This window comes from Mucilaginibacter gossypii (genome assembly GCF_017569325.2).
GTDB classification, from domain to species: domain Bacteria; phylum Bacteroidota; class Bacteroidia; order Sphingobacteriales; family Sphingobacteriaceae; genus Mucilaginibacter; species Mucilaginibacter gossypii.
Map to the genome: position 1 here is coordinate 2591873 of NZ_CP071878.2, position 57671 is coordinate 2649543.

The 57671-nt window shown below is 41.7% G+C and carries 40 protein-coding genes (2 of these 40 running past the window's edge); 17 read left to right on the forward strand and 23 right to left on the reverse strand.

All coding sequences use genetic code 11. From position 1 onward, the window contains the following. The 13 genes from J3L18_RS10870 to J3L18_RS10930 all read right to left on the reverse strand — a co-directional run. A protein-coding gene (locus J3L18_RS10870) for an ABC transporter permease (RefSeq protein WP_129571561.1) crosses the window boundary here: on the reverse strand, positions 1-761 show its start. It extends 1636 nt beyond the left edge of the window; the window shows 761 of its 2397 coding nt (coding positions 1-761); its start codon is at positions 759-761; its stop codon lies beyond the left edge, outside the window. A 107-nt stretch (positions 762-868) separates the two neighbouring features. Continuing rightward, positions 869-3337 carry an ABC transporter permease gene (locus J3L18_RS10875; RefSeq protein ID WP_129571562.1) on the reverse strand — a complete coding sequence of 823 codons (2469 nt, stop codon included), beginning with the start codon at positions 3335-3337 and terminating at the stop codon, positions 869-871. Between the two features lie 100 nt (positions 3338-3437). Further along, complete coding sequence (locus J3L18_RS10880; protein WP_129571563.1) at positions 3438-5858, reverse strand: ABC transporter permease; 2421 nt, start codon at positions 5856-5858, stop codon at positions 3438-3440. A 105-nt stretch (positions 5859-5963) separates the two neighbouring features. Next, positions 5964-8423 (reverse strand): ABC transporter permease, encoded by a 2460-nt coding sequence (locus J3L18_RS10885; protein ID WP_208102463.1) that lies wholly within the window; start codon positions 8421-8423, stop codon positions 5964-5966. A 164-nt stretch (positions 8424-8587) separates the two neighbouring features. After that, on the reverse strand, positions 8588-9625 hold the full coding sequence (locus tag J3L18_RS10890; protein WP_129571565.1) for a DUF4097 family beta strand repeat-containing protein: 1038 nt from the start codon (positions 9623-9625) through the stop codon (positions 8588-8590). Between the two features lie 190 nt (positions 9626-9815). Beyond that, complete coding sequence (locus J3L18_RS10895) at positions 9816-12191, reverse strand: ABC transporter permease (RefSeq protein WP_129571566.1); 2376 nt, start codon at positions 12189-12191, stop codon at positions 9816-9818. 88 nt (positions 12192-12279) lie between these two features. Continuing rightward, on the reverse strand, positions 12280-14703 hold the full coding sequence (locus J3L18_RS10900; RefSeq protein ID WP_129571567.1) for an ABC transporter permease: 2424 nt from the start codon (positions 14701-14703) through the stop codon (positions 12280-12282). 83 nt (positions 14704-14786) lie between these two features. Next, positions 14787-17207: an ABC transporter permease gene (locus J3L18_RS10905; protein WP_129571568.1), complete on the reverse strand. Its 2421-nt coding sequence runs from the start codon at positions 17205-17207 to the stop codon at positions 14787-14789. A 100-nt stretch (positions 17208-17307) separates the two neighbouring features. After that, positions 17308-19698 carry an ABC transporter permease gene (locus J3L18_RS10910; protein ID WP_129571569.1) on the reverse strand — a complete coding sequence of 797 codons (2391 nt, stop codon included), beginning with the start codon at positions 19696-19698 and terminating at the stop codon, positions 17308-17310. 258 nt (positions 19699-19956) lie between these two features. Then, positions 19957-22323 carry an ABC transporter permease gene (locus J3L18_RS10915; protein ID WP_129571570.1) on the reverse strand — a complete coding sequence of 789 codons (2367 nt, stop codon included), beginning with the start codon at positions 22321-22323 and terminating at the stop codon, positions 19957-19959. Positions 22324-22429: 106 nt separating this feature from the next. Next, positions 22430-24814: an ABC transporter permease gene (locus J3L18_RS10920; RefSeq protein WP_129571571.1), complete on the reverse strand. Its 2385-nt coding sequence runs from the start codon at positions 24812-24814 to the stop codon at positions 22430-22432. A 452-nt stretch (positions 24815-25266) separates the two neighbouring features. Next, a complete protein-coding gene (locus J3L18_RS10925) occupies positions 25267-25944 on the reverse strand; it encodes an ABC transporter ATP-binding protein (RefSeq protein ID WP_090525339.1) in 678 nt (225 codons plus the stop codon). 131 nt (positions 25945-26075) lie between these two features. Next, on the reverse strand, positions 26076-27332 hold the full coding sequence (locus tag J3L18_RS10930; RefSeq protein WP_091163814.1) for an efflux RND transporter periplasmic adaptor subunit: 1257 nt from the start codon (positions 27330-27332) through the stop codon (positions 26076-26078). Positions 27333-27844: 512 nt separating this feature from the next. On the opposite strand from J3L18_RS10930, the gene J3L18_RS10935 reads away from it, so the two are divergent. The 4 genes from J3L18_RS10935 to J3L18_RS10950 all read left to right on the forward strand — a co-directional run bounded on the left by J3L18_RS10935 (position 27845) and on the right by J3L18_RS10950 (position 32139). Further along, on the forward strand, positions 27845-29203 hold the full coding sequence (locus J3L18_RS10935; protein WP_129571572.1) for a sigma-54-dependent transcriptional regulator: 1359 nt from the start codon (positions 27845-27847) through the stop codon (positions 29201-29203). Continuing rightward, on the forward strand, positions 29193-30539 hold the full coding sequence (locus J3L18_RS10940) for a sensor histidine kinase (protein WP_129571573.1): 1347 nt from the start codon (positions 29193-29195) through the stop codon (positions 30537-30539). The genes J3L18_RS10935 and J3L18_RS10940 overlap by 11 nt, the downstream gene beginning before the upstream one ends. A gap of 68 nt (positions 30540-30607) precedes the next feature. Then, complete coding sequence (locus tag J3L18_RS10945) at positions 30608-31498, forward strand: IS1595 family transposase (protein WP_311086010.1); 891 nt, start codon at positions 30608-30610, stop codon at positions 31496-31498. A gap of 110 nt (positions 31499-31608) precedes the next feature. Then, on the forward strand, positions 31609-32139 hold the full coding sequence (locus J3L18_RS10950) for an NADPH-dependent FMN reductase (protein WP_129567646.1): 531 nt from the start codon (positions 31609-31611) through the stop codon (positions 32137-32139). 122 nt (positions 32140-32261) lie between these two features. Here the strand turns inward: J3L18_RS10950 and J3L18_RS10955 are convergent, their stop codons facing one another. After that, a complete protein-coding gene (locus J3L18_RS10955) occupies positions 32262-32921 on the reverse strand; it encodes a YceH family protein (protein WP_129567647.1) in 660 nt (219 codons plus the stop codon). Between the two features lie 110 nt (positions 32922-33031). Between J3L18_RS10955 and J3L18_RS10960 the strand changes: the two genes are divergently transcribed. After that, positions 33032-33841, forward strand: a complete 810-nt coding sequence (locus tag J3L18_RS10960) for an MBL fold metallo-hydrolase (protein WP_091163804.1) — start codon at positions 33032-33034, stop codon at positions 33839-33841. On the opposite strand, the gene J3L18_RS10965 is transcribed toward J3L18_RS10960, so the two are convergent. Together J3L18_RS10965 and J3L18_RS10970 are read right to left on the reverse strand one after the other, a co-directional pair. Beyond that, complete coding sequence (locus tag J3L18_RS10965) at positions 33842-34624, reverse strand: M90 family metallopeptidase (RefSeq protein WP_129567648.1); 783 nt, start codon at positions 34622-34624, stop codon at positions 33842-33844. It lies immediately after the preceding gene. Positions 34625-34642: 18 nt separating this feature from the next. After that, complete coding sequence (locus J3L18_RS10970) at positions 34643-35350, reverse strand: DUF92 domain-containing protein (RefSeq protein WP_129567649.1); 708 nt, start codon at positions 35348-35350, stop codon at positions 34643-34645. 60 nt (positions 35351-35410) lie between these two features. On the opposite strand from J3L18_RS10970, the gene J3L18_RS10975 reads away from it, so the two are divergent. From J3L18_RS10975 to J3L18_RS11005, 7 genes are all read left to right on the forward strand, one after another. Continuing rightward, on the forward strand, positions 35411-36100 hold the full coding sequence (locus J3L18_RS10975) for a class I SAM-dependent methyltransferase (protein WP_129567650.1): 690 nt from the start codon (positions 35411-35413) through the stop codon (positions 36098-36100). A gap of 76 nt (positions 36101-36176) precedes the next feature. Continuing rightward, positions 36177-37031, forward strand: a complete 855-nt coding sequence (locus J3L18_RS10980; protein ID WP_129567651.1) for a pirin family protein — start codon at positions 36177-36179, stop codon at positions 37029-37031. Between the two features lie 96 nt (positions 37032-37127). Next, the gene (locus J3L18_RS10985; RefSeq protein WP_091163791.1) at positions 37128-38102 is read left to right on the forward strand and encodes a YeiH family protein; all 975 of its coding nucleotides are present in this window, start codon (positions 37128-37130) and stop codon (positions 38100-38102) included. Between the two features lie 102 nt (positions 38103-38204). Next, the gene (locus J3L18_RS10990) at positions 38205-39134 is read left to right on the forward strand and encodes an AraC family transcriptional regulator (protein ID WP_129567652.1); all 930 of its coding nucleotides are present in this window, start codon (positions 38205-38207) and stop codon (positions 39132-39134) included. Between the two features lie 112 nt (positions 39135-39246). Then, positions 39247-40104: an oxidoreductase gene (locus tag J3L18_RS10995; RefSeq protein ID WP_129567653.1), complete on the forward strand. Its 858-nt coding sequence runs from the start codon at positions 39247-39249 to the stop codon at positions 40102-40104. Positions 40105-40373: 269 nt separating this feature from the next. Beyond that, on the forward strand, positions 40374-40646 hold the full coding sequence (locus J3L18_RS11000; RefSeq protein ID WP_129567654.1) for a hypothetical protein: 273 nt from the start codon (positions 40374-40376) through the stop codon (positions 40644-40646). Between the two features lie 154 nt (positions 40647-40800). Beyond that, complete coding sequence (locus tag J3L18_RS11005) at positions 40801-43722, forward strand: ligand-binding sensor domain-containing protein (protein ID WP_189549011.1); 2922 nt, start codon at positions 40801-40803, stop codon at positions 43720-43722. A 112-nt stretch (positions 43723-43834) separates the two neighbouring features. On the opposite strand, the gene J3L18_RS11010 is transcribed toward J3L18_RS11005, so the two are convergent. The 6 genes from J3L18_RS11010 to pdxR all read right to left on the reverse strand — a co-directional run bounded on the left by J3L18_RS11010 (position 43835) and on the right by pdxR (position 52221). Beyond that, positions 43835-44593 (reverse strand): ThuA domain-containing protein, encoded by a 759-nt coding sequence (locus J3L18_RS11010; RefSeq protein ID WP_091163780.1) that lies wholly within the window; start codon positions 44591-44593, stop codon positions 43835-43837. A 24-nt stretch (positions 44594-44617) separates the two neighbouring features. After that, on the reverse strand, positions 44618-45751 hold the full coding sequence (locus tag J3L18_RS11015) for a redoxin family protein (RefSeq protein ID WP_129567656.1): 1134 nt from the start codon (positions 45749-45751) through the stop codon (positions 44618-44620). Between the two features lie 18 nt (positions 45752-45769). Further along, entirely contained in the window at positions 45770-47614 is a 1845-nt protein-coding gene (locus tag J3L18_RS11020; RefSeq protein ID WP_129567657.1) for a glycoside hydrolase family 9 protein, read from the reverse strand. A gap of 752 nt (positions 47615-48366) precedes the next feature. Beyond that, positions 48367-49158 carry a hypothetical protein gene (locus J3L18_RS11025; RefSeq protein ID WP_208102461.1) on the reverse strand — a complete coding sequence of 264 codons (792 nt, stop codon included), beginning with the start codon at positions 49156-49158 and terminating at the stop codon, positions 48367-48369. After that, on the reverse strand, positions 49142-49630 hold the full coding sequence (locus J3L18_RS11030) for a DUF5009 domain-containing protein (protein WP_208102460.1): 489 nt from the start codon (positions 49628-49630) through the stop codon (positions 49142-49144). Before J3L18_RS11030 ends, J3L18_RS11025 begins: the two co-directional genes overlap by 17 nt. 1097 nt (positions 49631-50727) lie before the next feature. After that, positions 50728-52221, reverse strand: a complete 1494-nt coding sequence (gene pdxR / locus J3L18_RS11035) for a MocR-like pyridoxine biosynthesis transcription factor PdxR (protein WP_129567658.1) — start codon at positions 52219-52221, stop codon at positions 50728-50730. Positions 52222-52304: 83 nt separating this feature from the next. Here pdxR and J3L18_RS11040 point away from each other — a divergent pair, with 83 nt between their 5' ends. The 3 genes from J3L18_RS11040 to J3L18_RS11050 are packed head-to-tail and all read left to right on the forward strand — an operon-like array spanning position 52305 to position 54685. Further along, positions 52305-52790: a TQO small subunit DoxD gene (locus tag J3L18_RS11040; protein ID WP_189549013.1), complete on the forward strand. Its 486-nt coding sequence runs from the start codon at positions 52305-52307 to the stop codon at positions 52788-52790. Between the two features lie 33 nt (positions 52791-52823). Then, positions 52824-53849, forward strand: a complete 1026-nt coding sequence (locus tag J3L18_RS11045; RefSeq protein WP_129567660.1) for an EamA family transporter — start codon at positions 52824-52826, stop codon at positions 53847-53849. 32 nt (positions 53850-53881) lie between these two features. Continuing rightward, a complete protein-coding gene (locus J3L18_RS11050; protein WP_129567661.1) occupies positions 53882-54685 on the forward strand; it encodes an MBL fold metallo-hydrolase in 804 nt (267 codons plus the stop codon). Between the two features lies 1 nt (position 54686). Here the strand turns inward: J3L18_RS11050 and J3L18_RS11055 are convergent, their stop codons facing one another. Continuing rightward, positions 54687-55466: a hypothetical protein gene (locus J3L18_RS11055; RefSeq protein WP_129567662.1), complete on the reverse strand. Its 780-nt coding sequence runs from the start codon at positions 55464-55466 to the stop codon at positions 54687-54689. 271 nt (positions 55467-55737) lie between these two features. On the opposite strand from J3L18_RS11055, the gene J3L18_RS11060 reads away from it, so the two are divergent. Both J3L18_RS11060 and J3L18_RS11065 read left to right on the forward strand, forming a co-directional pair. After that, complete coding sequence (locus tag J3L18_RS11060) at positions 55738-57354, forward strand: carboxylesterase/lipase family protein (protein ID WP_129567663.1); 1617 nt, start codon at positions 55738-55740, stop codon at positions 57352-57354. A gap of 4 nt (positions 57355-57358) precedes the next feature. Further along, on the forward strand, positions 57359-57671 hold the 5' portion of the coding sequence (locus J3L18_RS11065) for an alpha/beta hydrolase (protein WP_112654922.1). The gene runs 551 nt beyond the window's last position; 313 of the gene's 864 nt are visible here — the first part of the coding sequence; it begins with the start codon at positions 57359-57361; its stop codon lies beyond the right edge, outside the window.

Here is a 57671-nt window from a genome sequence, read left to right on the forward strand (position 1 = left end):
GTTGTGTTTTCGCTGCCCTTGTTATTTTTCCTGATAATTTGGGTTAGCTTTTGGCCTACCTTTTTAATATTTACGCCCGGCTGCAGCTTTAAAAATGTGAGGCCGCTATAGTTACCCCAATTGCTCGCCTGTTCTTTTTCATGCGCATTGCTTAGTTTAGCTTCAACCGGGATCAGGATATCGTACTGAAAGCTTGAGTTTGCCGGATTATCCTTAACTACTGCCTGTACTTGATAGTTCATGGAGTCAACCTTTAGCATTTTGCCAACGGCTTCGCCGTTACCGAAATATTTTTTTGCTGTTGATTGTGTGAGGATTAAACTAAATGGATTTTTTGAAAAGCTATCGGCGCTGCCATCAACAAAGTCATAATGGAATACTTTAAACCAATTGGCATCTATATACGCATACTTTTTTTCGGATATCAGCTGATTATTGTGATGCACCGTTATCATATAGCCGGGCCACAAAAATGTATAATTCTTTAAACCGGGTATTTCCTGCTTTGCAACAGGCCCTAACATATAAGGAGACGACTCCCAGTCCCAGACTTCGTCTTTAGTTAGGCTCAATTTCGTTTTTACCCGGTAGATATTATCAACGTCCGGGTGGTAATTATCAAAACTGAACTCGTTTTGTACCCATAGCATAATAAACACCGCCGCGGTGATGCCGATGGTGAGCCCCGCAATATTAATCAAACTAATAGTGCGGTGCTTTCCCAAATTACGGAACGCTACTTTAAAATAATTTCTGAGCATATTAATTAGTCATTGAGTCATTATTGCATAGTCATTAAGTCATTTTGCTTTTCTAAGTCATCAATCAAAATGACCTAATGACGCGAAGCAACTGACTCAATGACCAATTATTCCGAACGTAAACTCTTTGTTGGATTAGCCAACGCCGCCTTGATGGTTTGAAAACTTGAAGTGACCAATGCTGTCAATAACATTCCGCCGCCACTTACCACAAAAATCCACCAACTGATGGTTGTGCGGTCTGCAAAGCTTTCCATCCATTTGTTCATGGCATACCAGGCCAGTGGAGTTACCAATACAAAGGCCAGTACAATGAGCATCACCAACTCGGTTGAAAGCAGGGTGACTATCTGCGCTACTGTAGCGCCAAGTACTTTCCGTACACCGATCTCTTTGGTGCGTTGATTGGTATTATAAATGGCCAAACCTAATAAACCAAGGCAGCTGATAAAGATCGATAAACCGGTTGCCCAGGTTAGCAAAGTTGATGTATGTTGCTCAGCATTGTAAAATTTGGCGATGCTTTCATCAAAAAAGCTATATTCAAAATCATCCTCAGGATAAATTTCTTTCCATGCTTTTTCCATCGATGCAATAACTTTTTTCCATTCGTTGCCTCCAGCGGTTTGCGGCTTAAGCGCTATATGAAAGGTACCATTGTTATAGTAACCATCACTGATCTGAATGCAGGTAGGTTTAATTGGTGAGTGCAATGATTCGGAATAAAAGTCGGCCACTACACCTATGATCTGCATTCTTTTATCGCCATTAAATTTATCAATGTATTTACCTACAGCATCAGCCGGATTTTTAAACCCTATTAGTTTTGCGTAAGTATTATTAATTAAAAATGCCCTGGTACTATCGCCATATTGTATATTACGTCCGGCCAAAAGCTTCAGCTTGTATACATTAATATAATTAGGGTCGCCGTACTTTTCGTACAACTCAATCTTTATTTCCTTTTTGCCATCTATATAGGTAGCTTCCGTAGAATTGGTGCTGGTTGATGATGGAGCGGCCTTACCTGCACTTACCAACTCAACCTGTGGCATTGCCTTTAATTTATTCATAAATACCTGGTTCTTACTAAGCGTTCGATTTTTCCAGGGTGAATTGATAATCAGGATGGCATCCTTTTTAAAACCGAGATTTTTTGTAAGTGCATAGTGAATTTGTTTGCCTACCAGCACTGTAGCCATTATAAAAAACTGGGCAATAACAAATTGAGTTACTGTTAATGATTTACGTAGCCACGCATTACGTGTTTTACCGGTGTTTGATGAAGCCTGATTTTTAAGCACTAAAACAGGTTTGTAGCCTGATAGCAAAGCCGCGGGGTAAAAGCCTGACAATAAGCTTACCACTATTATCAATAAAAACAGAAACACAAAAAGATGGGGCTGGTGTAGCAGGTCAAGTTTAACACCTTCGGCTATGAAATCTTTAAACAGTTTTAATATAGCGGGTGCCAATGCAACGGAAATGATAACTGCCAAAAGGGTTATGATGAATGTTTCGCTCAGAAACTGGGTAATGAGCTGGGCGCGGCTGCTCCCCATTGTTTTACGTACGCCAATTTCCTTGGCCCTTTGAGTGGCCTGTGCGGTAGTTAAATTAACAAAATTAATGCAACCTAATAACAACAGGAAAGCAGCTATAACCAGTAAACCGTAAAGCGTTGTTTTGTTAGCTGGATTACCGGAATCAAATGTTCCATATATACTGTTAAAATGCAGATCGCTCAAAGGCTGTAAGACAAAATTACGTGTGTTGCCCCTGTTTTCGGGTTTTGGAGGATCATTCTTTTTAAGAATAATATTTAGTTGCTTTTCAAAATTAGCTGCAGTGGCGTTGGGCGCCAGCTTAACAAAAAGTATGGATGATGAAGTAGTACCTCCCCAACTGGTAAGGCTTAGTTCGTCAGACAGCGCTTTATTAGCTTTTGCTGTTGAATAAGAGATAAAATCGTGAAAAGTAAAATCGTTATTGCCCTTTAATGGTTCAACAATGCCACTCACGGCCACACTAATAGTATCATAAGTGATTACCCGGCCCATCATCTGGCTATATGACAGCTGAGGGAAATATTTTTTTGCCTGATCTGAAGTGAGTACGGTTTGGTTTGGCGCATTCAAGGCAGTACTGGCCGAACCTGCAAGCCAGTTGTATTTAAACATGCTGAAATACCTGCCATCCGCAAGGATCACGTTATCCTGTAATTTAAACTTAACAGGAACGCCTGCTTTTCCGGGGATAAATATATTAGGCTGATTCAACAGGAAAAATGGCACGGTAAGTTCCACCCCACTCACACCGTTTCTTACGGCCTCGGGCACCGGGCCTGATACGCCGCGGTTATGCGCTTCTTCGCCAGAAAAGGTATAGTTTGATACTACCCGGTAAATGCGGTCGCCGTTATCAAAGTTTTGATTAAAAGTAAAATCAAAATGAACTATCAGGTAAATCACCAGAGCCGAACTGATGCCGATAGATAAACCGATAACATTGATGAAGGTGAAAAATTTATGCCTCCAAAAGCTACGTAATGCGATTTTAAAATAGTTTTTAAACATATTGTCAGGTCATTATATCATTAGGTCATTAAGCCATTTTTGCCTCGCGCTAATCAAAGAATGACTTAATGACGCGGAGCAAAATGACCTGATGATGAATTTATTCAGAACGCAAACTTTTCACCGGGTTTGCCATTGCTGCTTTTATTGATTGATAGCTGATAGTTGCAAAAGCAATGATCAATGCTATTACCCCGGCCATTACAAATACCCACCACTGTATGCTTATCCTGAAGGCAAAATCAAGGAGCCATTTACTCATAGCATACCATGCTATTGGTAAAGCAATTACCGACGCTATGATCACCAGCTTCAAAAAGTCTTTTGAAAGTTCGGTAACAATTTGCGGGATACTTGCACCGAGTACCTTGCGCACACCAATTTCTTTTACCCGTTGTGATATGGTGAAGGCCGAAAGTCCGAATAAGCCTAAGCAAGCAATGAAGATAGCCAGGCCTGCAAATATGCTGAACAGATGGCTTTGTTGCTGCTCACTTTCGTACAATCTCTGGATACGCTCGTCAATAAACCCGTACCGGAAAGGTTTTTCGGGCTGGTATTTTTTCCAGGTTTCCTGGAGGGTTGCCAATGCTGCGTTGACATTTGATCCTGAAATTTTAACCGAGGTTCTGCCGTAGTTGTTATTGGCAAATGCGGGCATCTCCATTAATAACGGAATGATGTTTTGATGTAAAGATTCAAAATGAAAATCATCGACCACTCCTATCACTTTGCCCCTTGTGCTGCCATAGCTCATATCCTTGCCAATGGCATTTTCAGGAGTTTTCCAACCCAGCACCTTTACCGTGGCCACATTAATCACAAAATTATTGCTGTCGGTAGCAAAATCCCTGCTAAAATTTCTGCCGGCGGCCATCTTGATACCATAGGTTGAGATAAAGCCATAATCGGTATTGATACATTTAATATCAGCTTTAACAGGCAAAGCCTTATCTCCGTCAAAAACAGAAGCGCCCTGGTCATCCAGCAATCGTCCTGATGGAATACGAGATGAGCGGCCAATATCTTTTATAAGCGGATCGCGCAATATATCGGCCCGGAATGCTTCAAACTGGTTAGCAGGGATACCGCCGTTTAGCAACACCACATGATCTTTATTAAAGCCAAGTGATTTGGTTTGAATATATCTTAACTGCTGAAAAACGATTGTAGTGGCAACGATGAGGATTATTGAAATTGAGAACTGAACAACTACCAACACTTTGCGGAAAGAAAGGTTGCCCGAACCTACTTTGAGAATGCCTTTCAGAACTTTTATAGGTTTAAATGACGACATAAAGATAGCCGGATAAATACCGCTGATCAACCCGATAACAAGCGGCAACAATAATACCGAAACTAAAATTACCGGTTGAAATAAACTATTGATTGAAAGGCCAAGTTCCGAAAGCTGATTGATAAGCGGCAGCAGCAACCATGTTAAACTCAAGGCCAGTACAAGCGAAAAATAAGTGATCAACACAGATTCGCTTAAAAATTGAGTAATAATCTCTTTTTGCTGTGCGCCTATCACCTTACGAATCCCAATCTCTTTAGCTCTAAGCGTTGAGCGGGCGGTAGACAGGTTCATGTAGTTGATACAGGCTATCAGCAAAATAAACAGGGCGATGGCCGAAAAAATGTAAACCCTATTGATATCGCCATTTTGTTCTACCTCATCGTCGAGATGGGAATGCAAGTGAATATCCAGGAACCGTTGAATATGCAACTGGGTGAATTTTGATTGCCGCGGCTGCCCGGGAGAATTCATATACTTATCTATGAATGCCGGAAATTGCGAGCTGATACGATCTATGTTATAATTATCGGGCAGCAAGAGATAGGTAAAAAATGAGTTATTGCCCCAGTTGGTTTGTAAGGCATTTCTGCCGTAAATTTTATCATCGTTCAGAGTATTGAAAGAGAGCAGCATTTGCGGGTGCATTTGCGAGTTAGCCGGGAAGGGCTTAAAAATACCGGTAACCTTAAAATTGGCGGTATTATCAAGCCTGATCTCCTTATTTATCGGGTCTTCGTTTCCGAAGTATTTGTGTGCCATCTCTTCGGTCATCATTACCGTATAAGGCTCGTTAAGGGCACTTTTAGGATCGCCGGCAACAGTTTTCAGATCAAAGAATTTAAAAAAGTTCTCGTCGGCAAAATATGATCCGGTCTCGGTGAACAACTTTTCCTTATAACGCAAAACCACATCGCCATTAGGAAACAATCGGGTAACCATTTTAATATCCGGAAACTCGTTTTTAAGCAATGGGCCAAATGGCGGCGCTACCGCACCCAAATGCAGGTTAACAATGCCATCGCCGGTATTAAAACTCCGGCTTACCCGGTAAATATTGGGGGCGTTGTGATTAAACTTATCATAACTAAGCTCTTTAACTATATAAGTTAAAATAAGCAAACAACAGGTTAACCCTATGGTTAAACCAAATATGTTGATGAACGAAATAAATTTATGCCTGGCAATATTGCGAAAGGCACTCCGTAAATAATTCTTTATCATGGTTATTTCATTAAGTCATTTTGTTTGGTCATTGAGTCATTAAATCATTTTTTTTCTTGCCCGCGTTTCAATGACCTAATGACGCAAAGCAAATAACCCAATGACCTATTCCGATCGTAGGCTTTTAACCGGATTAGCCAAAGCCGCCTTAACCGATTGAAAGCTTATAGTAACAGCTGCAACTATCAACGCTATAGCGCCTGCCAGTAAAAATACCCACCATTGGATGCTGATGCGATATGCAAAATCCTGCAGCCACTTGTTCATGGCAAACCATGTTACCGGGAACGATATGACAGAAGCAATAACGATGAGCCTCAAAAACTCCTTCGATAACATGACTGTTATATTCCCGGTTGATGCGCCCAGCACTTTGCGAATGCCGATCTCTTTAACCCTAAGCCTGATCATGAAAGCTGCGAGGCCGAATAAACCTAAACTGGCAATGATTAGAGCCACGCAGGAGAATACTGTAAATATTTTGCCGGTTTGCTGCTCAGAGGCATAAAGTGACGCGTATTGCTCGTCAAGAAATGAATAACTGAAAGGTGCCTCCGGTCTGAAATTATCCCATTCGGTTTTAAGGCTCGAAATCAGAGATTTTACATCAGCAGTTTTAACCTTCAAAATTAATGTACCTGTACTATGCCCCGATAAAAGCATTAATGGTGCTATTTTTTGCCTGGCCGAAGCGTAATGAAAATCTTTAACCACACCTACAACCTTGTATTGCGCACGCGCCGAGCGCACAATAGTTTTACCTATTGGATTGGTATTACCCCATCCCAGGCCTTTTACTAAAGCCTCGTTAACCACAACCGACATCGAATCGCCGGGGAAAGATTGATAAAAATTACGTCCGTTGATAACTTGTAAACCTAAAGTTGGCACATAACTTTCATCTACGTGGTAGATATTGGTATGAATTTCGGCATGGCCACCTTTATCGTCAAATTCTTTAGCGTCTATCTGGGTACCGTCAACACCATCCAATTTACCCGGTACACTGCTTGAGATGGTAGCATTTAACACCTGCGGATTACGCAAAAGCTGATTTTTAAAGGCATCGATATTGTGGCCCAAAGTGTAGGCATCATTAACTACCAATACCTGATCCTTATCATAACCCAGCTTTTTGTTTTGCATATAGCGCAATTGCTGATATACCACAAAAGTTGCTATGATAAGCGCGGTGGATACCGCAAACTGAAAAATGATCAACCCGCTGCGCAGAATGCCCTTTCCTTCGGCTTTTGTAGCACCATTGCCTTTTAAAACAGCGATGATCTGGAATGATGACAGAAAGAACGCCGGATAGATGCCTGCCAGAATGCCAACTAAAAAAGCTGTAACCAATTCAACAAGCAAGGCCACAGGGCTCAGGAAAAACCCGAGTTCGATATGTTTCCCCGCTAAACCATTGAACAGCGGCAACAGCAGGTATACAATACCCAATGCCAACAATAAAGCCCCCAAGGTTAGCATAACCGACTCCGTAAGGAACTGTGAAACAAGCCCGCTTTTTTCAGAACCAAGCACTTTACGGATACCCACTTCTTTTGATCGTTTGGCCGAACTTGCCGTTGAAAGGTTGGTAAAATTGATGCAGGCCAATATCAATATAAAAACTGCCAGCGCACCAAATATATACACATAATGAATATCCCCATTGGGCTCCAGTTCATATTTGGTTGCAGAGTGCAGGTGAATATCACTTAACGGTTGCAGGAAAAACAGGAACGTATTGACAGATTTACTTGCCTGTGCTATGCTTGCGCCCATATCATGAGCAATTTCGGGCACAACAAATTTCCGTACCATTTCCGGAAAAGCGGCTTCCAGTTTTTTAGGGTCCGCATTTTTATTCAATACTACATAAGTAAAATAGCCAATGTTGCTCCAGGTTTGTTTTTTATTTTCAACAAAGGGGACCATATTCAAAAATGCATCGCCATGAAAGTGTGAATCATCGGGTATTTTGTCAATTACCCCCGTTACCTTATACGGCTGACCATCAATAGTAAGGGCTTTCCCTACAGCTTCCTGGTTGCCAAAATATTTGGTAGCCATAGCCCTGGTGATCACCATGCTGTTAGGATCAGTGAAGCAGGTTTTATCATCACCGGCTACCAATGGTATCGAAAACAGGCGAAAGAAATTGGCATCTATCATCTGCACATGCTCTTCCTTAAACTGCCTTTCGTTATATTTTATAAAAACCGGCCCACGACCGGCAAGCCTTGTAGTCTCAAGCACTTCAGGAAACATATTTTTAATCCCCTGTCCTACTGCAATGTCAACCAACGGGTATTCGCTTACGCCATTGTTTTCAATAGAGCGCAAACCTATGCGGTACATTTGTTTGGCTTGCACCGGATATTGATCATAATTTAATTCACTATATACATAGGCACAAATAAGCATACAGCAAGCTAAGCCCACAGACAGGCCAAACACATTAATAAATGAAAATATTTTGTTCCGCCTTAAGCTTCGCCAGGCGGTTTTGATGTAGTTTTTGAACATGAGTGTACGGTTAACCTGTTTAATAGTTTTAAAATGCATACCAATAAATCAAGACATTAATTATCAATCAGTTATAATTTATTTCTTAATAAAACTGTACGAAGACGTAACACCATGTGTTCGGTTATGATACACTACAAACAACGCAAAAGGCCTGTCGCTATTTGAGCAACAGGCCTTTGCAATGTTCTTTATTATCGGTATTAGTTTACGTTAAGATTAACACGACCATTACCCCTTACCTCAACAAGGGCTCCCCCACCGTTAAGTTTGCCTTCCACCCTTTCTTTATCCTTGCTGCCCGAAAAATTGTCGGCAAGATTTGTTTCTATCTTATCGGCACGCAAATCAAGATTAAGACCTTGTTTTGATGGTAACTGTAAATCAACATGGCCTGAGCTCACATCAATTTTAACAGATTTACCTACACTTAAAAACTGCGCATGAAAACTGCCGGCGCTTGTTGAAGCATCAAGGCTGCATGATAAATCTGTAAGGTTAATGCTGCCGCCAGATGTACCGGTAATGAAATCTCCGTCGATTTTATTGCCGCTGATACTACCGCCACTGGTTGTAGCTTTGATATCGCCTTTTAAACCATCCAAATGTAATGAACCGCCCGAAGTTTCAAGCCTGATATGGCCTATGCAGTTACGGGCTTCGATACTGCCGCCTGAGGTTTGCAGATCGATACTTTCTTTTGAATCGCTTACATGAATGCTGCCGCCTGAAGTACGGCCTTTAATAGTGCCTGTAATTTTATCCAGGTGTAAACTGCCGCCGCTGGTTTCAAATTGCTGTGCACCGGTTAAATTATCAAGGTGAATACTGCCTCCGCTGGTATTTAGATTAGTTGCCACACTACCGGGTACATACACACGGAACGAAATACTTAATGATTTCTTCCAATCCCAGTTGCCATCGTGCTTGCTTTTAGCTTTGGCATGCAGCTCCCCGCCGTTAACATCAATGCTCAGGTCATAATTTTCGTCAAGACGCTTTTTGATCTCTTCTTTAGGAAGGTCATTATTACCATTATTACCTTGTATAAAAACCTCAACTCTCGGTTCTTCGCCCGATGCGCCACTAACGGTAATACTGCCGCCCGAAGTATTAACAATTACATTTTTCACGGCCTGTCCTGATAATGATTTGGTGAGGTATGGTGTTTTCTGATTATTTTGTGCAAAAGCGCTGCTGCCAGCACAGGCAACAAATAACACAAGTAAATACTTTTTCATAATAATGATCTTTGGTTTATATATAATAAGACCAGGAGTTTAGCAAATACGTTGCATGGTGCTGAAAATAAATTCAGGCTACCTAATAATGACAGAACATCATAAAAAAGCCCGTGGGGACACGGGCTCAGGGTATTTTCTATTTCTTCACCTGCTACTGCAAATTGCCGCTGCTATCTGCAAACTGATCTCATTCGCTTCTCAAACTGCGGATAGGATTTGCAAGTGCTGCCTTTAACGATTGAAAGCTAATGGTAAGCACTGCTATAACAAATGTAAGCAAAGCCGCCAAACCAAAGATCCACCAATGAAGAGGTGTTTTGTAAGCGAAACTTTGCAGCCATTTATCCATGCTGTAATAACCCAGGGGGATAGCTATCACAGTAGCTAATAACACCGGTTTCAGTAGGTCTTTTGATATCAGGATAAGGATATTTTGTACCGATGAGCCCAATACCTTACGGACCCCAATCTCCTTGGTACGTTTCGCCGCGGTAAACGAGGCTAAACCAAACAAGCCTAAACAAGCTATAAAGATTGCCAACCCTGAAAATATACTTAACATGGTCTGCTGCCTGATATCGTTGCGGTAAGTAGTATCAAACTGCTGATCAAGAAAGCTGTATTCAAACGGATAAACGGGCGCAACTTCGGCATAAATGTTTTTGATAGCAGCCAAACCGGCCTGGATATCCCCGGATTTTAGTTTGATTACGGCTACGCGCCTGTCTTCGCTTGGCGATATCACCAGGGCATCCATGTTTTCTTTAAGTGAAAGGAAGTTAAAATCTTCAACTACACCAATGATGGTGCGGCGGCTACTATCACGCACCGTATTTTTAATCCATTTACCGATAGCCTGCTGCGGCGTAAAACCCAGTTCTTTAGCCGCTGTACGGTTGATCAATACCGAGTTCGTAGTATCAGTAGCAAACTGTGATGAAAAATCCCTGCCGGCAATGATTTTCAGGCCAAATGTTTTTACATATTCAAAGTCGGCAAATTCCGACCTGGATTTGAACGTTTCATGCTGACCTTCAACCTCAAAACCCTGCATATCGAAAAAGCCGCCCGGCTCGCCCGACATCAGGGATACCGACTTCACATAGTCCGAATTTTGCAGCTGGTGTTTAAATGTTTGCCTGTGATCATAGATGTCATTATTATCAATCTTCACAATAACCGTTTGCTCTTTGTCATAACCTAATGATTTGTTTTTCACATACCGCATCTGGTTAACGATCACGATAGTGCCAATAATAAGCAACACCGAAATACTAAACTGGAACACGACTAACGTTTGCCTGAAGAACGCTCCGCCTTTCCCCAGCTTCAGCTTGCCCTTCAAAGCTTCGATAGGCGAAAAGGCCGACATAAATATCGCTGGATAACTCCCAGCAAGGAAACCCACAAATAAGATAACACCCAGAAGGAACAGGTAAATCGGTGCACTGTCCCAGGAAACGGTAAGCTGATAACCCAGCAGACTGTTGTATGCAGGCATTAATAGTAACAATAACCCAATGGAAAGCATACAAGAAATAAGCGCCAGCAACAACGACTCGCCAATAAACTGCCATACCAAATGGTTCCGTAATGCGCCTAAAACCTTGCGCATGCCAACCTCTCTTGAGCGTTCAACCGCACGGATGGTGGCCAAGTTCATAAAATTGATACAGGCAATGATCATGATGAGCACAGCTATCGAAATAAAGATAAATACCACGGTTTTATCGCCATGCTTTACGTTATCAAACGATGATGCATTTTCAAAATAAATATCTTTGAAGGGTCTCAAGCTTAGGTTAAATTTAGTACCGAAGCGCTTCATATCTTCGCCCATGTACTTTTCCATAAACTGCGGAAAATGGCTTTCCAATGCAGCTGGGCTACTATGTTCATTCAACAGCAGGTAAACAAACAAGCCATTGTTAATCCAAACATTAAAGCCGGGATCGCGGGTATAGTTGGCAATCGGTACTACTAAATCAAAATCAAGGTGAGAGTTTGAAGGTACGTCTTTTGCAACACCCGTTACTTTTAACTGCAAACGTTTATCCATCTTCACCACTTTACCCATCGCATTTTCAACGCTGCCAAAATATTTTTTTGCTGTGGTTTCAGTGAGTACTACGCTACCCGGATTATTTAGTGCCGAAGCTGCATCCCCCCTAAGCAACGGGAAGGTAAACAGGCTGAAAAAATTGGAATCAACTGCATAAACTTTCTTCTCGTTGAATGATTTTTCACCAAAAGAGATCAAATTATTTTGCGGCGAAACGCGTACAGCCATTTTTACATCCTGCGGAAAATCATTCAGCATAGCAGGCGCATAAGGTCCTGACAGGTATGAGGTAGGTGCTTTCGCTTTATCAAAACCACGCATCACCCTGTAAATGTTTTTGCCCTGCTTATGAAAATTATCCACACTAAACTCATTCATGATATACAAGAATATCATCAGGCAAACGGTTATCCCCATGGTTAACCCCAAGATATGGATCAGCGAAAATGCTTTATTACGATAAAGGTTCCGCCACGCTGTTTTTAAATAGTTTCGTATCATTAGTTCATTGGTACTTATCGCTTACTTTTATCTGCCTGCTGGACTGTATCTGCTACTGTAACCTGCTGCTGCTATCTGCCAACTAATTTTATTCATTTTTCAAACTCCTAACCGGGTTGGCCAGTGCCGCCTTGATGGATTGAAAGCTGATGGTTACAAAAGCGATCAACACGGCCAAAACAGCAGCCAATACTATTACCCACCATTGTATGTTTTGCCGGTAGGCAAAGCCCTGCAACCATTGCTGCATGGCGACCCAGGCAACTGGAATGGCTATCACTATTGCTATCATTACCAGTTTGATAAAATCTTTTGACAGCATACCTACTATAGCGCCTACATTAGCGCCAAGTACTTTACGGATGCCTATCTCCTTAGTGCGCTGTTCGGCCGCATATGCCGCAAGGCCAAACAAACCTAAACAGGCTATCACAATTGTTAAACTTGTAAATATGATGAATATGGTGCCCATCCGCTGTTCCGCACGGTACGATGAATCAAAATCGTCATCCATAAACGAATATTCAAACTCCTTACCCGGTTTTATAGATTTCCATTTGTCGCTGATCATGACCATCAGTGCGGTGATATTAGCGGTATTTACTTTTACACTTAAGGCGCCTTTATCCTGCCCGTACATTAATATTACCGGGCTTACGTTGTTGCGCAGCGAAGCGAAATTAAAATCCTTAATAACACCTACTATATGATATTCTTTAAAAGTTTTGGCCATATTATCCATAGGCAAATACATAGGCTTATTAAGCGGATCGCGTACGCCCATGAGTTTGGCAGCAGTTTCGTTAACAATCATAGCTGCCGAATCGGTTGGCATCTGGCTTGAGAAATTGCGCCCTTTGGTCAATTTGATACCTAGAGTTGGCAGGTAGTTGTCGTCAACTACCCAGGTTTGTGCAAGCACTGCTTTTTTAGGGTCGAGCCCGCGTTCCTGGAAAACACTGCTGCTGTTCCGGTAATCAGAAGTTGGCAAAAAGCCTGTCATGGTTACCCCCATTACGCCGGGCAATTGCTTTACCTCATCTCTTAACACCTTGCTCTTGTTGCCAAGGTCATACACGCCATGAATCACCAATACCTGGCTGCGGTTATAACCAAGGTCTTTATTCTGAATATATTTAAGCTGATTATAGATCACCAGCGTACCAATGATGAGCACTATCGATATAAAAAACTGGAACACCACCAATGAACTCCTTAACATGCCACCCTTAAAGCCAGAGGAAAGCTTTCCTTTTAAAACATCAATTGGCTGAAATGCGGAAAGAAAAAATGCAGGATACGAACCTGCCAGGAAGCCGATCACCAAAACCATAACCAGCAAAGCGGGAATCAGCCAAATCAATGAACCCATATTAAGCTCCATGGTTTTACCCGCAATATTATTGAATACCGGCAACAGAAAATAGGCCGTCAGCATGGCTATCACCGTAGCGATAAACGTTACCATGATAGACTCTGACAGGAACTGGGCAATGAGTGACTGACGCCTTGAACCAAGCACCTTGCGTACCCCTACCTCCCGGGCCCGGTTTGCAGAACGGGCGGTTGAAAGGTTCATGAAGTTTACACAGGCTATCAGTAAGATAAAAATCGCCACCGCGCCAAAAATGTACACATACTGGATATTCCCGTTATGGTCAAGCTCCGACACCAAGTTTGATTTAAGATGGATATCCTTCAATGGCATAAGGCTCAATTGGTATTTGTTGCCTGAACCTTCAAACGAATCAAAAGTGAGATGTAAGATACTTTGCAATTGCGGACCCGCATATTTGTGCATTAACGCAGGAAACTTGTCTTCAAACTTTTTGGCATCCACACCTGGTTTTAGCAGCACATAGGTATTGAAATTATTGCTGAACCATGCCCCATCTTTGCTTTCGGCATTTGATGCCATCGACAGGAAAAAATCATAACGAAAATGAGATTGCCTGGGCAGATCTTTGATTACGCCGGTAACCTTATAAAGCAGCTTTTCATCAAACGTAAAGGTTTTACCCATTACCTGCGTGTTGTTAAAATAACGTTTGGCCGTACTTTCAGTGATAACCACGGTATTTGGTTCAACCAGCGCCTTTTTGGGGTCGCCGGCTATCATAGGCAGGGTAAATACATCAAATAGCGTTGAATCGGCCAACACCATCCTGTTTTCGTGAATGGTTTGGTTGCCTTTTTTTACGTTATAACCGCCGCGTTGCAACAAACGGCAGGCACGTTCAACCTCGGGATAATCGTTTTGAAATACAGCAGCCAACGGCGACGGCGACGAAGCATAGCTTTGATCGATACCGCCAAATTTAATCTGCATATTGGCGCGATAGATCCTGTCGGCCTTAACATTGAACTTGTCATAGCTCAGCTCATCAACCACATAAAATATAATGAGTAAACATGTGGCCAGCCCAAGGGCCAAACCAAATACATTAATCGCGGTGAATCCCACATTTTTTTTCAATGTGCGAAATGCAGTTTTAAGGTAATTTCTAAACATGGTTCATTGGTTCAATTGTTCATTAGTTCATTGGTATCCTCCTGTTACGTAACTGCTAACTGCCACTGCAAACGGCCTACTGCCTACTCATTTTTAAGGCTGTTAACCGGGTTTGCCAATGCTGCTTTTATAGATTGGAAACTTACTGTTACAATAGCTATTAACATGGCGCCCGCACCTGCCAGCACCAGCACCCACCATTGTATACTGATGCGGTAAGCGAAATCCTGCAGCCATTTGTTCATTAAATACCAGGCTAAAGGGGTTGTAATGGCTATGGAGATCAATACCAGCTTTATAAAATCTCTGGATAAGGTATTCACTATGGCGGATACACTTGCACCAAGTACTTTACGGATCCCGATTTCTTTGGTACGTTGCTCGGCGGCATAAGCGGCTAAGCCAAACAAACCAAGGCAGGCAATAGAAATAGCCAGCACGGTAAATATGATAGATATGGTGCCCGTACGTTGCTCGGCGCGATAATTGGCATCAAAGTCCTGATCCATAAACGAATATCTAAACTGGCTTTGTGTCATACCCTGCCATTTGGTTTTTATCTGATCGATGAGGGGCGGTAAATTAGTTGTACTTACCCTGATACTCAGATTTCCACTGTCTTCGTCCATTAAAAAAATCATCGGACTGATATTTTCTCTCAGCGAGTTGAAATTAAAATCCTTAACAACGCCTATGATATGATAAGCTTTTATGTGATCCCTGTTGCCATCCATATTGCGGTACAGGGTTTTATTAACAGGATTGCTAAAGCCTAAAAATTTGGCCGCGGTTTCGTTGATAACCAATCCGGTAGAATCAGTTGGCATACTTGTAGAAAAATCTCGCCCGGCAGAGATCTTCATGCCCAGGGTGCTAATGTAATCGGCATCAACCCGCCAGCTTTGCGGAAACAAGGCTGTTTTCTGATCGCCCGCAGCCTCTTTATAAAAGATAGACGTTCCCCTGTTTTTACCGGTTGGCAAATAACCTGTCAACGTTGCGTTAACCACATCTTGTAACTGCTTCACCTCATTTTTGAAGGTTTTGGCATGGCTGCCCAACTCAAATGCATTATTGATAACAAGCACCTGATTACGATTATATCCCAGGTTTTTGGTTTGAATATAATTGAGTTGATTATAAATAACGATGGTACCAATGATGAGGAATATCGAAATAGAAAACTGGAATACCACCAATACACTCCTAAGCATGCTACCTTTAAAACCGCCGGCCAGTTTACCGCTTAGCACATTAATGGGCTGAAATGCCGAAAGGAAAAAAGCAGGATACGATCCGGCAGCAAAACCTACAACCAGTACAATTAATAGTAAAGCAGGAAGCAACCAGGCTAAGGTTTGCACACCAACAACCAACTCTTTGCCCGATACCTGATTAAACAACGGCAATAAAAGTAACACAGTAAAAAAAGCTATAACTGCCGCTGCCAAAGTCACCAACACAGATTCAGTTAAAAACTGGGCTATTAAATATTTACGCGGGGAACCTAAAACCTTGCGTACACCAACCTCCCTTGCCCTGCTGGCTGAACGTGCTGTTGAAAGGTTCATAAAGTTGATGCCCGCTATGAGTAATATAAATATGGCGATGGCCGAAAATATATAAACATATTGCGCCGAACTGTTGCTGCCCAACTCACCGGTACGGTTTGAGTGCAAATGGATATCGGTTAACGGAGTTAGGTTAAGCCTGAAATAACTGCCGCTTTTTTCAAAATCGGCAATATTTACGTGCAGCGCTGTTTGCATTTGGCTTTCGCTGTATTTTTTCAGAAGAGCAGTCAATTTTTTCTCAAAAAACTTGTAATCTGTACCAGGTTTCAACACCACGTAAGTGTTATAATCACTCCTCAACCATTCCGGAGAGCGGCTGTCAGGCCAACTCGCCATCGACATAAAAAAATCAAAATGAAAATGCGATTGCTTTGGCAAATCTTTGATAACCCCGGTAATTTTCAATAATTGGTTGTTATCAATGGCGAGCGTTTTACCAACAACATTGGTGCTGTTAAAGTATTTTTTAGCTGTAGTTTCGGTGATTACTACTGTATTTGGCTCCTTCAAAGCCGTAGCCGGGTTACCATTGATCATGGGCAACGTAAACACGTTAAAAACCGATGGATCGGCATAAACGTTGCCATACTCCAATATGCTTTCGTTGCCTTTTTTTACGTGGAAACCTCCCGCTACTTTAAGCCGGGTTGCTTCATCTACTTCAGGGAGATCTGTTTTTAAAGCCTGAGCTAACGGCGGCATTGCAACGGCATAAAGTACATTATTGTTGCCAAATTTAAGATCTTCATTAACCCGATACGTACGGCTGGCTTTCTCGTTAAACCGATCATAACTCAACTCATCAGCCACGTATAGCACAATCATAAGACATGTAGCCAGCCCAAGGGCCAGCCCCAATATATTAATAACCGTAAACCCCACGTTTTTACGCAGGGTACGGAAAGCTGTTTTTAAGTAATTTTTAAACATAAACCCCTCCTAACCTCCCCAAGGGGAGGAATTTTAATTAATTATTTTATATCATAGTCCACACTTTAAGCCCTCTCCTTTGGAGAGGGCTGGGTGAGGTTTATTCGTTTTTAAGGCTTTTAGCTGGATTAGCATTTGCTGCCCTTACCGATTGTACACTTACTGTTATGAAAGCGATGATCACAGCCAGGATACCCGCTACCGCGAAGATCCACCAGTTAATATCAACCCGGTAAGCGAAACTTTGTAGCCATTTGCTCATGCCATACCAAGCCAGCGGCGATGCTATCAGCGTGGCTATTAGCACCAGCTTCATTAAATCTTTTGACAACAGTGTAACTATAGAGGTTACACTTGCTCCCAAAACTTTCCTGATGCCAATTTCTTTTACCCGTTGCTCGGCAGTAAAAGTGACAAGGCCAAACAAGCCAAGGCAAGCTATACTGATAGCCAATATGGTGAATATGAGCAGGATGTTGCCCTGCTTTTGTTCGGATTGGTATTGTTTGGCAAAGTTCTGATCGAGGAAATGAAACTCAACCTTGTTTTCGATATCAAAACGGCCGTAAACTTTGCTGATATAGTCGAGGGTCGAAGGAATGTTGTTTTTACCAATCCGGATATACATATTATCCTCGTCGTTGGCAGTAAAGGGCAGGTACAACATCATTGGCGCAACTTTGTGCTGCAACGAATAAGTGTTAAAATCTTTAACTACACCAATTATTTTCCGGCTGATCACATTGCCCTTATCGTCTACCCCAACCCTTACCGAGCGACCGATGGCATCCTTCCAGCCCATTTCGTTAACCAGCGTTTGGTTTACAATAATGGATTCAAGCCGGTCGGTGCTCATCTCCGATGAAAAATTGCGCCCTTTGGCCAGTTTCACCTGCAGGGTTGGGATGAAATCCTCATCGATTATAAGGTTCTCCACCATTTTTGAATCGGAATTGGCTTTCCCATCAGCGCCGATATTGAAATTACTTGAACCGATATCATTATTGCCAATTGGATTGCCGGCTATACCCACAGCCTCGACAGCCGGATTTTGCAATAGCTGACTTTTAATAGCGGCAATTTTTGTCCGTGCCGATTTGTCGCTGATATGAAAGGTAAGCGTTTGGGCTTTATTAAAGCCAAGGTCCTTGTTCATCACATAATGTAGCTGCCTGTAAATAATGCACGAACCGGCTATCATAACAATGGTAATAACAAACTGAAATACTACCAATGATTTTCTGAACATGATAGTAGCGGCCTGACTGCCTATTTGTCCTTTCATAGCAGCAATAGTGCGGAACCCCGATAAGAACAATGCGGGATATAAACCGCTTAAAATACCGGTAGCAAACGCAAATAGACCGAATAGGATAACCGTTTTGCTAAATCCAAACTGTAAGAGTATAAGGTTTTTACCAGAGAGCATATTGAAATAAGGTGATAAGAACTGCACCATTACAGATGCTATTACAGCTGCAATCAAAGTAAACAAAACTGATTCGGCAAAAAACATGATGATCAGCTGTTTTTTGCTGGAGCCAATTATCTTGCGCACACCTATCTCCCTGATCCTTATGGATGAACGTGCTGTGGTAAGGTTTACATAATTAATAACGGCTATAGCCAATATCAGCAATGCAACAATACTAAATACATATACGTAAGTGATATTACCGTTGCTGCCCAACTCATAATCAAGATTGGAGTTAAGATGGATAGATGTAAGTGGCTGCAGTTCCATACTGTATTGCATAGCACCAAGCGTTCCTTTCAGGTATTTATTAAAAAACACATCGGAGCCAGCCTGAATTTTTTTAAAATCATCATGGTTTTTCAGCAATACGTAAGTGTAGATATGCGAATTAGCCCAGCCATCGGTATATCCCTCAGGTAATGAGCGAAGGGCACTGAAACCGAAATGTGAATTTGCAGGTACATCATCAATTACACCGGTAACTGTACTTGGGTTATTTTCGATGAGTATTGTTTTATCCAGGGCATCCGCAGCGTTACCGAATATTTTTTCGGCAAGGGTTTTAGTAAGTACAATGCTTTGCGGCCTGGTCAAAGCGGTATTTGGATCGCCGGATAAAAAGTGATGGGTAAAAAGATTAAAGAAGCCTTTATCTGTAAACAACATCGCGCCCTCGTTAATCTGCTTTTCGCCATAAGTGATCCTGCCACCGCCTTCGGCATCAATGCGAATAGCGTCCTCTACTTCGGCATAGTCGTTTTTTAAAGCGGGGGCATACGGCGGCGAAGTAACTGCAAGATTGAATTTACCGCCATTCCATGTACCATGTTGAACAACACGAAAAATCCGGTCAGCTTTAAGGTTATAACGATCGTAACTCCATTCATCAACCACATAAAGGCTAATGAGCCAAAAAGCAGCAATACCTGTAGCTAAACCGAAGATATTGATAAACGAAAAAACCTTGTGTTTGATGAGGTTTCTCCAGGCTATTTTGATGTAATTACGTAACATGGCAAATGGTTTATACCACTAAAATATTAAAACCTATACCAATTACACAATTAATTAAATATCAATTAATTAACAAAATACAATCAATATAAAACCGTTCGGTAATGGAACACTTACAGTGCGAATGTGAACGTTTGCTTAAGTCAGAAGTCTAAAGTAGAGAATCAAAAGTTATTCTTTACTTTAGACTTTAGACTTTATATTATTAAGTCATTAGTCAGCATTCAATGCTTAATGCCTCAGTGACCCAATGCAGATTTATTCATTTTTTAGGCTCTTAACAGGATTGCTCAACGCCGCTTTGATAGCCTGCCAGCTTACCGTAAGCAGGCAAACTACCATACTGATCCCTATAGTGGCAATAAATACCCAGGCGCTTATATCTGTACGGTAGGTATAATGCTGTAACCATTTGCTCATGTTGTACCAGCTCAGGGCCGAACCAATAATAAATGAAATAACCACGAGTATTAAAAACTCTTTCGACAGGTTGAACCACAAACTACTGATGCTTGCGCCTAATACTTTACGGATACTGATTTCCTTTTTACGCTGCTCGGCCGAGAACGAAGCTAAACCAAACAAGCCGAGACAGGATATAATAATGGCCAACACAGTAAACGAACTCGACAACGTACCCAAGAGCTTTTCATTTTCAAATTTGCCGCTGAAGTTTTCGTCAACAAACTTGTATTCAAAAGGATATTCGGGGTTATATTTTTTGTAAATGTCGCCAATTGTAGCAAGGCTTTTTGATACAGGAGCATTCGGATTTAAACGAATACCAAGCTGACCTGCCCAACCTTTATCAAAACCAATAATGGCAGGCTTCACAGGTTCATATGGCGATCCCCAAACAAAATCTTTAACAATACCAACCACAGTACAATTACGACCCTGCCATTTCACTATCTGCCCAAGCGGATCTTTTAAGCGCATTAGTTTAACAGCCGATTCGTTCATAATGAGCGACAATGAGTCGGCCATGCGACCTGGTATATAATCACGCCCTTTTATCAATTCAAGCTTATAAGTTGAAATAAAATGAAATGAAGTAACAATCTGGTCGATAGGTATTTTATCCTCGCCAGGTAGCTGTCCGGGCCAGTTAATACCCCAACTGCTGCTGCCATTACTGGCTATACTGCCCGATGTTTCTGCAGCATCCACAGCGGCTCCCGCGTTAATTATATCCGTTCTGAAGTTTTCATATTCTTTATATAAATTGCCATCTAATGAGATCTCGATAAGTCCGTTTTGTGAATAACCTACCGGGCGGTCTTTAATGTAGTTGATCTGTTTATAAATCAGGATACTTGAAAGTATAAGACATGTAGCAAATACAAATTGTACGATAACTAATACCTGTCTTGAGTGCAGCGTTTTTCTACCCGTTTTGTTAGTGCCCTTTAAAACTTTTACCGGTTTAAACGACGACAAAAACAAAGCCGGGTAACTACCTGCCAATAAACCAGTTATCAGCGTTACTAATATAGCGGTACCCCATGCCGACGCATTGTTATAAGGAATTGTCAGTTGCTTATGTATGATTTCGTTAAAATAACCAAGCGTTGATGCTATTATTACCAGTGCAACAACAAGCGAAATTATAGCGGTGAGGATTGATTCGCCTAAAAACTGCTGGACAATGGCTATTCTCCGCGCACCTACAACTTTACGGATCCCAACCTCGCGGGAACGGCGCTCAGACCGTGCAGTAGAAAGGTTCATAAAGTTGATACAGGCAATAAGCAAAATACCTATTGCAAGAAACAGGAATAAACGCACGTATTCGATTGCGCCACCTGTATTCACTCCATTTTTGAACTCGCTGTGCAGGTGCCATTTGGCAAATGGAAACAAGAATAACTGATTTTCTTTATTATGATCGTCATAGCGACCAATTAACTTTTTGATTTCCAGATTAAGCTTATCTACATTAACGCCGGGCTTAAGCATAACATAAGTTTTGAACGAATAATTACCCCAGCCCGATGTTTTCACCCAGCCATTATCAGCTTCATAAAGTTTCCATGGAATTAGTGCATTAAACCTGAACGTAGAATTTCGGGGCAGATCTTTGTAAACAGCACTCACTTTTACCAGCCGCGAACCATTTAACTTAACAGTTTTACCTATAGGATCGACATCGCCAAAAACGGCCTTCACTGCCGATTCGGACATGATAACTGACGACATATCCCTGAAAGCATCTTTTTTGTTACCCTTCACAAAATCAAGTGTAAACATGTTCAGAAATGACTCGTCGGCTGCAATGGTATTAACTTTTAACGGTTTGTTGTTGTAATTAAACAGTTGATCATATGACCAGTTTGCACGGGCTGCATACTCAACCTCCGGATAGTCTTTTTGCAGCGCGGCAGCAATCTGCACGGGCGTGGCATCCCCTGTGTTTATTTCGCCACTTGAAGGCTGGTTACGCATTACCTTATACAGCCTATCCTTATTTTCATGAAATCCGTCATAAGTAAATTCATTATAAACATATAACAGCAACATAAAGCTCACTGCCATACCTACACCCAAACCTCCAATGTTAATGGCCGAATAAAGTTTGTTTTTAATCAAACTCCGCCATGCGATTTTTAAATAGTTCTTAAACATATCTTTAGTTCGTTAAAGTCATTGGGTCATTAAGTCATTGCCTGTCGCTTGCACAATTAGCCATTCAAAATAACTTAATGGAGAGCAACTGATGACTTAATGATAATTATTCAGATCGTAAACTCTTAACAGGGTTAGTCAAAGCTGCTTTAATGGCCTGAAAACTTACCGTAGCGAAGGCTATAACAAGCGCTACCACCCCTGCTAACGCAAAAACCCACCATCCTATCGCAATACGATAAGCAAAATCCTGCAGCCATCTGTGCATGGTTAACCATGCTAACGGAAATGCAATTAATGACGACAGTATAACAAGCTTCAAAAACTCGGCTGATAGCATATTTACTATACCCGATACAGAAGCTCCTAATACTTTACGGATACCTATTTCGCGGGTACGCTGTATGGTGCTGTATGATGCTAAACCAAATAAGCCCATACAGGAAATAATTATAGCTAACACAGCAAAATACATGAACAGTTTACCAAAATTTATTTGCTCAGCATATTGGGCATTAAAAGTCTCGTCAACAAAAGCGTAATTGAATTGCCGTTCGGGCACAAGGGTTTTCCACCTGTTTTGAATAGCGGCTATCGTTGCAGGAATATTTTTTGCTAAGATTTTAAGCGTGAGCATCCTGTTAAAATCGGGATCGACACTTATACTTAACGGCTTAACAGGCTCCTGCAGCGCTTGAAAATGAAAATCTTTTAAAACGCCGATGATCTTTCCTGTTCGCCCCCATTGTGAAAGCTTACGTCCTACCGCCTCGGAGGGGCTACTGTAGCCAAGGCTTTTGGCTGCTGCTTCATTAATTAAAAAAGCTTTAGAGGTATCAGTGCCAAACGATTTCGAAAATATTCTGCCAGCCGCTACTTTCATTTCAAACTGCGGAATAAAATCATAGTCAACATAATACGCATCAATAAGCATTTGCTGCATAGCACCTGTGTGGTTCTCTATCTCTGAATCGCTATTTCCGTTACCAAAACCGGGCAAACTTCTTGACGCTGTTACGGAAACTACATTGGGGATTTTTTTTAATTCATTCTTTATTAATTCAACTCGACGCTGTACAGCGGTATCTGAGAAAAAATCAATGGCGAGCATTTGTTTTTTTTGAAAACCAAGTGGCTGATTGCGCATATAATTTAGTTGTGTATAAACCACAATGGTGCCAACAATCAGAATTATGGATACGGTAAACTGTACGACTACAAGTGATTTCCGTACTATAATTCCTTTAAAAGATTTACTAAGCCCGCCACTTAGCGTAGCTATTGGTTTAAACCCGGAAAGAACAAAGGCGGGATACAAACCAGCTACAGCACCGATGCTTAATGACAACAAAAAGAGATCAAACACATAACCATGAACAAAAATGGTTGTATTTGTTATTTTGCCCGATAACTGATTATAAAACGGCAATAACAAATTACTTAGCAATATTGTAAGTAAAAAGGCAAATAGACATATAATAACCGTTTCGGATAAGAACTGGATGATCAACTGCTTTCTCGCTGCTCCAATTACCTTGCGAATCCCAACTTCTTTTGCCCGTTCGGCTGCCCTTGCTGTGGTTAAATTTATAAAGTTAATACATGCAATAAGAAGAATAACAATAGCAATGGCTGAGAAAATTCGCATATTGTGCAGATCACCAAATTCCGGACCTCCCCTGGTGGTATCCATGTAAATATCTTTCAAAGGCACAAAGTGATAATCATAATTTACACCTTCCTGTTTATCAGCTGCGGTATAATGCCTGTTTGCAAAAGCCGCCATTTGGCTCTCTAAGCTTTGCGAATTATACCCTTTGGGCAATACCACATAAGTGTGTCCACAAATAGCCGCCCAATTTGCCAATACATCCGGACGAAATTTCAAAAATGTGGCATAAGAAACAGCCATATCAAATTTAAAATGTGAGTTTGCAGGTACATCTTTTATAACTGCTGTAACCAAAGCGGGGTATTTGCTATCGAGTGTCAGGGTCTTACCAACAGGGTCAACACCGCCAAAATATTTTTTGGCCATAGTTTGTGTCATTACAACCCTGAACGGTGCCTCAAAACCTTTTTTCACATCGCCTTTTATGACTGGTAAAGTAAACACCGTAAACAATGAAGCATCTGCATATATGAGGTTTTCTTCCTGAAATTTTGCGCCGCCATATTGTACCAAAAATCTTGCCCCGAGTGTCCTGGCATTTTCTTGTACTTCGGGAAAATCTTCTTGTAAGGATGGACCAATTTGTACAAATGCTGCCGATGTTTTTATAGTTGAATTAGGATGTACTACATCAACTGCGACGCGATAAATGCGATCGAACTTTTCGTTAAACGTATCATAACTGAGCTCAAACCTTATATCTATGTAAATTAGAAAACAGGCCGCCAAACCTATTGCCAGCCCAATAATATTAATTATCGAAAATCCTTTATGCCGCCATAGGCTCCTGCACGCAATTTTGATGTAGTTTCTTATCATTGGGTTAGTTTATTAGTTTAATCATTTATTGGCACTTATTTGCTTATCCAAGTGATTCATCAGCTTTACTCACCTCACTTATGAACAAGTGACCAAGCTATTCAGAACGTAGGCTCTTCACTAGGTTAACGCAGCTTTCACCGCCCGACAGCTAATGATAAAAAGCCATGATAACAATAAAGCCAACAATATTTAAGGCGCTAAAGCTTGGGGTTAACTAAATTTTGCCATGCGGTTTTCAGATAGTTTTTAAACATAGGAATAGATCTAAATAAAAAAAACTCTCTAACATGCCCTTCTCTACAAATGCGGAGAAGGGCAGCAGAGGCAATTATTAACTTATCTATAAACTGATTTCGGGAGCGTTGGTCTAAGTCAAAAGTCGTTAGGTTTAAGCCGGAAGTTCTTTTCTTACCACGAGCTATAAAACTATCAACTATGAACTCAACAAACTATACCATGATATTTTCCATAACCGTTTGTCCGTCAAGCAGGCGTATAATGCGGTGACTGTACCGGGCGTCATGTTCAGAGTGGGTAACCATGATAATGGTAGTTCCCTGTTCATTTAAGTCGGTAAGTAGTTCCATCACATCATTACCATTGCTGCTATCCAGGTTACCGGTAGGCTCATCCGCAAGGATCAGTTTTGGTTTATTAACAACTGCGCGTGCAATAGCTACACGCTGTTGCTGACCACCTGATAACTGCTGCGGATAGTGGTTACGACGGTGCATGATCTGCATTTTGTCTAACACCTCTTCCACCCTTTTAACACGCTCTGAAGCAGCTACGCCGGTGTAGATCAATGGCAATTCAACGTTTTCAAATACGGTAAGCTCATCAATAAGGTTAAAGCTCTGGAAAACGAAGCCAATGTTGTGTTTACGCAGATCGGCGCGTTTACGCTCATTAAAATGCGCTACTTCAATTTCATTAAAAACATAGCTGCCGGCATCCGGGTCATCAAGCATTCCTAAAATATTAAGCAGGGTTGATTTACCGCAGCCCGACGGGCCCATAATGGCTACAAACTCGCCTGTAGCCACTTCCATCGACAGCTTGTTTAATGCGATGGTCTCTACCTCTTCGGTACGGTAGAATTTCTCAAGATTAGAAATTTTTATCATTGGTGCCTCCGTTGTTCATCCCGCCTTTATGGCGATATGATTTGATTTTTTGTTTATTTAAATTTATTAATTATCTCTGTTATATATTATAATGACGCTTAAACAGTGCCAGGCGTTGCAGCTTTGTTACGTTATTTTTTTAGCACAAGCTCCTGAATATCACCATAGGTTTCATAACTTGAGGTAATAACCTTATCACCCGGATTTAAGCCTTCTGTTACCACGAAATAATCAGGGCTCTGGCGTCCAAGCTGGATGTTTACCCTGTATGCCTTTGAACCATCTTCACTTACCTTAAAGATCCAGTTACCCCCTGTTTGCTGGAAGAAACCGCCTTTAGGTACCAATACCGCCTGCATCTGATCGCTGAGCGCCAACCTCACCTGCAGTGTTTGGCCTTTACGGATCCCTGTAGGCACTTTACCAACAAATTGCATATCCACCTGGAAACTACCTGTTGTTTTAACCTGGGTATATACCTTTTTTATAACCAGGTTATATGTTTGATCGGCAAACTGAAAATCGCCCTTCAGGCCTGTGTAAATACGCGACAGATAGTGCTCATCAATATCAACCCTAACTTTAAAGCCCGATTGTACGTCTATCTGCCCTAAATGCTCGCCCTTATTTTTGCTCTGACCTACTTCGGCATCCATTGAGGTTAACTGGCCATCGGTAGGCGCCACCAATACTAAACCGGCCACTTTTTTTCGCATCAGTTCAAGCGTAGTTTTCATGTGGGCGTATTGTTCCTGTGATTGCGAAGCCTGTTGCTTAACCAACGCTGTATCCTGCCTAAGAATCTGTTTAGCCAATTTGTAACGATTTACCTGGTAATCATAAGTATTTTTGGCTGATTGATATTCCTGCAGGCCGATGGCTTTCTGATCATATAAATGTTTGTCTAACTTATAAATCCTTTCAGCCTCTTTATATGCATTCTCCACATCGGCCATGGTATTTAGCTTGCTGATAGTGTTTTGCTGTGCATTGTTATGGGAGATCTGCATTTGGGTTTGCTCGGCATAAACTGCGGTTTCTTGGTTAGCTAAAGTAAGCTCAAGATCGGTATTAGACATTCTCAAAATCCGGTCGCCTTTTTTAAGATTGGCTCCGTCTTCAACGTATTTTTCTTCAACAACACCGCCTTCAGATGCATCAAGAAATATGGTAGTTAACGGCATAACCACGCCGTTAACCGGTATAAACTCCTGGAAAGGACCTTTAGTAATAGTACTTATAGTTAAGCGTTCAGTATCAACATCAAGCTTGCTTTTACCCGATGTAAGATAAATACTGCCGCCTATTAGTAAAATAATGCCTGTAATACCTGCAATCGTAAGTATCTTTTTGCTGTTCCAGGTCTTTTTCTCAATTTTTCTGTCCACTGTATTTCTATAATATTTTGAATGTTATAACAAAAAGATATGCCACAAATTAAAATACTGTTTTTCAATAACTTAAACACAAAACACCATATTTGAGCGTACGCTTCTGTTACATCAGGTGTACGGTATTGATACAGTGTTTTTTCACGTATTAATAGCCTGTTATATGCGAATACAGGTTAGCACTTCATTGTGAAGCATTTATATGATATTACTGCATAAAATGCGGGTATTTAGCACAAAAATTGTAACATGTGGTATAATTAGCGAGTCTTTAATTTATTGTTCATAGTTAAAAGGTTTTAGCGTATAGTTCATAGTTGATGGCAACAATGCTAAAAGTTTATTTAGGCAGCTTCGGTAAAGAGATACAATTTAATTTAAATTTATAACTTTTATTAAATTGACACCCTCAATAAATAAGATGCTATTTTTATTTTGAACTTAAATGATCATGTGGCATCGTTTTGAAGACCATGAACAATTATCTATGAACTATTAACTAAAAATAAATGATACTTAAAAAAGCCACCGTTTTAATTGTTGATGACGATCCGGATGTACTTACCGCGGTTAAACTTTTGCTAAAACCCGAAGCCCGTGAAATCATCACCGAAAAGAACCCCGAAAACCTGAACTGGCTGCTGCAACGTAACGAGGTTGATCTGATTTTGCTTGACATGAACTTCAACAGCGCTATTAATACGGGCAATGAGGGGCTTTACTGGCTGCGCAAGGTAAAAGAATGGAAGCCTGATGTTTGCGTTATTATGATAACGGCTTATGGTGATATTGACCTTGCTGTCCGCTCGCTTAAAGAAGGGGCAAACGACTTTGTGGTAAAGCCATGGCACAACGAAAAGCTGATAAACACTATAAAAGATCTTTTGGATAAAAAAGAAGGTGGGACAAAAACCACCAAAACCCCTGTAAAAAGCACTGCGGGAGACACTTCTATCCTTGGTGAATCGGACGTGATGCAGGATATTTTTTATAAGGTTAACAAGATAGCCCCTACCGATGCCAATATCCTGATCCTTGGAGAGAACGGTACCGGTAAAGATCTTATGGCAAAGGCTATCCACGAACGCTCGCTCCGTGCTGATAAACCTTTTATTAAAGTAGATGTCGGCGCGTTAACAGATACCCTGTTTGAAAGTGAGCTCTTCGGCCACAAAAAAGGGGCCTTTACCGATGCCCGAGAGGACCGTATGGGGCGTTTTGAAGAGGCACAGGGCGGTACTTTATTTTTAGATGAAATTGGTAACATCAGTCTGCAGCAACAAGCCAAGCTGCTTACCATTTTACAAAACCGCCAGGTAACCCGTTTGGGCACCAACAAACCAGTTGATGTGGATATCAGGCTCATTTGTGCTACAAATGTACCTTTGAGCGAACTGGCAAACGAAAACAAGTTCCGTAAGGATCTGATCTATCGTATCAATACTGTCGAGATCAATATGCCACCGCTGCGCCGTCGTAATGAGGATATTGTAATATTGGCCCGTCATTTTGCGAAATTGTACTCAAGTAAATATCTCAAGCCATCAATGGACTTTGATACCGCAGCTATTAACAAGCTTAAATCATACAATTTCCCGGGAAATGTGCGTGAATTACAATATACTATTGAACGCGCAGTGATCATGGCTGATGATAATACCTTAAGACCCGACGATTTGATTTTTTCAATACTGGAAACATCGACAGAAAGCGTGGTTGATGCTGACAATATTCCGTTAAGCGCCCTTGAAAAGAACGCTATATTACGGGTTATTGAAAAGCATAATGGTAACATTACCCGCGCTGCCAAAGAACTTGGCCTCACCCGCACCGCCCTATACCGAAGACTAAGCAAATATGATATTTAACCGTTACGAGTGGCGGCTTTTGCTGCGTGTATTTTTATTGCTGATTGTACTTACCGTCACGGCTTTTGTCATAGTAAGCCTTAATCAGCTGTTGTATCTCGTGATCCTGTTGCCATTGGTTGCTTACTCGGTGGTGGATATGATCCGTTTTCAGAAAAAAGCACAAGACGAAGTAAATCAATTTGTAGAGTCGATCCATTATCGTGATTTTTCCCGCCATTTTGATGTACGGAAAGCACCCAATGAGCTTAAGCCCTTGCGTAAAGGCTTTAACGACATCAATACCACATTCAAACTAATAAGCCGCGAACGCGAAACACAATATCATTACCTGCAAAAGATTCTTGAACTGGTTGATACCGGTATTTTATCCTACGAAGAGGAAACCGGCGAAACCGGGTGGATCAATGAAGCTTTTAAAACCATTATAGGTGTACCTTATCTTAAGACTGTACATTCGCTCGAAAAACGGGAGCCATCATTGTATGCCGAACTGATTAAACTTAAGCCGGGCGATAGTAAGATCATCACTGTAACCCGTAACCAACAACAGGTTAAAATACTGGTGAACGCCAGCCTGATGCGCAGTGATGATAAACTATACAAACTCATCGCTTTTCAAAACGTAAACGAAGCTTTGGATGAAACGGAGTCGAAAGCGTGGTCGAAATTGCTTAATGTAATGACGCATGAGATCATGAACTCCGTAGCTCCTATTTCTTCTCTCGCGGATACGCTCAAGAACCGCCTGCAAAGCCCTGATATTGCCGAAAGCCTGCCTCATAGTGATTTGGAAGACATTGAGCTTGGTATCGATACCATCAAGCGCCGCAGCGAAGGCCTGCTTAAGTTTACCGAAAGCTACCGCAGCCTCAATAAGATTACCAAACTTGATCTGAACAAGATCATGGTGCGTAATATCTTTGAAAACCTCAACAGCTTGATGACACCTACACTGGAGAAAAAGAAGATAGAACTGGAGATCATTCTACGTGATCCGACACTTGCCATTGAAGCCGACATTAACTTGATTGAGCAGGTAATGATCAATCTGCTGGTTAACGCCATTGAAGCGGTGAAAGATCGGGAGGAACCACGCATCACACTCACAGCCGAAATTCAGGGCGGTAAAACTTTTGTAAAAGTTATCGATAACGGCTTAGGCATGCCGCCCGAACTGCTTGATAAAATTTTCATTCCTTTCTTCAGTACCCGCAAAACGGGCAGCGGTATCGGGTTGAGCCTGTGTAAACAGATCATGCTGCTTCATAAAGGCAATATCCAGGTACAATCAACCGAGGGTAAAGGATCAGCGTTTATCTTGTCGTTCGTATAGATCGCCCCCCGGCCCTCCTAAGAGTAATAGCCCATGAAAAGGCAGGAATAATTTGTATATTTATGATAATGAATATCATAGAGACGATTAAGCGTTTTCCAGATCAGTCCAGTTGCATAGACTATCTTGAAGGATTAAGATGGCAAGGATTGCCAGAATGCCCGTATTGCAACAGCAAACGGAGCAGCAAGCGCCAGGAAAGCCAACGGCATATTTGCAATAGCTGTAACCGCAGCTATAGCGTTTTGGTCGGCACTGTTTTCGAGGGCACCAAACTTCCTTTGCCGCAATGGTTTTTGGCTATTTCATTAATGCTGAATGCGAAAAAGGGGTTATCTGCACGTCAGTTAAGCAGGGATCTGGGATGCAATCGTAAGACAGGCTGGTATTTGCAGATGCGGATACGGGAAGCCATGCGGGACGGCGGGGATGGCGGTTTGTTTAAGGGTATTGTTGAGGTAGATGAGACTTATTTAGGTGGTAAAAAAGCCAATCACTCAAAGAAAAAGCGGCAGGAAAGGCGCGATAATAATTTGCAGGTCACCGGCATGCAGGATAAACAGCCCGTGATTGGGTTATTGGAGCGGGATGGCCGTCTAAAGCTTCAGGTCATAGATAAGGCACATGGGAAAACGCTCAAACCCATTGTTGAACAATCAGTGAGCACAGATGCTACTATTGTAACGGACGGCTTTGGTGGATATGCCGGTTTAAATAAAATATTCCGTGAACATCAGGTATTAAACAAGGAAAAAGAAGAGTATGCCCGGGGAGAGTATCACACCAATACGATTGAGGGCTTTTGGACATTGTTAAAACGGGGGATATATGGTCAATACCATAAAGTATCGCTCAGACATTTGCAATCATACCTGAATGAGTTCACATTTAAATATAACAATAGAGGCAATAACCAGGTGTTTAACTTTTTAATTAACAAAACGGCTACTGCCTCTTGATGGGCTATTACTCTCCTAAGGGGGGAGTTTTTGATCTGCATCTTTATGACTTTTGAAAAACTTACGAAGTTTTGGAAACTTCGTAAGTTTGGTTAGATAATATCTTTCCCATGACTTACAAAAGCAATATTCTTGCTATTTCCGGCAGTTTAAGATCGGGCTCATCCAATCATAATATTCTCAAGTTTTTAGGTGAATTAGTTCCAGCCGATATCAATTACACTATATACGAAAGATTAGCCGAGATACCTCCATTTGATCCCGGACTTGACCACGAACATCCACCAGAATCAGTTTCAGAGTTGCGAAGCTTGATGAAAGATGCTTCAGGCATTATCATCTGCACGCCAGAGTATACGTTTGGGGTTCCCGGGCAGCTTAAGAATATGTTAGATTGGACAGTTTCGAGCGGTTCGCTGGTTGATAAACCTGTAGCTTTAGTTACCGCGTCATCAGTTGGCAGCCATGCTCACGCTGCATTGCTGCTGACACTTGGTGCGCTTTCAGCAAAAGTAACAGAGGGGGCAACTTTGCTTGTTCCTTTTATCAGGAGCAAAATGGACGCTGAAGGAAATATTACAGATCAGGAAACTGAAAGGGCTTTGCGGGATGTAATGGAAGTATTTTTAAAAGAAATATAGCCATGAAAAAACTGCACCGCATGCTGAATTTATTTCAGCACCCCACAGGACAGGTAGACGCCCAGATTAGCAGACGGCTTAGCAAATGCGGTGTTGAAACAAATTAAACATGACCATAATTTTTACTCCACTCCCAATTCCCTCATCAACCTTCCCACAGTTTCTTTCAACTCAGCAATTTCCTGTTCTGCTTTAGCCAAACGGGCTTCCAGTGCGGATGAAGATGGGCGACCACTTGGCTCATCTGCAAAATCATCATCATTAAATTCGGGCGTCCCGCCTAATAGATGCGCGTATCTAACTTCCTTTTGGCCGGGGCGTTTGGGTAGCTGTACAATGTAAGGCGTCTCGCCGCCAGCAAGTTTATCCAGGATCTCCTGCACATCTTCTATCGAATCAAATTCGTACATGCGACCGCTGTTAGTATTCAATTCACCTGGCGTTTGAGGCCCACGAAGGATCAAAAGGCATATCAACGCTACTTCCGAAGGTATTACCGGGAAAACTATGGCGAAATTGTGTTTGTATTTAATATTACGAATAGAACCACCGGTAGCGGTAGAGATCAAACCGCGCCTTTTCAAGGAATTTAGGGCATTGATAACCGTATCATCATCATAATTAACAACAGGTTTGCGCGATGTTTTCTGGTTACAGGCGGCCAACAATCCGTTAAGGGTCATAGGATAATAGTCGGGCGTGGTTTTGGCCTTTTCCATTAAAGTACCAAGCACACGTAGTTCTTCTGCATCAAGTACGGGTAAAGTTTGCGGTGAATCCATGGCTAAATATAAGCAGGTTTTTATAGCGTCAAAAAAAAATGCTGATTTTCTGAATGCTAAAATCATTAGGATTAAAATAATAACACCAAAATAGTTTACTTTGCATTGCAATGTCTTTATTCATTACATCATTAAATTCGGGAAGTAATGGCAATTGCTATTACGTAGGGAACGATCAGGAGGCGATATTGGTTGATGTGGGCATTTCATGCCGCGAGACTGAAAAACGCATGACCCGGCTGGGCTTGTCCATGCAAAAGGTAAAAGCCATTTTTGTATCGCATGAACATTCTGATCATATTCGTGGTATACCGGTATTAGCCAAAAAATATCAGCTGCCGGTTTACATCACCCCCGGCACGTTGATGCACCTTAGCGGTGTTGATCATTTTAAAGTCCATCATCTTAGCGCATTTCAAACAGTTGTTATTGGTGACCTCGAGGTAACATCCTTCCCCAAAATGCATGATGCGTCTGAGCCGCATAGCTTTATTGTAAGCTGTCGCAATGTTAAGGTTGGCGTGTTTACCGATCTGGGAATAGTGTGCGACCAACTCATCCGCTACTTTAGCCAGTGCCATGCTGCTTTTTTGGAAGCCAATTATGATGATGATATGCTGGATAAAGGCGGTTACCCTTATTATTTAAAACAACGCATCCGTGGGGGAAAAGGGCATTTATCAAATAAACAAGCTTTGGGTTTATTCACTACGCACCGCCCGCCGCACATGACCCACTTGCTGCTTTCGCATCTTTCCAAAAACAACAACGACCCCAAGCTGGTAGAGGATTTGTTTACCAATTGTGCCGATGGGATCAATATTATTGTGGCGTCAAGACATGAAGAAACTCCGGTTTACTATATCAGCAGTACGGTTGTTCAACATGAGCCGTTAGGGCAGCTTGGCCTTAGCTTTTGATCAGGTAACATCATTATCAGCCAGGTCCTGCAAGAAGACGGTGCTTAACATATCATAAAGTTCGGGGTGTTTATGTTTCAACTCGTTTGGCTTTTGAAAAAAGTACTCGGCTACAACAGCTAAAAACTCAGCTTCGTTAGTGATGGCGTACGGATTGATATCAGAACGCCCGGCTTCAATTTTGTGAATCTCCTGGTGGATCATTTTGAGCCATGGCATAATATATTCATGAGCCAGCAGGATTTCCGGCACACCGTCGGTAGCCCCATCGGCCTTATCAAGCAGGTGTACAAACTCATGAATAGCCGTGTTCTCTTTCCCTGCCGATTTACTAAAACCTTTTGTCAACGCCGCTCTCGACAGGATCATTTGCCCGTTCATATATCCTGAGCCTACCATTCCTAAAATACTCCTGTTTTCGCCTTCAAACTGAAACTCGCTATCAAATGTATCCGGGTAAAGGATCACATTGGTGAGGTTACGGTATTTCCAATCGTTAAAACCAAATATCGGGATCACGGCACTAGCAGCTATCATTACTTTATCAGCATCGCTTACCGTTGTACCAACACCCTCGATAGTAATATCCGCTAAAAGTCTGGCAACCTTTCTTTCAAACAACAGTTTTCGATCAGCATCAAGGTGCTGATAATATGGAATGTGCAATTCTAAAAGCGCTTTATAATTCAATGTGGCAGCAGGCGTTTCATTTACCACTTTCTTTTTATTGAGGAAAACGAACACAACCAACGCAACAACGATCAATATCAGGATAGGAACCATTTTTATTTACAGATTAAATTATAAAACAAAGTACAACAACAGCATAAACAAAGCAGCTATCAGGGTATTTAAAAAATTAACGGTATTGTTGTTGATCAGATTTTTTCTTTCCAACACAGCCCCTAAAACGGAATCTGTTAGATTACCGAGTGTACCTGCAACAATAATCCAGATGAGATTTGTTGTCCAGTCCATTCCTATGGCATAAACAACAGTAATGATAACCGAGCCAATTACGCCAATTAAAGTACCCTCTAAGCTGATCACCCCATCAAGCCCGCGTAAATCCGGCTTTAGGGTTATAATATTGAAGAAACGTTTTCCGTAAACCGTCCCTAACTCTGATGACAATGTATCGGCTGTTGCCGAAGCGAAGATGGCGGCAATCATCAATTGTAAAACTTGAGTTTGGGCCGGAAAAACGAGGATCAAAATTCCGCATAAGGCAGCCGTACCGGCATTCGCCAAAACCTGCCCGGCTGTTCTCCGTCCTTTTTGATCTGCGTTTAAATCCTTCTTTGTTTTGCTTTGTACCGAGGTAGCTGCCGAACCTAAAATAAAAAAGGTAGTCATCATGGCTAAACCTGTGAAGCCGGCACCGGCAAATACCAGGATGGCAACTGCGGCACCGGTTAATGCTGCTATAACAGTTAGCTTACGGGCCGATATACTGTACGCTACACCAGCTACTAAAATAAGTGCCAGCAAACCATAACTTAACCACATAGTCGATCAAAGGGATTAATGTGGCGCTAAATTAAACTTTCAATTCATACTTTTGGGCACATGAAAGATATACTGGGCCAGGCCATACATGATCATTATCATAAATCAGCTAACCATAAACTTTGGATCAATAATCAATATGGACCTAAAGAGGAGATGCCCATTGATGTTTACTTCAGGGATGAGGATGACATGCCGGATATAGAATGGCTGGCCATGAACGAATGCCGCGGAAGCGTGCTGGATATTGGCGCAGGAGCGGGCAGTCATGCTTTAGTATTGCAGCAACGTGGCTTTGATTGCACCGCGCTTGATATTTCCCCGTTAGCCTGTGATGTAATGAAACTGCGCAAGGTAAACAAAGTAATCAAAGGTGACGTTTTTGTTTATAACGAATGCAAATACGATACCCTGCTTTTGCTCATGAACGGGATTGGCCTCACCGGGACACTTGAAAACCTGAAGGTATTTTTACAACACATTAAACTGCTGCTCAATCCAGGGGGGCAAATCGTATTTGATTCATCAGATATCACTTATTTATATGAAGATAGCCTGCCGGAAAAAGGTTATTACGGTGAGCTACTTTATCAATATGAATACAATCGCCAAAAAACCGACTGGTTCCGTTGGCTATATGTTGATGAAAAAACACTTGAGCCCATCGTTGCAGAAGCTGGCTTTGATATGGAGGTATTACTGGAGGATGAATTTAAACAGTACTTAGTGCGGTTAACACTGAGCAGGTAAAACCACAGTAATTTTCTTATTGGCTCGTTGTATTCCGTACGGAATAAGCTATTTTTATTCCGACAACATCTATCCAATGAAAAAAGCCATCATCCATGTCCTTGCCGGTCGTGAAAAGAAAATTACCGCCGAAGAAACCGTACGCCAGCCATTACCTCATAAAGATTTTCGGTTTGCAAACCCCTTTATTGTGTTACACCACATGGGGCCGGAGGTAATAGAACCCGGCCAAACTTTGCGCATCCACCCACACCCGCATCGCGGCTTCAGCCCATATACCATTATGCTACAGGGCGAAGGCTATCATAAAGATAATACAGGTAACGATGAGATTATAAAAGCCGGCGATGTACAATGGATGTTTGCAGGCAAAGGCATCATGCACAGCGAAGGCCCCACTGCCGAATTACTGCAGAAAGGTGGCGTTCAGGAACTTATTCAACTTTGGATCAATGCGCCCAAAACTAAAAAGTGGGATGAGCCTTTTTATCAGTCGGCCAAAGCAAATGAGCTACCGAAAGTACTTATTGGTGAAGGCCTCGACTTCAGTTTGGCCAGCGGAGATTATGAAGGCAAAACCGGACCTATCAAAAACTTCACCCCGGTTATTTCTATAGTTGGAAAAATAGCCACGGGAAAAGAGGCAAACTTTGAAGCCATATCCGGCTACTGGGCATTACTTTATATTATAAATGGCAGCGTCAAAGTAAACGAACAAACTATCGGTCAACACAATCTCATTGTGTTTGAAAAAGATAATGAAGAGATCACAGTGACAGCTACCGAAGATTCGCAGGTGTTATTTCTCTCTGCTAAACCTATTGACGAACCCGTATCAGCTAAGGATAATTTTGTAATGAACACGCCCGAAGAAATTGAGCAGGCATTATCAGATTATCAAAACGGCGTATTCGGCACATTAAATTACTAAAACCCCATAATAACTTTTGGTTATCACAGATTGCGTATTATGATGAAAAACCGGCAGTAATTCCTCACACCTTTGTATCATTAAAACAAAGGAAAAATGAATACCCAACATCAATTAAACAATACCGGTGGCCTGTTATTAAACATCAATGAAAATGCCCGCAAAGTTATATTTGCAGTTTGCATAGTATTATGCCTGATGCCTTTTATGAGCCCGGCAGTAGCTTTACTATTAGGCTTGGTAGTAGCACAATGTTCTGGTCACCCATATTTGCACCTCAACCACAAAGCCACCCATATTTTATTACAGATATCAGTAGTTGGTTTAGGTTTTGGCATGAATGTACATAGCGCGTTACAGGCAGGCAAGGAAGGGATTTTGTTTACCATCGCCTCCATTACCGGAACACTGCTATTTGGCACGCTGATGGGGAGATGGTTAAACATCGAGAAAAAGACTTCATTTTTGATCTCATCAGGAACGGCTATTTGCGGCGGGAGCGCAATTGCAGCCATATCACCGGTTATCAAAGCTGAAGAAAAGCAGATCTCCGTAGCATTGGGCTGTGTATTTATCCTGAACTCAATTGCGCTATTTGTTTTTCCTGTGATTGGTCATTATTTGAATTTATCACAAACCCAGTTTGGGTTATGGTGTGCTATTGCTATACATGATACCAGTTCGGTAGTTGGTGCAGCAAGTAAATACGGAGCCCACGCGCTTGAAGTAGCGACAACAGTGAAATTAGCGCGGGCATTATGGATTATCCCGGTAGCATTCTTATCTACCTTCCTGTTTAAAAACAAATCAAAAAAAGTGAGTATCCCCTATTTTATCGGCTTATTTATACTGGCTATGATAGCCAACACCTACTTACCAGTTGTAAGGTTTATGAGCCCCTACATCATCATTACAGCAAAAGCAGGCTTAACCCTTACCTTATTTTTAATCGGTGCGGGCCTTTCACGCAAAGTGTTGGCATCTGTTGGCCTGAAGCCGCTTTTACAGGGTGTGGTACTTTGGATTGCTATATCAGGTGCTGCACTGTATGCGGTGGTTCATCTCGCATAAGGCATAACAATATTTAACGTAAAGTTCATAAAATATTCCCGTTTGCTCCAACTCGCTTCAAACGCTTTTTTACTGCTTACATTTGTATAAAACATCTTCACCATGAAACCAAACACACTTGATGCCAAAGCTATTGATACCCTCCGCGATTTACCGGATATGATCCCCGTATTGCGCGAATCTTTCGAAAACTGGACTATCAAGGTTTTTGACCGTAAGCATCATGAATGCCGCAACTACATGTCGCCCAACAGGCGCGATTTTTATAAAACACTGATGATAACCGAAGGTGCCGGAGTTTTTACCATGGGGCTTAACACTTATTACATTGAGGAACCTACCATCCTTTTCATCCATCCCAATGATATTATATCGTGGAAAAACCTTTCGGATAAATCGGGCGGATATTATGTACTTTTCAAAAGGAGCTTCATTAATGATCATCCTCAATTAAAAAACACCATTGATAAATATGGTTTGTTTACCGAAAAGGATAAAAGCGTTATCCGCTTAAATAATGCAGACATGCCTGTACTTAACAGCTTGTTTGAACGAATGACTATTGAAGAGTTATCCAACAATCATTTAAAAGATGATGCGCTGCAGGCTTACATTCAATTATTAATGGTTGAAAGCATGCGGGTAGCTCATTTTCCCAAACCTGATAGTGTATCCGACGAATACCATTACATCCACCAATTTTTTCATTTGCTGGAGAAGGAAACATCGGGCATTAACTATACATCGCCCATAAAAATGAAAACTGCCAAGGAGTTTGCCGCCAATCTTTCGGTACATCCGAACCACTTAAACGCCGTATTAAAAAAATACACCGGGCAAAATGTAAGCACTCATATCCGCAACCGCCTGCTCGAAGAGACCAAAGCATTACTGGTACAAACCGATTGGACCTTGCAGGATATTGCATTCAGCATTGGCTTTGCCGAGCAGCCTAACTTTAGCTTCTTTTTTAAGAAAAACACTGGTATTACCCCTGCCGAATTCAGGAGATCATACCAGGCCACCGCATAAATTCGCCGTTTCTTTGATTTTCATAATAACCGCTTTGTTTTTGGTATAGAGCCTCCCTGCTTTTGTTGCCAACTTTGTACTGTAAACAAAAACAAATTAAAAGCAACATAAAATGAAAACTCAAAAAGTATGGTTTATAACCGGAGCCTCAAGAGGTTTTGGTTTAGAAATATCAAAAGCTGTTTTAGCATCTGGCGACAAATTAGTAGCTACTGTTCGTAAAAACCCTGAAACACTGGCTGCACAATTTGACAACAATCCCAACCTATTTGTTGTGCCCTTGGATATTACCAATGAAGAGCAGGCAAAAGAAGCGGCTGAAAAAGCTGTTGAACACTTTGGCAGGATTGATGTACTGGTAAACAATGCAGGTTTTGGATTGCTATCAGCAGTTGAAGAAGCCACTGCCGAAGAAGTAAAAAGGAATTACGAAACCAACGTATTTGGCTTACTGAACGTAACCCGTGCCATTTTACCCTATATGCGTAAAGAACACTCAGGCCATGTGATCAATATATCATCTGTAGGTGGTTTATCGGCCTATTTTGGCTGGGGTGTTTATGGCTCAACCAAGTTTGCCGTTGAAGGGCTTACCGAAGCCATGGCGCTTGAGCTTGCTCCGCTTGGCATTCATGCAACTGTTGTTGCTCCGGGCTTTTTCCGCACCAATTTCCTTGATGAAAGCTCGCTGACCCGCACATCAAATGAAATTGCTGATTACCAGGATACCGTGGGTAACATGCGGGCTTTTGCTACCGAAGCAAATTATAAACAGCCTGGTGACCCGAAAAAATTAGCACAAGCTTTTATCAAGCTTGCTGCTTCAGAAAAACCTCCGGTACACTTACCGTTGGGAAGTGATACGCTGCAACGTTTCCGTGAAAAAACAGCCGCCTTTGAAAAGGAAATTGAAGAATGGTACGATGTAGTTGTGGGTACGGACCATGACGATGTAAAACAGTCCAAATAATTGTTATACCATAAATACAATTCAATAAAATGCCTGAAAGCGTTATTCGTTATCAGGCATTTTTATTAGCCAATCACCATATTATAACCCATTGTTTGTTAAACAAGCGGATCCACACTACTTCACCACTACTTTTTATCATCTTAAGCTTCGATTAAAAAGTTTAATTTATCATTGCGGCGATCTAAATCTTACTAATTATTCCAGCTCATGCTGCCCGATCGTTCTGTCTCAATCAAATTGAAAAAAAATATTTTCTTAATTTTCCTGTGTTTCCTGCTTATGCATTACGGCAACGTAACAGCCAGCAAAATACCAAACCTCGTTTTAAGGCAATTGCCCTCGCGGAAATTGGTGGCGGCCATGCCTCATTTGATACCACTGCTAAAATATGGCTTAACAAGCTTGCAATAGACAGTAATGTTACCATAGATTATATCAGCGATACCAAAAAAATCAATAAAGAGTTCCTTAAACAGTATCAGCTATTATTGTCCAGCACCCCACTACAATACCACTACAGCAATCCATTGCTGATTTAAAACATTTCTGACTGAAGCCATTTTGCAATTTTGGGGTACATTTTACTCCCGGTATATGTAAAATGTTGATTAAATTACAGCTCTTAATCAGGCCGGTCTTTTGCCGGGTTGCCTATTATTAATGGGGTTTAAGCCCTCGCCAGGAAAACCGTTAATGAAAAAAAACATCTTATTTATTCTCGTTCTCCGTGCTTTTATATGGACATCTTCCGCTCAAACTACGCTTGGTACTCCTGCTATCAAAAACTACACTCATAATGATTATAATGCCGGAACTGAGATCTGGGACATTAAACAAGACAAGAACGGGATTCTTTATTTTGCCAACGATGAGGGTCTGCTTACGTTCGACGGGAGTTATTGGAAAACCTATCCGCTGCCTAATAAAAGCCCTATAAAGTCTGTGGCTATTGATCGCATGGGCCGTATTTATGTTGGAGGGCAGGATGAAGTTGGTTATTTTTTTCCAAATGAGTCGGGAATCCTCAAATATCATTCGCTTAAACAACGCCTGCCCAAAAAAGCAAGGCAGTTTGCCGATATCTGGGATATTGTTATCCATAATAATGAGGTATTTTTCAGAACCATTGAGTGCATCTTTGAGCTGAAAAACAACACCATGCACACATTTGATGCGCCCGGTGGCTGGATGCTGCTAAACCGGGCCGGCGGTAAATTGTTTGCTTATGATAAAGCTATCGGACTGGTTATTTTTAAAGATTCGCACTGGCAGGCCTTCGTTCAACAACCCACAACGGCGCTGAGTGTCACTGGCATCACTGAGTTTAATAAAGATACCTTACTGGTAAGTACCCGCAAAAATGGCCTCTTTATCATTGCTGGCTCGTCGCTGGTTAAAAAAAACACGGCTATTGATGGAATCCTGCTTACTGATCTTATAAACTTCATTCAAAAAATTGGCATCGACAGATACGCCATCGGCACATCAGCAAAAGGGCTGATTATTGTTGATGGTAAAGGCAAGCCAATAGACCAGTTCTCCAATAACCAGGGGTTACAAAATAATAATGTCCATGGTATATTGTTAGATAAAGATCATAATTTATGGCTTGGACTGGAAAATGGGCTCGATTTTATTAACTATAACACGTCCGTTAAAAATATTTATCCTAATCGCGAAAACCTGGTAAAAAGTAACTCGGTAAGCATTTTTAACAACAAGTTGTATATCGGAACATCAAACGGCTTATATACCGTATCGATAGGCTCGCAGCAAAAAGATATCAGCACGGCCACAGGTGCTTTTACAGAAGTGCCAAACACTAAAGGACAGGTTTTAAGCCTAACGCAAATTAACGGGCATTTATTGGCCGGTCATCAGGATGGTGTTTTACAGGTAGACGATAACCAGGCTAAACTGATTACTCCCGGCCCGGGGGCGTGGATGATGAAAGCTTTCCCTGCTTCGCAGGATGTGATAGCGGGGACTTACACCGGCTTTCAGCTCTTAAAATACAATGGTGCCGGATTTAGCTTTGAAGGAAAAATAAATGGTATTTATGAATCATTAGGAAACCTCGCGGTAGATAAGAGCAATTTTGTGTGGGCAACGCACCCCTACAGGGGTATTTTTAAAGTGCAGCTATCCACCGATAGAAAAAAGATAGTTAGTTATACGCAATATACCGAAAAAAGTGGTTTGCCATCGGCGCTGAATAATCATGTATATTTTATTAAAAACAAAGTAATAGCTGCTACCGAAAAAGGTGTTTATGAATACAATACAACTGAAGGAGACTTCACACGATCTGCATTTTACAAGCCGATATTTGGCAATTCAAAAATTGAGTTTCTTACCGAAGATGGCAAAGGTAATATCTGGTTTATCAGTAACCAACGCGTTGGCGTAATTGATTTTGGTAAACGATCTGGTAAGTTACCGTACAAGGTGATCTATTTCCCTGAATTGGCCGGGCAAACAGTAAAGGGGGCAGAGTATATTTATCCGCACGATATGGAGAACATCTTTATCGGCTCAAACAATGGTGTTTTCCATTTAAATTATCGCCAATACGTTTCATCGGAGAACAAACTCAATGTATTACTTACTACGGTAAAAGCCATAGCCGAAAAAGATAGCCTGATTTTTGGAGGATATTTTGTTAAAAACAACCGGATCGCATCAGCACAAAACACGCAACTTATTGCCTCGCTATCCAACCACTGGAATTCTTTTCATTTTGAATATACCTCTACCCTGTTTGCACAAAAAAGCAACGAGGAGTTTAGCTATAAATTAATAGGTTTTGATAAAGATTGGTCGCAATGGTCGATTAAAACCGAGAAGGACTATACCAACCTTCCTTATGGCAAATACACATTTTCGGTGAAGGCCCGTAATAATTTAGGCACAGCGTCTGCTCCCGTCAGTTATAGTTTTATTGTTGAGCCGGCATGGTATCAAACTATTTGGGCCTACCTGACTTATTTCCTGATCATTGCCTGCACTGTGTATATCGGCATAAAGGCGCAGCAAAAACGTTTCGCCTTGCATCAGCAACGCCATGAAGAGGAGCAAAAAAGGTTAAGCTACCTCCATAGCCTTGAGCTTGACAGAAATGATAAAGAGATCATTGCCTTAAAAAACGAAAAGCTTGAAGCCGAGCTAAATTACAAGAACAAAGAACTGGCCACGCTAACAATGCAAATGGTTAACCGCAGTAAACTATTGCTCAATATAAAGGACGAGCTGATGGTATTAATAAAAAAACTTAACATTCCTGATGGATCGCACCAATTCAGGACCGTGTTTAAATTATTGAGCGATACCGGGAAAAGTGACGATGACTGGGACAACTTTTCCATGTATTTTGATCAGGTGCATAATAACTTTTTAGCCACCATGAAAGCCAAGTTCCCCGGTTTAAGCTCAACCGATTTGAAACTGTGTGCTTACCTGCGGTTAAACCTGTCATCAAAGGAGATAGCGCAGCTGCTTAACATCTCGCTGAAAGGCGTGGAGATCAGCCGTTACCGCGTACGCAAAAAACTGCAATTAGCTACCGAAACCAATCTGTATGATTTTTTGATGGAGGTTACTAAACAATCCGGGTAAAACTGCTTCCAGTTTTTACTGCTTTCCAGCCATTATTAAACATCAAAGTGCTGCCATCCATAGGCATTTCTTGTTTTAAAAATGCTTTTACTCAATCCCGGCTACTTCGTATTTATTTTCCGGCGGCCCAGAATATAGCATTGCTGAAAAGCCTGGTATAATCCTTACTATCAAAAAGCACAGGCGAGTGTCCCATAAAGATGTAAATGTTACGGGCTTTTTTTTCGGGGTTAATCCATACCACAGGATGGTCACCCATGGTAATGCCATCTTTGGGTTCATAAGTTGATTCATCTACCGAGGCCAGCACATGTACATTAGGCCTTGGATCTTGGTCATAAGTGTACCACTCTTCCTTCTGAACCAGGAAAGGTGGTGATACACCCTTCATTACCGGATGGCTTTGATCTTCAATATTGACAGTACCTTTGGCAAATGTAGCTATGTAGTTTTTATAGCGGATCCCCCCCATAAAATTCCAGAACCAGTTCCACATCGCGTAACCATCAAACTCGCCCAGTAGGGTTGCGTGATGAAAGCCTATCCAGCCTCCCTTGCCTTCATCAATGTATTTTTCAAAGGCTTTTACGGCTTTTTCCTTCCAGGCATACGGCGGGTAGTCCAGCTGGATAAATAACTGATAATTAGATAAAAAAGCATCATTAATTCTATCAGTACTTTGAATATAATCGACAGAAAAATTACTGTCAGCAGCCAGCTTATCCAGCCATACTTTTGCCACTTTTGAATACTCAATATGATGCCCCCCGCTTTCATACAGGGCTATCACTTTAAAACGCGGGGCCTTTTGTGCCCACGCGCTGATAACGGTTAACAAGCAAAAATTGAAGATCAGGGCTATTTTTTTCATATCGATGATTTTTGCGTTGATGATTTATTTATAGATCCTGCCCATCGTCGGGTTATTCCAAATCGCTTTCTTAACTTCCTCCAGGTCAATAGCGCCCTGGTGGCTGTATACAACCTTCCCATCCGGGTCAATCAGCATGGTATAAGGTAAAGCTCCATCCCATTTAGGGTCTACTGCCTCTATCATCTTATATTTGTCATCGCCTGTGTAAATGTAGTTGATACCTGATGACTGCTTGCGTTGTAAAAACTTCAAAGCTTTATCTTTATTAGCCGGGTCATCAGCACTAATGCTTACAAATTCCAGGCTCCTGTCGCGGTAAAGCCTGTTTAGGGTAACCAGATCGTCAAACTCCGCAACGCAGGGACCGCACCAGGTAGCCCACAGGTTGATAAGCCTTAACCTGTCCGAATGATTTTTCACCACTGTTGCAATTCCGCTGGCGTTAATGGTATCAAGTTTTACCGGCTCCTTTGCCCATTGAATTTGCGCCTTATCTATCCAATCCTTTTTTTCGGCCCATTTAACCGAGCAGCCAAAGGTTTTGGTAACCGGTACTGCTATTTCTTTGCCTCCAAGTATCGCATCAATAGCGTTCCGAGCATCCAAAGATTTAGGTGTTTTGGCTGGGTTTTCCATATCATCTATCCGGCCATTGTAACGCAGCTTCCTGTCTTTATCAAAAACAAAAATATGAGGGGTAGCAACCGGGCCATATTTATTGGAAGCTACTTCGGTTTCGCCATCATACAGGTACGGGAAATTAAAACCTTTATCTTTCGCCCGTATCTTCATTTCTTCAAATGAATCACCTAAATCACTGTAGCCCAATTCGTCATAGCGCAACGAGGAAGGATTATTGGGATTGATTGCTACCACACCGACTCCCTTTGTCGCATAGTCGGTGGTCAGTTTGATCACCCTGCTTTCATAGGCCTGCGAGGTGGGGCAATGGTTGCACATAAAAACCACAACCAACACTTTAGCATCTCTGAACGATTGTAAAGTGTATGTTTTGCCATCAATACCTGGCAGACTAAAATCGGGCGCCTGCGCTCCTATCGCCAGTGTTTTATGTTCATCGAAGGCAAAAGAAAACATCGGCAAAACCAATAGCAGCCCGAAGATGAAACACAAACTGATCTTAAACTCCTTCATAATAGATATGGTTTACAATTAATCACTCGTTGATACTGCCAGCAGGTACCAGGCTGTATGCGGAAGCCATTGCTCGGCCCAGCGCCAGTCAGAATCTTTACCTGATACTGCATAAGGGATATTGAAATCAATATCATCCTCATTATCAAACCCTGAAGTAATACCATTTACAATACCGCCAGGTGCGTTGGTATATTCAAACGTGCCAAAAAAGCCATAAGCCGGATTATTATGCCCTGTACCCTGTAGCATACTGGCATCAAAGGGGTTCAGGCCCAGAATCCAGTTCAGCTGATCTATCGCAAAGCCGGAGAGCTGGTCATGGAAAGTCTTATCATCTTTAAACAGACTGGCAGCCATTCGTGCAGCGGTGGCCACAGAACCTAATCTCGCGTTTTCGCCCTGCCACCAGGGTGAAGCATCACTGCCATGCGGGAAAAAGAAAGCGCTGTGCCGGTTGCCCAATGTATCCTGCACCAGTTCGCGGCTGTAACCAAAGGGATTGTTCACTTCGTGGGTAATAGCCAATTCAAATTCCATTGACTTTTTTACTGCTGTTTTGATCTTTGCCTGCAGATCTGTGGACGCATAAGGATAGTAATACAGCAGGCTTACTACAGGCAAGCCGCCATCTGATGAATGAAAAAAAGGCCTGTCCTTATCATCGGCGCGCCAAAAATTTTGGTACTTATTCCACAAGCTTAGGCGGTTAAGCAAGTTGTTAGCACGCTTTTCGGCAGCAGCTTTATATATATCCTTGTGAGTTGCTTTGTATAATTCGGTAGCGGCACTCAGCGCACAATAGTCATCAAGGATATTCTCTTTTTTATCATAGTCCATTTGTGGGTTTTCCTTTTCCAGAAAAGCAAAGGCATTTTCGGCAGCTTTCAGGTAATCCGCATTACTAAACTCACCCGATGTTTGATAAGCCGAAGCCATAGCCAGCGCCGCAATAGCAATCCCCCCGCCCGATCGGTAACTGACCTGGTAAGTACGCCAGTTTTTGCCTGTGGTGGTTTTGGTAAACGACTGGTCTTTGGTTTGTTTAATCCGATAATTACCCTCGTCTGCCTGGATTACTCTGTCCTTTGGCAATTTGCCGGGGCCAGGCGACGACACGGAACGATAAAATGAACCGTTTTTAGCCTGCATCCGCACTAAATAATCAGCGCCATACATGGCTTCATCCAAAATCCTGCGGTTAAACTGGCGAAAATCAGTTCCCGGGCGAGCGTTTAGCAGCTCATATGTTTTAAACAGGCTAAACGCTGTTAAACAGATCTGCTGCGGGTTAAAATAATTGGAAAATGATAAATGCGACAAATGCTTGCCATAATCGCCGGTGGCGTCATACCAGCCGCCGTGCGCGTCAACAGTATCCGTTGTGCCGGGTAATACCAGATGATGATCGGCCTTATCCAGCAGGCCCGAACTGCGCTGCCCTTTAAAGTAATATACTACATCGGATATAGTGGCTTTTTCAAGCACATTTTTGCCAATGGTAAAAGGGTATGATGAAATTATTCCTTTAGGTGAAGCGAATTGAATTTTATAAGTCCCCGGCACGGTAAAACTGCTAAAATCAAGCGTCCAAAACTCAAAATTTTTCCATTTGCCAACCGGGCCGCTGTAAGAGATCTTTCCCGAAAATACAGCTTTACCCTTATCTGCATCAATGAGGTTAAATGATGTAAATGTAAGACGGCTGTCGGCAACTATAACGGCATGTTTTGCCTTGTTATCTTCATAACCAACGTGATTGGTTACCACTTTGATATTTTGTGCCTGTACAAAAAACGGCAGACCGAACCAAAACAAGGCAGTGGCCTTAAACAGGACATTGATGTGTTTTTTCAGACTCATATATAAAGTTAAGAAATTGCCCTGCGGTTTAAGCATGATGGTTTTGCAATATTGGTCAAAGCTAAAAGATTAAGTTTCGGCCGGATATTTTTGTGCCACTACATTAGCTCTACCGTGATTAAACACCTCAATTTGTTACAAAGTTACCTTAGCCGATTACCCGGCAAGTGCTAAGTGGGGTGTGAAAAGTCGTTTTTAAAATTCTGTGCTTAGAAACTACGACTTTGGGCTAATGACCACGTAGCACTTTATCGATAACATAATAGTAGTGGTATTGTAGTGGCTTCAAAATAGCAATTGAGTAAAGTTTGGCTGATAATTGCAGAATATAAAATTTCATCTCTTATATAAATCCAACATGAAATATATTCTACCGGACTGCCGTAAAGTTAAAATTGTTAAACAGGCTATTCCCGGCCGTGTAAGTACGGACATCCCTACATCATTAGTATAGCTGCAACGTGTTTGCGAGGTTTCGCCTGACGCCAATGCAGGTGCATTGACTGCCGATTATGCCAAAGAACGCAATTATAATTAGTAGCTTTTATTATAATCAACCTAAACCTAAAAGAGGCCGCTTGATTTCCGGGGGGCCTCTTTTGAAGATGCTTTTAAGGTTCTTTTAATCCAAGTGTCTGATAGCCGCATCGAGTAAGCGCTCATTTTTCCACCAACATCTTCCAGCATATTTCACCGCCAAGGTTACAATAATGATGAAATTGTTGCCATGACATTTTAGGTATGTATAATAATTAAATTTTTAAGCGCAATCTTTTCTTTTCAAGTAATCCAACAAATAAAACGATGATCACAGCCGTCAGAAAAGAGCGCAATAGTCCCGGAAATCCGTTATTGATAACGCCGGGATAGTTAATTTGGAACAGTTCCAGTGTAAACACCTGAAAATACGGGATCAGGTAGCAGGTTAGTGTGCTGGTACCTGCCGGTTTGCTCCAGTTAAAAGCATTTATTTTTCCTTTAACGTCTACCACGTATATCAGCATCAAAAAAGCTAACGTGGTAATTCCGGAACAAATGAATACCCAGGCGGGTGTTGAACGGATCTTGGAAATACCTTCAGTATAAGGCCTTAAAGCAAAACCCGCTACCAGGAACAAGATACCGACGACAGTTAGTGTGGCCCAAATGCGTTGTGTTTTCCCTTGTTCAACCAATTTGGCATAAATACCTGATATCACCACGCCTCCCATGGTTAAAGTCATGGTCGATGCATCGTTGATTATCCAAAACGGTTTTAAAAAGATAATAGCATTGCCGAGGAAACTGCCCGTAACATCTTTTCCTGCAATGGTTACCATCGTTTCGTCGTGCAACACGTTTACCTTTAATATGGTGTGCGCCAAAATGTTAATGGCGGCAAGCGTTATCCATGCTACGATAAGGCTATTCAATTTGCCTTTAACTGCGAAAAATATCAAAGCACAAACCAAATATGCCCATCCTATCAAACCCAATATTCCCCACCATGAAGGCTCCATACCCCGTACCTCGCCATCTTCGCCGCCTTTATAAATCACCGCCATGCCTATCAGCAAGCATAGCAATTCCCAATATCTGCAAGGTATATCTTTTAGTCTTTGCCATAGATTCCGGATAGTCAAGCCAGATCAGGAAGAATGCCATAGTAATAACCAGTGCCCATGCAGCCTTCGGAATTAATGCAGCCGATGAATTATATTCTTCAAGGTTTACATGGTAAAAACCCATAATGAGCAGCCCCGCACTGCGCACCAGGATATAAAATAACACCTGTCTCGTACTATCACTCTTTTTGATCCTGTTATTAATGGCAAATGGTAACGACAAGCCCACAATGAACAAAAACGCCGGGAAAATAGTATCAGCAAAACCCACCCTGTCTTCAAGACCTTTGGCGTGGTCTATCCATTCGGGAATATGCTGTACACCGCCCGCATCGTTAACAAATATCATCAGGAGCATAGTAATCGCACGCAATACATCTATTGATAAAAGGCGTTTGGGTAATTGCTGCATATTTTATACGAGGGTTTTCATTTAATTTTTACGGAAAATAGTGAATTATGGCTTGCGATATATAAAATATCATCGCCGTACATGCCAAATGCCAACCTCGTTTATAAAGCACTGGTATAAATCCAATGGATCATTAATGCACAAATCTATCCGATAGCATGATCAGATGCTTTTATTACAGCACTACATCACTACTACCATAGGTAACATTGTATATAAATAAAAAATTCAGCGAAGTGGGAAAGAAGGAGGTTTAGGAAGCGACGGAAAAAAAGGGAGCGGATTGGTTAGCATTGAGTACGACCGGTCACAAATGGTATAAAAACGAAAATGGGCAACCAAAGGCCGCCCATTCATTAACTGGTTTTAATGTCCAATTATTTTGCAGTTTTTCTTGCAGGGATTAATGGAACGATAATAACAGCTAAGAAAAGGGCAACTTCTAATACGGTTAACATAACTTTAATTTTTTTAATGTTTTAATTACTGAACTAACAATGTTTTCAGGAAATACAACCGTTCCTACAGGCATGCTGTGGCAGGGATGCAAGAACAATTGTATCATTCCTGCCACCAGTTAGGCTAAAAACATGCCATTAAAAAATACGTCCTATAAATCAATACTTTAAGCCTAAAAACGTCATTTTCAAAATGGATTTTTTCTTTGAAACTACCTTCAAAAACTGGTGTTTATTAAATTTAACCCAGAGTTTTGCGCTTAACGAAAAAAAATGGGCTTAAATCGAGGCAAAAAAAGCCGAAAAATTGTTTTTTGCCGAATTATTTAAAAAAAAGCGGGCAAACAAGCACAAATTTATTTTTAGAGAAAATTATTTCGCTCATTAATTTCCTAGCCTGCTTTGCGGCTATAAAAACTCATCGCCAAACTTTTTTTTGTAAAAAAACTATTCCGTGATTTTTACATATTAGAGGTCTTAGCATTTTTAAAAAAATTAACCGACAATTTGTCACAGGCATGACAAACGCAAATTTTGGCAGAAAATCTCTAACTTAAAAGCATGACAGTAACTGCCAAAGCATGACATGATATTAACAAATTCATCCTATTATGGCGTTTAATCCCCTATGCCAAACTTTTAAACTTTTGGAAGGCATTTAAGAATGGCCTTTTTCCAGATATTTACTGCTTCATGCATTTCTTTTTCGTTTAATGAGGCAAACCCTATCCGTACAAAACTGTGTTTAAATGTTTTATCATAATAATAATCATGTCCCGCACCTATGGACAGCCCCAGTTCATTAGCTTTTTCTGAAACAACGGCAGTGTCCAGATCATGAAGGTATTTAACCCATATGGCAAAACCGCCACATGGTATTTTAAAGGAAATATAATCGCCCAATTGCTCCTGTAGTAATTTGCAAAGAATATCCCGCCGTTCGTGATACAGCTTATTGGCTTTTTTCAGGTGCCTGCTAATGTCACCGTTCTTTAATAAACTTGCCATAGCTTCTTCTAACAGGTGCTCCCCCTGGCGGTCAATCAGCCTGCGTAAGCGGGTGGCCTGTAATAAAAAATTAGCCGGCGCAACCATAAAGCCAATGCGAATGCCCGGCGCGATGGTTTTGCAAAATGAACCCACATATATTACATTGCCATAATAATCGGCACTGGCCAGCGGTAAAATAGGGCCGCTAGTATAATGAAAGTCAAAGTCGTAATCATCTTCAATAATGGCAAACTGGTATTTTGCTGCCAGTTCGAGTAAACGCATACGCCTCTCCGAACTCAGCGTTACTGTAGTAGGCTGATGATGATGCGGCACCACGTACAGCATACGTACCTTTTGTGCTTTACAAATAGTCTCAACGGCATTAATATCAATACCATGTTCATCTACAGGGACAAATTCCAACCTGGCACCGGCTTGCTCAAACACCTCATTTGCACCACTGTAGCCTGGGTTACCTACAATTACAATATCATTTTTATTAATAAGTACCTGTGCGCAGAGGTAAAGTGCCATTTGAACGCCTTTGGTTATTAAAATATCGTTAGGTGTTACATGCAAGCCACGGGTTTCACCCAAAAAACGGGCAAGTTCGTTCCTTAAATTTTCGGAACCCTGCTCCAGCCCGTACATCAGGTATTTATGCGTAAAATGATAACCTGCCATCCGTCTGTATTCGCGCACCATCAGGTCGACAGGCGCTATGCGGGTATCGGGAAACCCTTCGGTAAATGTAATATTGCCATCAGGCATGTCTACAAACATGCGCTGAGGGTTGATTCTGTTTTCATCAACGTTGAACGATGTTTTATTTGCCAGGCTATGTTTCAGAACAGCTTTTTCGATAGGCCGGGGTGCAACATCGGGCAGGTTTTTAGCTATGTAAATCCCCTTACGCGCTATAACATCAACCCAGCTTTGAGCATAAAGTTCGTCATAAGCAGCTACTATTGTTTTACGATGTACGTTTAACGATGCTGCCAACACACGACTGGCAGGAAGTGCAGAGCCTGGTTTTAAGGTCCCCTGCCTGATATAATTGATAATACCGTTGCTAATTTGCAAATACACGGGCACCTGGCTGCTTTTATCTACACTTAATAAACTTTCAATTAGCATCATCCTGGACTATCTTTAATCTATTTTCTGGACTACAAGTATAGTCCAAAAGCATGGTATTTTTGATCAAAAAAAAAATAAAACTTATGCACCTTAATCAAAAAATATCATCCATATACCTAAGGTTAGCCGTTGGACTAAGCTACCTGTGGGAAGTAGCCGACCGCATCGGCTTATTTGGCCCAAACGGTCACGCACACGTTGGCTGGGGCGACTGGAAACATTTTATTGCCTATGCCAAACAGGTAATGAGTTTCCTGCCCAATGGCATCATAAATCCGCTGGCAACTATTGCAACCATTGGCGAAGGTGGTTTTGGCTTATTACTCATCCTTGGCTTATTCACCCGCATGGCAGCTATCGGGAGCGGTATCCTTAGTTTATGTTTTGCCATCGCGATGGCAATTTCCTTCGGCATCGAATCGCCTTTGGGTTATTCAGTTTTTACGTTGAGCGCCGCAAGCTTTCTGCTGGCCGGGACGTCCCAATATTCATGGAGCTTAGATAAATGGTTCGCCTCACGTATTGTGAACAAAAAGCTTACGGCTTACCAATCATTGCAAACCAATTAAAATCAGCAAACATCTTTAACCAATAAAATAATCATGGCAACTACAGCAAATACAAAAGCATCACACCTTTTAGTGATCATAGCCTTTGCTACCGTTTATATAGTATGGGGTTCAACCTATTTCTTTATACAAATGGCTATTCAGGGCTTCCCTCCCATGCTGATGGGCGCATTGCGTTTTTTTACCGCGGGTATTTTATTACTGGGCTGGTGCTACATTAAGGGCGACAACATATTTATTAAGCGCGATATTATCACCTCCGGTATCTGCGGGCTGCTTACCCTATTCGTAGCTACAGGTATAGTGATCTGGGTCGAGCGTAATATCCCCAGCGCCATGGTTGCCATTATGGTTTCTGTAAACCCGATATGGTTCATTATATTAGATAAAGCTAACTGGCGGGTAAACCTCAAAAATAAATCAACCATATTCGGCCTCATCCTCGGCTTTGCGGGAATCCTGCTCCTTTTTGGTGAAGCCTTCCTGAAATCGGTTACCGGTACTATGGACCATGCTAAATTAACAGGACTACTATTGCTACTGGCAGGCCCCGTTGCATGGTCGGCAGGGTCATTATATTCAAAAAAGAGAGGCGGTACAGCACCAGCAAGGGTAAATACATCCTGGCAAATGATCATTGCCGGTTTGGCTTTTGTACCGGCTGCTATTATTCACCAGGAGTTTAACGGATTTAATCTTGCTACCGTTCCGGCTCAGTCATGGATGGCTATCGTTTACCTTATCATATTCGGATCAATTGGGGCATTCAGCGCTTATGTATGGCTGCTGCAGGTAAGCACCCATTCGTATGTAAATCCGGTTATCGCCGTATTACTTGGGGTTTGCTTTGCACATGAAAGTATTTCGTTAATGCAGTTTTTAGGGTTAATTGTGATCTTGCTCAGCGTATTGCTTGTAAATCTTTCAAAGTATGGGAAACTTAAGTTTAAAAAACCTGTGACCAAAACAGTTGAACAAGCGGGTAACTGCACTAACCTCAACCCGGCTTCCGATTTGGAACAGATCAAAGCATTGGCTAAAATAGCTTACCGGATCTAAAACCATCTCCCTAAATAAAACTTTATGAAACTATGAACAAAACAATCATATGCAGCACATGCGGCACCCAGTTTTTAGCCGATCCCGGCGTGCCGGAGTTTTGCCCTATCTGTACGGATGATCGACAATACGTTCCGGAGAGTGGACAGCAATGGAATACGCCAGCCGAACTTAAGAACCGCACCATCAAAATAACACAGTTAAGTGAACATCTGTATGCACTCAAAATACAACCAGACTTTGCAATTGCCCAAAGAGCCCTGCTCCTTATCTCTCCGGGAGGTAACATTTTGTGGGATTGTATTCCGTACCTGGATGATGCTACAATTGAATTTATCCGGGCTAAAGGCGGATTAAAAGCTATCGCGTTTTCACATCCGCATTATTATAGTAATATGAATGATTGGGCCGCCGAATTTGGCTGCCCAATCTATATCCACCAACATGACGCTGAATGGGTACCTTTTAATTCTCCGTATATCTACTTATGGGGTGGTAACACCACACAACTTTGGGACGGCATAAGTGTAGTACATATCGGCGGTCATTTTGCGGGCAGCTGCGTGTTGCACATTGCAGGCTTTACACCCCATGGAACTATGCTTTGTGGTGATACCTTTAATATAGCCAGAAGCAAACGGCATATGGCTATTATGTACAGCTATCCTAATATTATATTACTCGCCAAGGAAGAATTTGTCAAAGCATATCAAAAAGCATCCATGCTTAATTTTGATACTGTGTATGGACCATTTGAAAACCAGGATATTGAGGGTAATGCCATTGAGATATTCACGACTTCGATGCAACGATATAAAGATGCTTACGGGCTGTGACCTAAACAGGGGGATGATGGTTTTTAAGGCCGACAATAATCGTATCCTGGGATATATCTTTATTTCGGTAAATGATCTGGATCTTATTTTTGCCGGCTTTCTTAACCAACCCATTAAAAACTTTCAATTCTTTTAATAATTTCTTATTTGTAGTATCTGAATTTAGGGCTATAACTTGATTCGAGCCCAAAGCAACACTCTGATTACCAAACCGCGGCAATTCGGGCAACTGCCATTCCCATATAGGAAACCAATACAAGACAACCCATTTACGATTTTTATAAGTCATGGTCTTATATTCATTAAGGCTCGACCAATCGGCTTTATTGGTCACGTAGGATATTTCGTCCCCCCCATCGCCGTTCAGATCTCCTTCATTTTTAAGATAAAGTAATCCAAAATTGCCAACCGGAACTACATCTATCCTGCGGATTAATTCATTGTCACATACTATAAATGAATATGATCGCTTTCCATTGGCCATCTTAATGTCGTAATCATAATCATCATTGTAAAATTTGTTTGTCTCCTTATTGGTTAGGCCGTTGAAATAATGTTCGGTGAGTTTTTCCTGCCTCCCATCTCCATCAAAATCGCCGTTAATAACAAAACGGTAGCCCCAAACAAGTCGCGGTTTCTCCTGCCCGCCCCCTTTTGGGTTAACTTGTCGCTGCGGTTTTATTTGATTAGCCGCATTCCTCTTATCAACATTAACCGAAGCATGATTACAGGAAGGAAAAAAACCAATTAATACGATGAGAAAAGGCAGGTTGCGATACATGAATATTGAATTAATACTTTAAATTTAGGTGTTTTAAGACTGATAAGCCCCCAATAGCCGAGAACATTTCATACTTTTTCATTAACATTAAAATTTAGAGTAAAAAATCTGATATAAATTACTTTCGAACAACTCATTGTGTTATATTTACACAATAGAAAATCAATAATTGCCCCTATTGGGAGATCACCGATTTGCTATATTTCTTCTTTCCCGATCTCTCAAGCGTGCAGAGATCTATTGCTTTAAACCAATTTAACCAAATACAATTATGAAAAAAAACAGTACCCTCATGCTGCTTTTACTCATTTGCTTTTTACCTGTAACAGCGTTTTGCCAAAGCAGCAACGAACCAGTTGTTGCCGGGAACGATGTAGCTGTAACATCAACCGAAAGCGGAAAAGTAAAAGGCTATCTTCACAATGGCATTTTTACATTTAAAGGTATCCCCTACGCCAAAGCCGACCGCTTTATGGCGCCCGAAAAAACTGCGCCATGGACAGATGTACGCAGTTCAAAAACTTACGGTCCGGTTTGTCCTACCGATCCAACTACAACTGTTAACGACGAATTTGAATTTGCCTTTCAGCATGATCTGGGTTATTCAAATGAACACTGCCAGTCGCTCAATGTATGGACACAGAAACTGAACGATGGCAAAAAACGCCCGGTAATGGTTTGGCTGCATGGTGGCGGCTTTACAGCCGGTTCATCAATTGAACTTCCATCATATGACGGTGAAAACCTGGCTAAAAAGGGAGATGTGGTACTGGTATCGGTAAATCACCGGTTAAACATTTTGGGCTTTCTTGATCTTTCAGCCTATGGTGATAAATATAAGGGCTCTGCAAACGCGGGCCTGCTCGATTTGAAATTGGCCCTGGAATGGGTAAAACAAAATATAACCCAGTTTGGCGGCGATCCTGATAATGTGACCATCTTTGGGCAGTCGGGTGGTGGCGGTAAGGTTACCTGTTTGATGAACGCGCCATCAGTAAAAGGTTTATTTAAAAATGCCATTGTTGAAAGCGGCAGCTATATCACCAATTTTAACGAAAAACCGGTTACCCAAAAAGTTGCCGCTGCATTATTGGAAGAACTTCACCTGCAGCCTTCACAGGTTGATTCTCTTCAAAAACTGCCTTATGATGTACTCAACGAAGCGGGTAAAAAAGCCATGCGCAAGGTTTCGGCCGAGTTGAAAAAAGAGGGCAAAACCATGAACGGCTGGGGCCCCGCTTTAGACGGCGATTTTCTTCCTTACCAACCATCAGATCCGGCAGCTAAAGAACTGTCGAAAAATGTTCCGCTACTGGTAGGTACAACCAAAAACGAATTCGCTCCATTTATCCCCGGCCCTAAAAGCCAAACTATGGATGAATTAAAAGCCAGTCTTCAAAAAAAATATGGTGATAAAACCGATGTTTACATCGCCGCGGCGCAAAAAGCGTATCCAACAATTTCAAAACCATCAGAATTTACCGACATTGAATTTAACTTCCGCTCATTAGCCATTAAACAGGCAAATGAAAAGGCTGTTAGTGGCGCGGCCCCGGTGTATATGTACCTGTTTACCTGGCAATCGCCCGTAAATGGAGGTATGTATAAAGCCATGCACTGTATGGATATAGCTTTCCAGTTTAACAACATCGCACGCTGCCAGGAAATGACCGGCGGCGGTAAGGAAGCATATGCCCTTGCCGATAAAATAAGCAGCGCATGGATAAATTTTGCCAAAACCGGCAACCCCAATACATCGTCATTACCTAAATGGCCTGCATACACTGCCGAAAATGGTGCAACTATGATACTGGATAACCAATGCACAGTTAAAAATCACCCGGATGATGAATTATTAAAAATAGTAGCCGCAGCACCAAAACCATAAGTAAATGAGAAGAGTAGCTTTAATATTTGCCCTGCTGTTTAGCAGCATATGGGTTTTTGCAGCCAAAGTCGACACGGTACAAATCCCAAGCGTGGCAATGAACAAAACTTATAAAGCGGCTATTGCATTTCCTAAAGCATATGAAAAAAGCAAAGCCAATTTTCCGGTATTGTACCTGCTGCATGGGGGGTATGGCCATTTTGACGACTGGCTGCTAAAAACACCGGATAAATCACTGGTAAAAGACCTTGCTGATCAATACAACATCATTATCGTAATGCCCGAAGGTGAAATCTTTAGTTATTATGTTGATAGCC

Coding starts and splice junctions, on each gene's coding strand:
- J3L18_RS10970 (WP_129567649.1), bottom strand. CDS start 35,350: ATGTGGTTAAGTTATGGTTTGCTGGCACTTATTTTAGTAGCTGGTGTA.
- J3L18_RS10965 (WP_129567648.1), bottom strand. CDS start 34,624: ATGGTTCCTATCCTGATATTGATCGTTGTTGCGTTGGTTGTGTTCGTT.
- J3L18_RS10885 (WP_208102463.1), bottom strand. CDS start 8,423: ATGCATTTTAAAACTATTAAACAGGTTAACCGTACACTCATGTTCAAA.
- J3L18_RS10940 (WP_129571573.1), top strand. CDS start 29,193: ATGATATTTAACCGTTACGAGTGGCGGCTTTTGCTGCGTGTATTTTTA.
- J3L18_RS11055 (WP_129567662.1), bottom strand. CDS start 55,466: ATGTATCGCAACCTGCCTTTTCTCATCGTATTAATTGGTTTTTTTCCT.
- J3L18_RS10995 (WP_129567653.1), top strand. CDS start 39,247: ATGAAAACTCAAAAAGTATGGTTTATAACCGGAGCCTCAAGAGGTTTT.
- J3L18_RS10880 (WP_129571563.1), bottom strand. CDS start 5,858: ATGATAAAGAATTATTTACGGAGTGCCTTTCGCAATATTGCCAGGCAT.
- pdxR (WP_129567658.1), bottom strand. CDS start 52,221: ATGATGCTAATTGAAAGTTTATTAAGTGTAGATAAAAGCAGCCAGGTG.
- J3L18_RS11060 (WP_129567663.1), top strand. CDS start 55,738: ATGAAAAAAAACAGTACCCTCATGCTGCTTTTACTCATTTGCTTTTTA.
- J3L18_RS11015 (WP_129567656.1), bottom strand. CDS start 45,751: ATGAAGGAGTTTAAGATCAGTTTGTGTTTCATCTTCGGGCTGCTATTG.
- J3L18_RS10895 (WP_129571566.1), bottom strand. CDS start 12,191: ATGATACGAAACTATTTAAAAACAGCGTGGCGGAACCTTTATCGTAAT.
- J3L18_RS10980 (WP_129567651.1), top strand. CDS start 36,177: ATGAAAAAAGCCATCATCCATGTCCTTGCCGGTCGTGAAAAGAAAATT.
- J3L18_RS11040 (WP_189549013.1), top strand. CDS start 52,305: ATGCACCTTAATCAAAAAATATCATCCATATACCTAAGGTTAGCCGTT.
- J3L18_RS11005 (WP_189549011.1), top strand. CDS start 40,801: ATGAAAAAAAACATCTTATTTATTCTCGTTCTCCGTGCTTTTATATGG.
- J3L18_RS10945 (WP_311086010.1), top strand. CDS start 30,608: ATGAATATCATAGAGACGATTAAGCGTTTTCCAGATCAGTCCAGTTGC.
- J3L18_RS10975 (WP_129567650.1), top strand. CDS start 35,411: ATGAAAGATATACTGGGCCAGGCCATACATGATCATTATCATAAATCA.
- J3L18_RS11045 (WP_129567660.1), top strand. CDS start 52,824: ATGGCAACTACAGCAAATACAAAAGCATCACACCTTTTAGTGATCATA.
- J3L18_RS10905 (WP_129571568.1), bottom strand. CDS start 17,207: ATGTTTAAAAATTACTTAAAAACAGCTTTCCGTACCCTGCGTAAAAAC.
- J3L18_RS10960 (WP_091163804.1), top strand. CDS start 33,032: ATGTCTTTATTCATTACATCATTAAATTCGGGAAGTAATGGCAATTGC.
- J3L18_RS11010 (WP_091163780.1), bottom strand. CDS start 44,593: ATGAAAAAAATAGCCCTGATCTTCAATTTTTGCTTGTTAACCGTTATC.
- J3L18_RS10890 (WP_129571565.1), bottom strand. CDS start 9,625: ATGAAAAAGTATTTACTTGTGTTATTTGTTGCCTGTGCTGGCAGCAGC.
- J3L18_RS10955 (WP_129567647.1), bottom strand. CDS start 32,921: ATGGATTCACCGCAAACTTTACCCGTACTTGATGCAGAAGAACTACGT.
- J3L18_RS11030 (WP_208102460.1), bottom strand. CDS start 49,630: ATGCAGCAATTACCCAAACGCCTTTTATCAATAGATGTATTGCGTGCG.
- J3L18_RS11020 (WP_129567657.1), bottom strand. CDS start 47,614: ATGAGTCTGAAAAAACACATCAATGTCCTGTTTAAGGCCACTGCCTTG.
- J3L18_RS10910 (WP_129571569.1), bottom strand. CDS start 19,698: ATGTTACGTAATTACATCAAAATAGCCTGGAGAAACCTCATCAAACAC.
- J3L18_RS10990 (WP_129567652.1), top strand. CDS start 38,205: ATGAAACCAAACACACTTGATGCCAAAGCTATTGATACCCTCCGCGAT.
- J3L18_RS10920 (WP_129571571.1), bottom strand. CDS start 24,814: ATGATAAGAAACTACATCAAAATTGCGTGCAGGAGCCTATGGCGGCAT.
- J3L18_RS10985 (WP_091163791.1), top strand. CDS start 37,128: ATGAATACCCAACATCAATTAAACAATACCGGTGGCCTGTTATTAAAC.
- J3L18_RS10915 (WP_129571570.1), bottom strand. CDS start 22,323: ATGTTTAAGAACTATTTAAAAATCGCATGGCGGAGTTTGATTAAAAAC.
- J3L18_RS10950 (WP_129567646.1), top strand. CDS start 31,609: ATGACTTACAAAAGCAATATTCTTGCTATTTCCGGCAGTTTAAGATCG.
- J3L18_RS10935 (WP_129571572.1), top strand. CDS start 27,845: ATGATACTTAAAAAAGCCACCGTTTTAATTGTTGATGACGATCCGGAT.
- J3L18_RS11025 (WP_208102461.1), bottom strand. CDS start 49,158: ATGGCGGTGATTTATAAAGGCGGCGAAGATGGCGAGGTACGGGGTATG.
- J3L18_RS10875 (WP_129571562.1), bottom strand. CDS start 3,337: ATGTTTAAAAACTATTTTAAAATCGCATTACGTAGCTTTTGGAGGCAT.
- J3L18_RS10925 (WP_090525339.1), bottom strand. CDS start 25,944: ATGATAAAAATTTCTAATCTTGAGAAATTCTACCGTACCGAAGAGGTA.
- J3L18_RS10900 (WP_129571567.1), bottom strand. CDS start 14,703: ATGTTTAGAAATTACCTTAAAACTGCATTTCGCACATTGAAAAAAAAT.
- J3L18_RS11050 (WP_129567661.1), top strand. CDS start 53,882: ATGAACAAAACAATCATATGCAGCACATGCGGCACCCAGTTTTTAGCC.